The organism is Pontibacter kalidii (assembly GCF_026278245.1).
GTDB classification, from domain to species: Bacteria; Bacteroidota; Bacteroidia; order Cytophagales; family Hymenobacteraceae; genus Pontibacter; species Pontibacter kalidii.
In genome coordinates this window covers 1,809,997-1,867,667 of the sequence record NZ_CP111079.1, presented here as the reverse complement: position 1 = coordinate 1,867,667, position 57,671 = coordinate 1,809,997, and the positions used below count along the sequence as shown (strand labels likewise).

Below are 57,671 nucleotides of genomic sequence, written 5' to 3'. Positions count from 1 at the left end.
AGCCAGCATTCTGTGCCTTGTGGGCTTAAATGAGGGCAGCGGCACAGCAAGTGGTAAAAACAAAAAGCCCGCAGCAGAGCAGCGGGCTTCAGGTATGCTTTATGATTCAGCGGGTAGGTTTATTCCCACTTCAGTTCTTCGTCAAAAGGAGCCTCTTCGCCTTCTTTCACCGGGTTCTCCAGTGCGGCCAGGGCCTCTTCTGTCAAGAGTTCGGATTTAACGTGGTCTATCGTTTCCTGCAGCGCGTCCATGAATTTCAGAAAATCCTCTTTGTAGAGGAAGATTTTGTGTTTCTCGTAAGAGAAGCTGTCTTCCTTGAACTTGCGCTTACTCTCCGTGATGGTCACGTAGAAGTCGTTAGATCGAGTTGACTTCACATCAAAGAAATACGTTCTCTTCCCGGCTCTTACTCTCTGGGAATAAATTTCTGCTTTTTCGTTGTTCTCTTCCACCGTTAATTAGACGTTAAATTCAACCTTGAGAACCTAAAAGTAATATATAGTTCTGATATATAAAAGTATTCAAATTTAAAATTTGCCTAAAATATTTTAATTCTATATTTGTAGCCGGACCAACTATATAATACTATGAATCTATATTCAGTAGTATTGATCTTCCTGCTTTCGCTCTCATCAGGGCCATTGGAGTACACGGCAGACGGAAAGGCAACCTATTATGCCGACCGATTCCACGGCCAGCGCACTGCCAATGGCGAGCGTTACGACAAAACCCTGATGACAGCTGCCCACGCCACGCTCCCGTTTAACACCAGCGTGGAAGTGACCAACCTGAAGAACGGCAAAACCGTAGTAGTACGCATCAACGACCGCATGGCCGCCAGCCGCCACCGCGTCATTGACCTCTCCAGGGCAGCCGCCACCCAACTGGACATGGTGCGCGACGGAACGGTAGCCGTAAGTTTAAAAGAACTCATCGGGGAGGAGGCACAACAAGAATCCTCTTTAGCCGTTTCAGAGTCAGAAGCCCAGCCAAAGCAGTAATTCATGAAAAAGCCCCTTTCCCTTGCCGATGTGCAGAAATTCGAGAACATGGAGTTTCTGGCCAAGCAGCTGGTGGAGGGTTTTATCACCGGGCTGCACCAGTCGCCGTACCACGGTTTTTCGGTGGAGTTCTCCGAGCACCGCCTCTACAACAACGGCGAAAGCACCCGCCACATCGACTGGAAGGTTTTTGCCCGCACCGACAAGCTTTTCATAAAGCGCTACGAGGAGGAAACCAACCTGCGCTGCCATATCCTGCTGGATGTGTCGCCCTCTATGTACTACCCGCTGGAAGATAACGGCAAGCTCACTTTCTCCGCCCTCTGTGCCGCCGCCCTTGCCACCCTTTTGCGCAAGCAGCGCGATGCCGTGGGGCTGGTAACCTTCTCTGATAAGATCGAGCACCAAACACCGGTCCGCTCCACCGCCTCCCATCTCCATGCGTTGCTTTTGCTGCTGCAGCAGCAACTGGAGCAGAAGCCCACAGCCAAGGATACCAACGTGGCTGAGGTGGTGCACCAGATCGCGCAGCAGATCCCCAAACGCTCGCTGGTGGTTATTTTTAGTGATATGCTGAGCCGCGTGGAGGACATGGACGCTATTTTCGCTGCACTGCAGCACCTGAAACACCAGAACCACGAGGTGCTCCTTTTCCATGTGATGGACCGCAAAACCGAGGAGGAGTTTGATTTTGCTGAGCGGCCCTATGTTTTTGTGGATGTAGAGACAGGGCAGGAGCTCAAGCTGCAGCCTTCTCAGGTGCGCGAGCATTACCGCACCGCGGTAGAAAAGTATAAAAGAGACCTAAGCCTTAAGTGCGGGCAGTATAAAATCGATTTTGTACCCGTAGATATCAGCGAGCCTTTCGATAAAGTGCTGTATTCCTACCTGGTGAAACGGGCAAAGGGGAGGTAGTCCTTTATCAATTACCATTTATCATTTTTGGATGTGTTGCAACTGCGGATATACCTGTTGCAGATGCCTGATAAATGATTATTGTTAACTGATAAATGTATCAGTTCCCTTCGCGGTCATAGGCGTGTACCCGCACATCATCAGTGGTCCTGTCTTTTGTTTCCGGGCCAAAGCTAATTTCATTGCCGCGCTCCGTGTCATAAACGTGCGTGTACTTTTTCCAGCCGCTAACGGAAGAGTTGTCTGATATTTCGTCCTCGCCCAGGCCACCGTAGATCCTTACAAGTATACTTTCCCGCACCTCGCCTGAAAGTATAAAGGTATCGTCTCCGGCCAGTCCGTGAAGTATAATTTCCTCTGTTTGGCCCCGCTGAAAGACGCGCCTATAAAGTTGTTTGGCAGGCATGCCAGTATTCGTAGGGCGCGTCACCACTACTTCCAAATGCTCGTTGTCCAGCCGTCTCACCTCAAAGTGCTCCTCTTCATCTGAGCCAGGTATCGTTACCTTTTTAGCAAGGATAGCATAAACCTTCGCGGCGGCTTTCGGCAGCAGGGCGCGGCGGCTTTTCAGGTTCCGGCTAATTTCGGCACCTACTAAAGTATAAACCGGTGGTGGCAGCTGCTGCACCGCCTCCCTAATCACCTCATCTGTCAGCTGTCGCTGCATGTCTTGGGCTATTCGTTGCCAATCCTCCAGGCTCAGCTCGTGCAGCAGGCGCTCATCCACAAAGGCAGCGTTGATCATATACGCTTTCACATCGCTGAAATCATCGTCAAACGTATGAAGCTTGCGCGCCAGCAGTTTGCTTGTGGCGATGGAGGGAATCAGGCCGTCGCCCATCTTCAGAAACACCTGGTCGCGGTCTTTGGGGATGGGGTAGAAAATGGTGTCTTTGCCCTGTGTGGCCACGGCCCAGTCCCATTGCCCTTTATGGCGGTCCCAGTCGCCTATGAGCAGGTCGAGCAGGCGTGCGCGCGCAAATGCCTCCTGGTTGAAGTGATAGACGTTGCTGGCAAAACGCTTCCGCAGCGCATCGTCCGAATCTTCAAAATCAATTATATCAGCGGCAAAGGCAGGGGTGATATCGGCAGGCGTTTCATACTTCTCCTCCAGCATAAACACCTTTCCCTGCACCTGCTGGCTAAACTCGCCGAACAGGGTATCATCAGCGGCGACATAGTATAGCTTCGGGCTGGCATGATATACGCCCACAGCTTCGGCCAGCCGCGGTATTACCAGCGCTCCAAAAGGGTTGGCTGCCGAAGTCTGGTCCCGGAGAATGTTGGTCACAAAAGTGTCTTGCCAGAACTTGCTTACAACCTCCTTGGGGTCTTTGTCGATGGAGCGGAAGGCGTAAAGCCTGCCTTGTTTGTCGCGTAGCTGAAAACTAGTGGTCTGGTAGCCACCGCCTTTCTTCACAATCTCCATTCCCCCGTTTAGGGAGTCGAGCCTGAAGATGGGCAGCTTCACGGGTGTGGCCCAGAGTTGGCGGTGGTGGTTCCCCCAGAAATAACGGTGAAAGCCGCTGCGGTCGTAGTGGCGCCCCAGGATTACCCAGGCGCTATCTGATCCGGCAGCGGCTTTCCCGTTCTGTTCTTCTGCGGTAGCCAGGGCATCGTGCTGGAAAAAATCCTCGTTTGCGCAGCCGCTCAATAGCAAGCTACAAAACAGCACCATCGCCACTCGCTTCATGTGTTATAGGTAAGCGTTAAAAGTATAGCATTGATATTTTTAGATAGACAAGAACCTGCTGCAGCAACACTTGACTCTTAACCCTTCACTTTTAACGATTGATTTTACTTATGATCGGTATAGTACGCTATCAGGCCGCTGGTAGAACTGTCGTGGGAGGAGGATTTGCCTTGTAGCAGCTCGCCCTCTATCGTGCCAGCGAGTTGCTTGCCCAACTCCACGCCCCACTGGTCGAAGCTGTAGATGTTCCAGATCACGCCCTGCACAAACGTTTTGTGCTCATACATGGCTACCAGGCTTCCCAGCTCAAACGGGGTGAGCTTCTGCATCATGATGGAAGTAGTAGGCTTGTTGCCCTCAAACAATTTATGTGGCAGCAATTGCTCCAGCTCCTGTCCTGACATGCCTTTCTGCGTCAGCTCCTGGCGCACTTCGTCGGCGTTTTTGCCTTTCATCAGGGCCTCGGTTTGTGCAAAGAAGTTAGAGAGCAGCAGCGGGTGGTGGTTACCAATGGGATTATGGCTTTCAGCCGGAGCTATAAAATCGCAGGGTATCAGTATAGTTCCCTGGTGGATAAGCTGGAAGAAGGAGTGCTGGCTGTTGGTTCCAGCCGCCCCCCACACCACGGGTTGCGTCTGGTAATCCACGCGGTTGCCGTTGCGGTCGGTGCTCTTGCCGTTGCTCTCCATCAGCAGTTGCTGCAGGTATTCGGGCAACAGGCGCAGGTAATGGTCGTAAGGAAGGATGGCGTGTGTCTGGCAGCCGAAGAAGTTGGTGTACCAGATGCTCAGCAGCGCCATCAGCACCGGAATATTTTTCTCTAAAGGCTCCTGGCGGAAGTGCTTGTCCATCGACTCCGCACCACGCAGCAGTTCTTCAAATTTGTCATAGCCTAACGCGCAGGCCACAGACAAACCAATAGCTGACCAGAGAGAGAAACGTCCGCCTACCCAATCCCAGAAACGGAAAGCGTTTTCCTCAGCGATACCGAATTGCGTAACGGCCTCAATGTTGGTAGAGAGCGCCACAAAATGCTTCTTGATGTGCTCGCGGTCCACGGCCTTGTTCAGGAACCAGCCGCGTGCCGTCTCGGCATTGGTGATGGTTTCCTTGGTGGTATAGGTCTTGGAGGCGATGATGAACAGCGTGGTTTCGGGGTCCAGGCGGCGCAGCACTTCGGCGGCGTCTGTGCCGTCCACATTGGAAATAAAGTATACTTCCAGGTCCGGCTTCTGGTAATTCTTCAGGGCTTCCACTACCATCTTAGGGCCCAAGTCAGAGCCGCCGATGCCGATGTTCACAATGCTTTGGATGCGCTTGCCTGTATAGCCGGTCCACTCGCCGGCGTGCAGTTTGTTACAGAAGTTGCGCATCTGCTCCTGCACCTGGCGTACTTCCTGCAGGGCATTCTCGCCCTCCACCTCCAGGCGTTCGTCAGAGAAATTTCGAAGGGCGGTGTGCAGTACGGCGCGGTTTTCGGTCGCGTTGATCTTCTCGCCGCCAAACATGCTTTCTATCGCACCGGGCACGTCCATCTCCTTGGCCAACTGCACCAGCAGCTGCAGTGTATCGTGGGTGATGCGGTTCTTGGAAAGGTCGTAAATGGTGTCGTTCAGGCGGAAGGTCAACTTGTTGAAACGATCAGCATCTTGTGCAAAAAGATCGCGCAGGTGTTGTGGTTGTACCGTTTTAAAGTGCTCCTCGAGGTGTTTCCAGGCTTCGGTTTTGGTCGGAGGGTAGTTTTTCAGCATAGTATGTTTTTTCAGAGTTGTTTCGGCTCCCGGGCTCCCTTACTTCAATTTGGTATACCGGGTTTCGGCCAGTTAGTTTTTACGTATGAAGGCTGGCAGGTTAAGAGTTGCCGTCTCAAAGTTAGAAAATAATTGCATTGTGCCCGCTGGTAGCCAGTGCTGAGGGCGATAATATCAATTTGGCACCTGCTACGTAGGTAAGGAGGTGTCTGTAAGATGTTTCAGGGACGAAGAAAAGTAAAGAAAGATACCTCTTATTTATCCGGTGATCAGGATAGGTATAGATCAATTTATACTTTAAAAGAAGTTATGGAAGAGAGAAAAGAAGATGCCCAGCATAAGCCAGTTAAGAAAAAGGGAATACTAAAAGAAGATGAGGGTAAAACCATCCCACCGGGGCCGGCAGACTACGTAACCGGCGGCGACACGCACGCCACGCGCCCGGAGCAGGGGCCGGATGTGCCACCACAGGAGCGGACCCAGGGCATTCCGTAAGGTTGTTCTGACACCTTATTTCAGCAACACCATGCACTAAGGCGGCAAAATGGCGATAGATCAGAAATTTGCTTATCACAGCGTCAGCAACGAGGAAACGCTGGAAAAACTACAGACCAGCCCGGACGGACTATCTGAGGATGAAGCCAAAAAGCGGCAGCAGGCGTACGGACCCAATGAGCTGACAGGGAAGGAAGGTATCAACCCCTTTATTCTTTTCCTGAACCAATTCAAGGATTTCCTGATCCTGGTGCTCGTGCTGGCAGCGGGCGTGGCCTGGTATGCAGACCATATGGTGGATGTGTACGTGATCCTGGGGGTGATCCTGTTTAACGCTGTGCTGGGCTTTGTGCAGGAATATAGGGCAGAGAAGGCGATTCAGGCCCTGAAGAGTATGCTGAAGCAGGAGGCGAAGGTGCTGCGGAGAGGAAAGCCCCAAACGGTGGAGGCGCGGGAACTGGTGCCCGGCGATGTGATCGCGCTGGAAGAGGGCGACGGCATTCCCGCAGACGCCCGCCTGCTGCGGGGCAAGAACCTGCAGACCATCGAAGCCTCCCTCACGGGAGAGTCGCTGCCCATAGAGAAACACACGGAGCCGCTGCCCGAAAAAACCAACCTGGGCGATAGGGTAAATATGCTCTGGAAAGGCACCCACGTGGCCCGCGGGTCTGCTACCGCCGTGGTTACCGGCATTGGCGGCGATACGGAGCTGGGTAAGATTTCCCACTCCCTTGGCTCCATCAAGGCCACAGCCACAAACTTCCGCAAAAAGACGGAGCGCCTGGCCAAGCAAATGGCCGTGATCGCCATTGTTACCTCCGCCATTGTGTTTATACTTGGTTACTTCTTCCGGGATTACCCCTTTGAGGAGGTGCTGCTGATTACCGTGGCCACGCTCGTAGCCTCTATTCCGGAGGGCCTGCCGGCCGTGATCACCATCGTGCTAGCGATTGGAGCCAGCCGCATGGCAAGCCAGAATGCCATTACCCGCGAGTTTTCCGCCACCGAAATGCTCGGCTCTGTAACCGTTATACTTACCGACAAAACCGGCACGCTCACCAAAAGTATACTTACCGTGGGCAAAGTATACTTAGGTGATGGCACTGAGCTGGAAGTGTCGGGTACTGGCTATGCGCCGGAAGGCGAGCTGACAAGAGACGGCGAAAGTATAAACCCAGCCGAATCTATGGTGCTGCAGCAGTTGCTGCTCATCGCCAAAGTATGCAACAATGCCCACCTGGGAGAGGCAAAGGCAGGAGAGGAAGAGAATGGCCCGGAGCCGGATGTTACCGGCGACCCGACAGAGGTGGCGCTGCTGGTGCTGGCCAAAAAGGCGGAGGCCAGGCAGGGGCGGGAGCTGCCGCAGGCGCACGTAATCGATGACCTGCCGTTCAGCTCGGAGCAGAAGTTCAGGGCTACGCTGGCAGCGGTAGATGGGCAGCGGCAGCTATTGGTCGTGGGCGCCCCGGAAAAGATCCTGCGCCTGAGCACGCGCATCCTAACCCAGGAGGGACCGCAGCAACTGACAGAGGAGGTGCGCCGGCGCATACAGGACAAGAACGATGCGTGGGCCGACAAGGCCATGCGGGTGCTGGCTCTGGCGTACCGCGAAGGGGATAACATGGCTGATGATGCCACCAGTAAAGATGTGCAGGAGCTGGTCTGGGTGGGCATTACAGGCATTATTGACCCGCCCCGCAGTGGCGTACAGGAGGCCGTGGCCGATTGTAAGTCAGCGGGCATCCGGGTGATGATGGTCACCGGTGACCACAAGCGCACCGGGACGGCTATTGCCCGCGAGGTAGGCATCCTGGAGCCGGACGCCAAGGAAACAGGTTTCCCCCTCGCCCTGCAGGAGGATGAGCTGGAGTCGCCGGAGTATGTGTTCGAGGACCTGGTAGACCATGTTTCGGTATTTACCCGCGTGAGCCCCAACACCAAATTGCGTATTGCGGAGAACCTCCAAAGCAAAGGCCATTTAATTGCCATGACCGGCGATGGCGTAAACGATGCCCCGGCGCTGAAACGCGCCGATGTGGGCATTGCCATGGGCATACGCGGCACTGATGTAGCCAAGGACGCTTCCCAGATCGTGCTCTCGGATGATAACTTTGCCACCATTGTGCGTGCGGTGCGCGAGGGGCGTATCGTGTTTCAGAATGTGCGGCAGACGAGCTTTTTCCTCCTCACCACCAATTTCGCTTTTGCTCTGGTATTCATTGTCACCCTCTTGCTGGGCTGGCCTTTCCCACTCACGGCCACGCAAATCCTGTGGGTAAACCTGGTTACCGATGGCGTGATGGAACTGGGCCTGGCCACCGAGCGCGGCCACGGCGACATCATGAAGCGGAAGCCTGTCCCTCGAAACGCCCACATCCTTGACAGAAGCGTCGTGCCTTATATCCTGCTCATGAGCGTCGTCATGCTGGGGCTTACGCTGGCCGTTTTCTCCTACTACCTGCCGCAGGGCGAGGGGCTGGCCCGCACCGCTGTTTTCATCGTCATCTCCATGACACAGGTATTCAACACGTTCAACATGCGCTCCCTGGAGTTCTCTGTTTTCGAGATCGGGATGTTCAGCAACAGGTACGTAAACATGGCCTTTGTCGTATCCGTGTTGTTGCAGTTACTCGTGATCTACACCCCTTTTCTGAGCGGGGTCTTCAGCTTTGAAGCATTGCCTTTGCTGGATCTGGTGACCATTATCCTGCTTTCCAGCCTCGTAATTTGGGCCGCGGAGGCATATAAATGGTTTACCCGCAAAAAATAAGCTGCAATGGGGCTGGCAACGTATAAAATATAGTATACCCGGCATTTATACTTTTCCGGGTGCTGCAATGGTGTTATAACCACAAGAAAAAGACGGTGAACTAATGCAATTTAATAGCCGTAGATGCTGTAACTATGGGGGTATGTCCCTATATTTGATGACCCGGGAAAGGGCTGGCAGCGGCGTTCCTTCCGAGGCTTCTGACAACGGCTGTGCCTCTTTTGGCTGGTTAGCCGAAGTATGATGCGGGCTGACGACACTGGTCTTTACGAGTGCCGCAGACGGCCGGCTGCCTGAGAACTAATAGTGAAAACCTATCAAGCAAAGCTATACTTATGAGTAATCTGAGTAACCTTATACAAGAGCGAAATATCAAGGCCCTCATTCTGGACATGGATGGCGTGATCACGAACACGGCCGGGCTACATGCCGAGGCTTGGAAAAAGCTGTGCGATTCGTTCCTGCGCCAGCGCAGCGAGCAGGATGGCAAGTCCTACGAGCCGTTCGACCTCAAAGAGGACTATCAGGCATACGTGCACGACGTACCCCGCCTAGATGCCATGCGTAACTTTATGGCCTCCCGTGGTATTACCCTGCCGGAAGGCAACCCAAACGACAGCGTGGGAACCAACACCCTTGTGGGTCTGGGCGAGCGCAAAGACTACTATTTTCATGAGCTGCTGAAGCAGAATGGCGTCGTAGTGTTTGATGATGCCGTAAAATATGTAAAAGAGCAGCAGCAGAAGGGCATGAAAACGGCCATTGTTTCAGGAAGCCGCAACTGCCTGACCATCCTTCGCCGTGCCGGTCTGGACAGGCTTTTTGAAGTGCGTGTCGACAAGGTGGTGGCCAATGAACTCAAGATGAAGAGCAAGCCCGCCCCGGACATTTACCTGGAGGCCGCCCGCCAGCTGGGCGTTGACCCGAAGCAGACCGCTGTTTTTGAAGATACTGCCGGGGGTGTAGAAGGTGCCAAAGCCGGAGGTTTCGGATTGGTAGTGGGCGTAGACCGAAGCTTTGTGCAGGAAAGGCTGGAATCTAAAGGAGCGGATACCGTCATCAAAGGTTTTACAGCTGAACTGAAAGAGAAGGTTGCCCCTTCACTGGACTCCTAAAGTATACGTATACTTCTGTGAATTACAATAAAAGCGCCTCTTTCACAAAAGGAGGCGCTTTTGCTTTGTAGACCTGCCAGCTAGCATAAGAATATGGTAATAACTTAAAGGGCTAAACTATAGTATGATTTTCCTGAAAGGCTAATCCTGTAATTCCTAAAGTATGCCGTCACGAAACCTGTTCTACCTGTTGGAGAGCAAACAAGTAAAGGCCCTTATCTTCGACCTCGATGGCGTGATTACCCGGACGGCGCGGGTGCACGCCAACGCCTGGAAGCGCATGTTCGATGACTACCTTAAGCAGCGCGGGCAGCTGGAGGGCAAGGTATACGAGCCGCTAAATATAGCCACCGACTACCGCCGCTACATAGACGGGATCCCGCGCTACGACGGGGTGCGCAATTTCCTCTCCTCACGCAGTATAACCCTGCCGGAAGGCACCCCAGTGGATGAACCCGGCAAGGAGACGGTGGCAGGGCTGGGAAACCTCAAGAACGCATACTTCCACGATCTGCTGCAGCAGGGCGGGGTGGAAGTATATCCCGATACCGTCGCTTTTGTAAAGGAGATGCGGCAACGGGGTTACCGTACGGCCGTTATCTCTGCCAGCAAAAACTGCCAGGCCATACTGGCGGCGGCTGTTTTAGAGGCGCTGTTCGAGGTGCGGGTGGATGGCGTGCTGTCGGCGGAACTAGGGCTGAAGGGCAAGCCTGCCCCCGATATTTTTCTGGAGGCTGCACGGCGGCTGCAGGTGAAACCGGAGCAGGCAGCCGTTTTTGAGGATGCCCTGGCAGGCGTGGAGGCAGGAAAGGCCGGAGGTTTTGCCCTGGTAGTGGGCATTGACAGAACCAACCAGGCGGAAGAGTTATCCAAACATGGCGCCGATGTGGTGCTACAAACATTACCATCCCATACAATGAAGAACCAAACCACGAACATGGTACAAAAACAGGACGGCAAAAATCTTCCGTCAGCCTTGAACAAAGTAAAGGAGCTGCTAGATGGCAAGACACCGGCCGTTTTCCTGGACTACGACGGCTGCCTGGCCCCCATTGTAAAAGACCCTGACAAGGCCATCCTTTCCGAAGGTATGCGCAGCACCCTGCAGCAGCTGGCGCAGGTATGCCCGGTGGCAGTGGTAAGCGGCCGTGATCGCGCCAACGTGGAGCAACTGGTGCAGCTGGATAGTCTATACTATGCCGGTTCCCACGGCTTCGATATTTCGGGGCCCAACAACATGCACACCGAGCCGGGCGGGGCCGCCGCCGCCATCCCTGCCTTAGACAAAGCGCAGAAGGCGCTCAACGAGCGTTTGAAGGATGTGGAGGGGGCGCTGGTGGAGCGGAAGCGCTATGCCATCGCCGTGCATTACCGTAACGTGGCGGAGGGGCAGGTAGCGCAGGTGCTGGAGGTGGCAAACGATGTCCTCTCAAAGTATAAGGAGCTCAAGCCCGGGCCGGGTAAAAAAGTGCTTGAACTCAAGCCTAACCTGGACTGGCACAAGGGCAAAGCGGTGCATTGGTTGCTGGAGGAGCTTGACCTGAACAAACCCGACATCATCCCGCTATACATTGGTGATGATCTGACAGATGAAGATGCCTTTGCCGCACTCCAGGGCCAGGGCGTGAGTATACTGGTGGGAGAGCATGACGAGCAGACTGCCGCCGCTTACAGGCTGGAGAGCGTAGAAGAGGTACAGGAGTTTCTGCAGGCCCTCGCCCAAGAACTAAAAAAGGAGTAAGATTATGCAGAAGTGGAGGATGACCTACGAGAGCTGGAAACCCGAGCAGCAACTGCTTCGCGAGGCGCTCTGCACGCTGGGGAACGGCTACCTGGCCACGCGCGGCGCTTTTGAGGAAGCCTCTGCTGAGCGGGGGGCACACTACCCGGGCACTTACTTGGCAGGTGGCTACAACCGTTTAACCTCCGAAATTGCCGGCAAGAAAATTGAGAACGAGGACCTGGTGAACTGGCCCAACTGGCTGCCCCTCACCTTTCGTCACCTGGGGGAAGACTGGTTTGATATCAGGAAGGTGGAGTTAATCGGTTTCCGGCAGGAACTGGACATGCAGCAGGGCCTGTTGCTGCGCCACCTACACTTCCGTGATAAGAAAGGCCGGGAAACAACGCTGGTGAGCAGGCGCTTTGTAAGCATGGCCAACAAGCATGTGGCGGCACTGCAGTGGGAACTCACACCGCTAAACTGGTCAGGTGAGGTGGAGGTGGTCGCTGCCCTGGACGGACGGGTGACGAACAGCGGTGTGGAGCGCTACAGCGCCCTGCAGAGCCAGCACCTCAAGACCATACAGCAGGGGCGTCACAACAAGGATACCGTATATCTGGAAGTTGAGACTGTGCAATCCCGGCTGGTAATGGCGCAGGCGGCCCGGCTGAGGGTGTACCGGGAGGCAGCGCCGGTGGACTTGGAGCGCGAGGTACAGCTGGAGGAGGGCTACGTGGCGATGCAGTTCAAATTGAGGTGCGAGCAAAACAAGCCGGTGTTGATTGAGAAAGTGGTGCAGGTGCATACCTCCCGGGACCAGGCCATTACAGAGCCCCTGCAGGAGGCCTGCAAGAACATTGACCGGCAGGGAGTCTTCGAGCACCTGTTGTACAAGCATACGCTGGCCTGGCAGCGGCTCTGGAACCGATGTGACTTTGAGCTCTCCTGCAACGAGAAAACGCAGGGCATTTTGCGCCTGCACATTTTCCACCTGCTGCAGACCGTATCAGCCAATACCGTGGGGCTGGATGTGGGCGTGCCTGCCCGTGGACTGCACGGAGAGGCCTACAGGGGGCATATTTTCTGGGATGAGCTGTTCATTTTCCCTTTCCTGAACCTGCGCCTGCCCGAGCTTACCCGCGAACTGCTGCTCTACCGCTTCCGCCGCCTGCCCGAGGCACGCTATGCTGCCACACAAGCCGGTTACCGGGGCGCCATGTTCCCCTGGCAGAGCGGCAGCAACGGCCGGGAGGAGAGCCAGGTTATCCACCTAAATCCCCAGTCGGGCCGTTGGCTGCCCGACAACACCTTCCTACAGCGGCATATCAGCGCGGCCGTGGCCTACAATGTATGGCAGTATTACCAGGCCACCGGTGACATGGGATTTATGACCTATGTGGGCGGCGAGCTGATTTTCGACATAGCCCAGTTCTGGTCTTCCATTGCCGTGTTCAACACCGGGCGCGGCCGCTATGAGATCCGCCATGTAGTGGGGCCCGACGAGTACCATACGGAGTACCCGGACTCCGATGAACCTGGTTTGAACAATAATGCCTACACGAATGTGATGGCGGTGTGGGTGATACAGGTAGCGCTGAAGCTGTTCGACATCCTGGACGATGCACGGGTGGAGGAACTGAGCGAGAAACTAAGCATATCCGAAGCGGATAAAGAGCGGTGGCGCGACATTGCCGCCAAAATGTACATTCCCTTTATTGGGGATAGCGGCATTATCGCGCAGTTTGAGGGCTATGAGCGTCTGTCAGAATTTCCCTGGGACAAGTACCGCGCCAAGTATGGAGAGGCCATGCGCCTGGACCGCATCCTGGAGAGCGAGGGAGACAACGTGAACAAGTATAAAGCCAGCAAGCAGGCCGATGTGCTCATGCTGTTTTACCTGTTCTCCTCCAAAGAACTGATGGATATCTTTAAACGGCTGCAGTATGATTTCACCCCTTCGTACATACTGGAGAATATCGCCTATTACGAGCAGCGCACCTCCCATGGCTCCACCCTGAGTAAGATCGTGCATTCGTGGGTGCTGGCCCGTACAGACCGTACGAAAGCCTGGCATAGTTTTCAGGTTGCCCTGGTAAGCGACGTGGAGGACATACAGGGAGGCACCACGGCTGAGGGAATACACCTGGGTGCCATGGCCGGCACAGTAGACCTGGTGCAACGCGGTTTCATGGGGCTGGAGATCCGGGACGAGGTGCTGTGGCTCGACCCGGTGCTGCCGGACGAGCTTGGCTGTCTCAACTTCAACGTCAGGTACCGCAGCCATTGGATCACCATCCGCCTTACCCAAGATAAAATGTTTATCTCCTTCGACAGAAGCTGGTCAAAGGAGGTACAGATAGGCGTACAGGGTAAGGTGTATACTTTCAGGACGGGGGAGCAGCGCGAATTCAACATAGCCAGGTAAGCAACTTATACTTTCTTTTATACTTATGAGCGAAATCATCACCATCACCATGAACCCCGCCCTGGATAAAAGCACGCATGTGGCGCAGGTGCTGCCCGAGAAAAAGCTTCGCTGCGAAACTCCTGTTTATGAGCCTGGCGGAGGCGGCATTAACGTGTCGCGGGCGCTGAAGAAGCTGGACGGCAGTTCTTGTGCGTGGATGCTAGTGGGTGGCCCCTCAGGGGAGCGGATCTGTGGTTTGCTGGAGGAAGAAGGCGTGGACTTCAGGGCAATCCAAACCAAAAACTGGACACGCGAAAACCTGATGGTGATGGAGGATAATTCCGGTAACCAGTACCGCTTCGGCATGCCCGGCCCCGAGGTATATGAGCAGGAGTGGCGGCAGTGCCTGGATGATCTGGAGAAGCTCCCGGAGGAGAAAACCCCGAAGTATGTGGTGGCCAGCGGCAGCCTCTCGCCGGGCGTTCCGGATGATTTTTATGAGCAACTGGCAGAGGTGGCGCACCGCAGGAAATTCAGGCTGATCGTGGATACCTCCGGAGCGGCGCTGATGAAGGCAGCAGGGGATGGCGTGTACCTGCTGAAGCCAAACCTGGGTGAGCTGGCGGCATTGGCAGGCAGGGAGAAAATATCGGCCATGGAGCAGGAGGAGATTGCCAGGCAAGTATTAGGTGAGGGGAAGTGCAAGGTACTGGTGGTGTCGCTGGGGCCGCGCGGCGCCATGCTGGCTTCTCCTAAAGGTATAACGTATGTGGTGCCGCCCACCATGCCGCAGCAGAGTGCCGTGGGCGCCGGCGATAGTATGGTGGCCGGAATGGTGCTCGGCCTACTCCATGGTAAAAGTTTGGAGGATGTGGTCCGCTACGGCGTGGCAGCCGGTACCGCCGCCACCATGACACCCGGCTCAGAGCTTTGCCGGAAAGAGGACACCGACAGGATATACCAGTGGCTGATAGAGCACAAGGAGCAGGTATAAAAAAGTATGGCGAGGTTTTCGCCTCGCCATACTTTAAGTGTATTAATTGCGGTTGTTCGCGTTCAGGTCTGTGAAGGCCTCCTTCAAACGAGCAATAAACGTTTTCTCGCCTTCGCGCAGCCATACGCGTGGGTCGTAGTACTTTTTGTTTGGCGAATCCTCTCCGTCCGGGCTGCCGATCTGGCTTTGCAGGTAGCCTTTCTTCCCTTCGTAGTAGTCGCGGATACCTTCCCAGAACGCCCACTGCATGTCCGTGTCGATGTTCATTTTGATAGCGCCGTACTCGATCGCCTCCTTAATTTGGTGCTTCTCAGAGCCGGAGCCGCCATGGAATACGAAGTGCACCGGGTTAGGGCCTGTGCCGAATTTCTCCTGGATGTAGTCCTGAGAGTTTTTCAGGATATCAGGGCGCAGTTCTACGTTTCCTGGCTTGTACACGCCGTGCACGTTTCCAAAGGCAGCCGCTATCGTGAAGCGAGAGCTTACTTTGTTCAGCTCCTCGTAGGCATAGGCCACTTCATCCGGCTGTGTGTACAGTCGGGAGCTGTCCACGCCTGTATTGTCCACGCCATCTTCCTCGCCGCCGGTTACGCCTAGCTCAATCTCCACGGTCATGCCCAATTTGTTCATGCGCCTGAAGTAGCTGGCGCAGGTCTCAATATTCTCTTGGATCTCTTCCTCAGAAAGGTCCAGCATGTGCGAGCTGTACAGTGGCTTGCCGTGCTGCGCGTAGAATTTCTCGCCGGCGTCCAGCAGACCATCAATCCAGGGGAGCAGTTTTTTAGCGGCGTGGTCGGTGTGCAGCACTACAGGCACACCATATGCCTCCGCCATCAGGTGCACGTGCTGCGCGCCGGAGATGGCACCAGCGATAGCGGCCTTCTGGCTATCGTTGCTCAGGCCCTTACCAGCGAAGAACTGCGCGCCGCCATGAGAGAACTGGATGATAACAGGTGAGTTTACGGCCTTGGCCGTCTCCAGCACCGCGTTTATAGAGTTGGTGCCGATCACGTTCACGGCAGGAAGCGCGAAGTTGTTCTCATTCGCATACTTAAACAGCTCTGTCACTTCGTCGCCGAACAGTACGCCCGGTCTGAATCTTGTTTTTGTTTCGTTCACAGAATTATTCTTAAATAATGGTTAATCATAAGGTGTACCAGAAGGCATGGCCCCTAATATGCTTATACTTTAGCGACTTGAAGTTAGGAGGTTTTGCTGTAAAAGCAAACCCTGCTTTTACAGCAGCGGCAACTTAATCGAACACCAGCACCTTATCCTTGTGCTTGCCGCGCATGTAATTGCGGATAATCTGCTGCACGTCCTTGTTGTCGTTGTAGCGCTGTACGGCCCCTTTGAATTCCTGCAGGTTGCTGGCCGAGAAGGTATCATCCACAAAGCCGAAGCCGAGGTAAGTACCGTGCTCCACCACCACCACTGAGCGCTCGCCGGGCTCGCGGCCTTTGCCAAGAATCACAAAGCTGTTGTGCTCGTAGGTAAACGACTCGATGGCCTCTTCCACGCGCTTGTTGTACTCCTCGGGGCTCTCCTTGCCGATACAGGCGCCGCTGCATTGGTGCACCTGGTAATCAAAGCAGGCGCCGTTGGTCTTATACAGGTCGCAGAGCTTCTGGCACAGGTTAAACTTGGCCACTTTATGGAACAGGAAACCCTTCGCCTTGAAGTGGTTCGAGAGCGCGATGATCGGCGTCATGCTGACGTTGTCGGCTTTATCCACACTACTGTAGGTCAGGCGCTTGTAACCGCTGGCATCCTCATACACATAAATACCGGTGTTAAACACGCTGCGGCGCTGTTGGCGGTTGTAGTGCGGCTTCATGCGCTTTATCTCTGCCGACTCAAACAGCAGCGACACCAATTCATTACCCATCAGCTCATAGGTGATGTCGGCGATGCTGTTCTTAAAGTCCAACGACTTGCGCGTTTTGTAATCGATGTTGAAGTGCTGGATGATGCGCTTCTTGATGTTGATGCTTTTGCCGACATAGATTACCTCGCCCGCCTCGTTATAGAAATAGTATACACCCGGCACCATGGGCAGGGCATCCACTTTCTCCTTGCTGATGGCGGGTGGCAGCAGCGAGGTTTTTATCTCCTGCTTCAGCACCTGCGTGGTGTGCTCGGCGGCCATGTTCATGTTGCCGTCCACCACCGGGCGGTTTATTTTTATCAGCCTGTCGAAAAGGATAGCCGTGGCCTCGGCATCGCCAATGGCACGGTGGCGCTGACTCAGGGGGATGTCTATACTTTGGCAGAGTTTGCCCAGGCTATAGGAGGGCAGCCCGGGCATCAGGGAGCGGCTCAGGCGCACGGTGCAGAGCGTCTTGCGCTGAAAAGTAAAGCCGAGGTCGGCAAACTCCTTTTTCATAAAAGAGTAGTCGAAGCGCACATTGTGGGCCACGAAAACCTTCCCTTCGGTGAACTCCACAATCTCTTTGGCTACCTCGTAAAACCTGGGTGCGTCCTGCACCATGTCGTCTTTAATGCCCGTAAGCTGGGTGATGAAGTAGGGGATGGGGCGCTCTGGGTTAATGAGCGTGTGGTATTTGTCTACGATCTTCTCCCCGTCATGTATAAAAATGGCAATCTCGGTGATCTTGTCCTGGTGGGGCTGGCCACCGGTTGTCTCAATATCTACTATCGCGTACAAGTTGCTCTGGTTTAGGTCCTGTGCTTCGGGGGGCGAGGCATTAGCTGCAGCCCCATCTTCTAAACCAAAATTATTAGTAATCCGTTTCAAATCGCTTCTATTGCTATATAACGGCAAATCAGGTTAGCAACATTAATCATTCACGTCTTTTTTACCACGCCAGATGCCATTCACGATCTCTTCGAACCAGTTGCGCACCCGTCCTTTCTTCTTAGGTTTCAGCTCGTCCATGTCCGCCATCAGGAATCCGATCGGCTGCAGTGGCTCATAGACATCAAAGATCACCTTCATCATGGCAATCATCGGAATGGAAAGGATCATGCCGGCAGCGCCCCAGATCTCACCGCCCACCAACAGGGCAAGTATAGCCGCAAAAGGATTCAGGCTCACCTTTGATCCCACTACGAATGGCGTGATAAAGTTACCCTCCAGGAACTGCACGAACATGAAAACGATCACTACCAGCACGGCATCCAGCAGGTTTCCGGTGGTTGCCAGGGTAAACAAGGCCGGCAGCGAGGCCCCAATAAGTATACCGATGTAGGGGATAATGGTCAGTATGGAGGCGAACACACCGAAGAAGACGGCATACTTTACCCCCAGTATGAGCAGGCCCGCCGAGTTGAGCAGCGCCACCACCACAATCACGATCATCAGCCCCGAAATATAGCTCTGCACCACATGTTGAATGTTGGTCACGGTCTGGATCACGCCGCTGCGCTTGTCCTTGGCTACGAACTTGAACATAAACTGCTCCAGGTGGTCGCGGTAGTAGAGCAGCAGGAAAACGAAGATGGGCACCAGGGTCAGGATGGTGATGGCGCCTGTAGTAATGGAGATGGTGCTGCCCAGGAACGTGGTGGTGAAATCCTGCAACCCGCCGATGGCATTCTGAATGAGCTCCGATTTGTTTGGTGGCGCGATGCCGAAGTTTGTTACAAAGAAGGCCTGCCCCTTCAGTATGAGCTTCTGCATGTTTTTGCCGATGGAATCGAGCTCGGAGGTAAGGCTAACCAGCTGCATGGATAGAAACCAGACCACCAGGCTTAGGATAACGATCACCAGCAGGATGCTGGTGAAAATGGCCAGGGGCCTGGGGAAGCGCAGCTTATGCTCCAGGTCGCGGGTAAGGGGCAGCAGCAGCAGCGCGAACAGCAGCCCGAAAGCCAGCGGCATCAAAACGGCCTTGAACTGCTGCAAAGCGTAAATCAGCAGGATCAAACCCAAAAGTATAACGGTGTATTTAAAGTATGTTGGTAGCTTAATTTCCATTTAACCTGTCCATATCATTTGATTTCTCTTGTCAACCCCTACTTTTGCCACTCAAAAATAAGCAAATGTTATGCGTTAAAGCATATAATTATTAATATATAAGATTGCTAACAAAGTTAGTATAAAAAGTGTGCAAATACTCCCGGTTTGCTGAACCAGCTCTAGAATTATACTGTTAGGAAGAAGTAACCGGTATCTAGGAGAGCTGATTTGACTAAGAAGATTAGTAAAACAGAGAAAGACTTCTTAATTTTAGCCTCGGGTAGGAACTATTCAGTTGCATCTGGTCTTCTATATTTTCCTATCTTTCGCGGTGATATTACCCATCAAACTACACTTACGCTTACAGAATGGCAGAGTTAGAGCATAATTACGACGAAGACAGCATCCGCTCCCTTGAACCGCGCGAGCACATTAGGCTTCGTCCCGGTATGTACATTGGCAAGCTCGGTGACGGATCTTCGGCAGACGACGGCATTTACATTTTGGTAAAAGAGGTAATCGACAACTCCATCGACGAGCACGTGATGGGTTTCGGTAAGACCATCGAGGTGAAGATATCCGACCACAGGGTGCAGGTGCGCGACTACGGCCGCGGTATTCCGCTGGGCAAGGTGATCGATTGCGTGAGCAAGATCAACACTGGCGGTAAGTATGACAGCAAGGCTTTCCAGAAATCGGTTGGTCTGAACGGTGTGGGTACCAAAGCGGTGAACGCCCTCTCCAGCCACTTCCGCATACAGTCAGTGCGCGACGGCAAGATGAAGGCCGCCGAGTTTGAGAAGGGCGTGCTCGTGGAGGACTTTGAGGTACAGGAGTCAACCCAGCGGAACGGTACGCTGACCACCTTCACGCCGGACGACACCATCTTCAAGAACTTCCAGTTCAACCCCGATTACCTGGAGAAGCAGATCTGGAACTACGTGTACCTGAATGCCGGGCTTACGATCAACTTCAACGGCAAGAAATTCTACTCCGAGAACGGCCTGCTGGACCTGCTCCGCAACAAGGCGGATGAGGAAAGCATGCGCTACTCGATCATCCACCTGAAAGGAGAGGATATCGAGCTGGCCCTGACCCACGGGAACGAGTATGGCGAGGAGTACTACTCTTTCGTGAACGGCCAGTACACCACCATGGGCGGTACGCACCTGGCGGCTTTCCGCGAGGCGGTGGTGAAAACGGTGCGCGATTTCTATAAGAAAGACTATGACGCCACCGACATCCGTGGCTCTATCATAGGTGCTATCTCCATCCGTGTGCAGGAGCCGGTGTTTGAGTCGCAGACCAAAACTAAGCTGGGCTCCATAGAGATGGGGCCGGACGGGCCTGCCGTGCGTGCTTTCATCAATGATTTTGTGAAGGAGCACCTGGACAATTACCTGCACAAGAACCCCTCCACGGCCGAGGCGCTGAAAAAGCGAATTGAGCAGAGCGAGCGCGAGCGCAAAGATATGGCCGGCGTGAAGAAACTGGCCAACCAGCGCGCCAAGAAAGCCAACCTGCACAACCGCAAGCTCCGCGATTGCCGCCTGCACTTCAATGAGGACAAGCATGAGAATGCTCTGCTTTCTACGCTTTTCATCACCGAGGGTGACTCGGCAAGCGGGTCCATCACCAAATCGCGCAACGTGGATGTGGAGGCGGTGTTCAGTTTGCGTGGCAAGCCGCTCAATTGCTATGGCATGAAAAAGAAGGTGGTGTACGAGAACGAGGAGTTTAACCTGCTGCAGCACGCCCTTAACATTGAGGAAGGGCTGGAGAACCTGCGCTACAACCGCGTGGTGATCGCTACCGACGCCGACGTGGACGGCATGCACATCCGCCTGCTGCTGCTCACCTTCTTCCTGCAGTTCTTCCCGGACCTGGTGCGCAACGGGCACGTGTTTATACTGGAGACGCCGCTTTTCCGGGTGCGCAACAAGAAGGAAACGATCTATTGCTACAACGAGACCGAGAAGCAGGAGGCCATCAACAAGCTTGGCAAGAAGCCGGAGATTACCCGCTTTAAGGGCTTGGGTGAGATTTCCCCAGATGAGTTCGGAAAGTTTATCGGCGAGAACATCAAACTGAAGCCGGTGATCCTGCAGAAGGATACTACCATACAGAAGATGCTGAATTACTACATGGGCAAGAACACACCTGACCGTCAGCAATTCATCATCGAGAACCTGAAGATTGAAAAAGATATAGTAGAGGAAGTATATGCATAACGACGAGTTGAACAACGAAGAATTAGACCAAAACGAGGCGCTGGAGGTAGAGTTTACGGACGGAGAGGAAATCATCCATAACGTCACGCCCGTATCCGGCCTCTATGAAAACTGGTTCCTCGACTATGCTTCTTATGTTATTCTGGAGCGTGCGGTGCCAGCCATCGAGGACGGCCTTAAGCCGGTGCAGCGTCGCATTCTGCACGCCATGCGCGAGATGGACGACGGCCGCTTTAACAAGGTGGCCAACGTCATCGGACAGACCATGCAGTATCACCCGCACGGAGACGCCTCGATTGGTGATGCGATGGTGAACCTGGGCCAGAAGGACCTGCTGATAGAGACGCAGGGTAACTGGGGTGATGTGCGCACCGGAGACAGCGCGGCGGCGGCCCGATACATTGAGGCGCGCCTCTCCAAGTTTGCGCTGGACGTGGTGTTTAACCCGCAGACAACTCAGTGGCAGCTAAGCTACGACGGCCGCAAGAACGAGCCGGTAACACTGCCTGTAAAGTTCCCGCTCTTGCTGGCGCAGGGTGTGGAGGGTATTGCCGTGGGCTTGTCCACGAAGATCATGCCGCACAACTTCAAGGAGCTGCTCAAAGCCTCTATTGATGTGCTCAAAGGCCGTAGCACCAACCTGCTGCCAGACTTCCTGACCGGTGGCCAGGTAGATGTGACGAACTATAACGGTGGCCAGCGCGGCGGCAGGATCCGTGTGCGCGCCACGATCGAGAAGGTGGACAAGACCATGCTCATCATCCGGGATGTACCCTACGGCATCACGACAACCGGATTGATGGAGTCGATCGTAAAAGCCAGCGAGAACAACAAGATCAAGATCAAGAAGGTGGTGGACAACACCGCTGCGGACGTGGAGATACAGGTGCACCTGCCAGCCGGTGTATCGCCGGACCTGACCATGGACGCGCTTTACGCCTTCACTGACTGCGAGGTAGCGATCTCGCCCAATGCCTGTGTGATAATCGATGATAAGCCGCACTTCATGGATGTGAACGAGCTGCTACGTATCTCTACTTTCAAAACAGTGGATTTGCTGAAGCGGGAGCTGGAGATCCGCAAAGGGGAGCTGGAGGACAAATGGCACTACTCTTCACTGGAGAAGATCTTTATCGAGAACCGCATTTACCGCGATATTGAAGAGTGCGAGACCTGGGAGGCGGTACTGAACGCCATCGACAGGGGCCTGGACCCCTACAAGCACCTGCTGCGCCGCGAAGTGAGCGAGGAGGATATCGTTCGCCTGACCGAGATCAAGATCAAGCGCATCTCCAAGTATGACTCCTTTAAGGCAGATGAGTATATCAATAAGCTGGAGGAGGAGATGGCTGAGGTGGACGATAACCTGGCCAACCTGATCCGCTACTCCATTTCATACTTTGAGGGGCTGCTGAAGAAGTATGGGCAGGGCAAGGACCGCCGTACGCAGGTGAAAACCTTCGATGTGATCAACGCGCAGAACGTGGCCATCGCCAATCAGAAGCTGTACATGAACGCTAAGGACGGCTTTATCGGCACCAGCCTGCGCAAAGATGAATTTGTGTGCGACTGCTCCGACATGGACGACATCATCGTGTTCCGCAAGGATGGTAAGTTCATGGTAACGAAGGTGGCCGAGAAAACCTTTGTGGGCAAGGACATCATACTTGCCGGTGTGTACAATAAGAACGACGAGCACATGGTCTACAACATGATTTACCTGGATGGTAAGTCGGGCGTATCCTATGCCAAGCGCTTCTCTGTGAAGTCCATCACCCGCGATAAGGAGTACGATCTGACCAAGGGCAACAAAGGCTCGAAGGTGCATTACCTCACCGCTAATCCGAACTCTGAGTCGGAGGTGGTTACGCTTACGCTCTCGCCAAATGCATCGGCCCGAAATAAGGTGTTCGACTTTGATTTTGCGGAGCTGATGATCAAAGGCAAGGGCTCTAACGGTAATATCGTGACGAAGTACCCTGTGAAGAAGGTAGTGCAGAAGAGCCTGGGCGAGTCCACATTAGGTGGCCGCGAAATCTACTACGACGAGGTGATCGGAAGGCTGAACACCGAAGGACGTGGTCGCTACTTGGGCTCCTTCAATACCGATGACTCCATACTTGCCGTATATGAAGACGGCACCTATGAACTGACGTCGTTTGACCTGGCCAACCACTATACTGTGGAGAAGCTGAAAGTGCTGCAGAAGTTTGATCCGGAGCTGGTGATTTCGGCCATCTACTACGAGGGCGATAATAAAACCTACTACGTAAAGCGTTTCAAGGTAGAAACAACGACAATAGGCAAGCGCTTCTTCTTTATTCCCGAGACGAAGAACTCCAGGCTGGAAGCTGTGTCCACGCATCCTGCGCCGCTGGCCAACATCAAGTTCAAGCGTTCTATACGCGGTGAGCGCGAGGCGGAGAAGCTGCTGCTGAATGAGTTCATCGACGTAAAAGGCTGGAAGGCATTGGGTAATAAGCTCAACTACTACAAGATTTTTGAGGTGGATTTACCGAAGATGCTTGAGGTGGAGCAACCGGAGGAAGAGAAGCCGAAGGCTAAAAAAGCCGCCAAGAAAGAGCCGGTGGCCTTGCCCTCCCAGCTGAAGGAACTGGCAGAGGAGGCGGCGAAGGCAAGCGGCACCCAACCTCTGGATGCCGAAACCGTAGAAATTGATGTAGAGGCTGACAAGGCGAAGAAGGCGCTGAAGGAGAAGAGACAGCTCGATATTTTCTAGTTTCTCTCCCGGTGCCTTGCTAATGTCGCTGACACTTGGTAGTTTAAGGGAACTGTATTATCTATGAAGCAATATTTAAAGGCTGTTATACTTGCCTGCACACTCTGTGCTGCTTCCCCGGCGAATGCCTGGGCAGGGGGAGGTGCATCAGGTAACACCGAGCTGATGAAGCGTGCGGAGCAGCTTTTAAATAGCTATAAAGAGAGTGAGGCGCTGCGCCTGTATGAGCAGGTGTTAGCCGAATCCCCTGAGAATTACGCAGCCTTGTGCAAGGCCAGCTTTCTGCACACCCGCATCGGCGATAGGTTCCTGGACGAAACCCGTAAGCTGGAGCATTTCTCTAAAGCGAAAGAATATGCGCTTAAAGCCTACGAGCTGCAGCCGGAGGACGCAGAGGCAAACTATGCCATGGCTGTGGCCCTAGGTGCAAAGGCGATGGTTTCCGGGCCGAAGGAGAGACTGGCAGGTATACACCAGATGAAATCATTTGTGGATGCCGCCCTAGCCGATAATAACCAACACGCGGGCGCTTGGCACATACTTGGGCGTTGGAACTACAAAATGGCCAATCTCAACTTCGCTGAAAAGGCTGCTACAAAGATGTTATTTGGAGGTGTTTGCGGAGAAGCCACAAACGAAAGCGCCGCTGAGGCCATTGAAAAAGCTATAACCTACGATCCGAATAATATTCAGTATTACTACGACCTTGCCTGTGTGTACAAAGAAATGAAAAATACTACCGCCTGCATCAGCACCTTACAGAAGGCGCTGACGCTGCCACTCGAAACGAAAGAGGAGCTGGAGCTTAGCAGGCGATGCAGTATCATGTTGCAGCAGCAACAGAAGATATAAAAGGCATCATACAGCCAGAAAGCCTGCTCCCCTAACGGTGGCAGGCTTTTTGTTTTTGTTCTGCGTCATGCTTCCTGTCCCGGATGTGTTTCTATTTGGGTAAAATGTCTTAATTTAGCGCGGACAAAGTATAAGTGCCCTTTGGCAGAAGTATAAAAAACCGGTAAAGATGCGGATTTCTAGTTTGGTGCTGATGGTGTTATCGGTTGCGCTGGGCTCATGTGCTTTGGAAGAAAGTAACAGGGAGCAGATGGTGAACCTGCAGGAGGTAAAGGACGACCCAGCGGCGCAACTGCAGAACCTAAACGCCGCACTCGAGAACTCGAAGCGCGATGGCAGCCTTTACGCCCGCAGGGCGGTGGTGCTGCTGCAGAACGGTGAACTGGAGAAGGCATTGGAGGATGCAGAGGAAGCTGTAAGGCTAACAAAGAATGAGCCTGCCTCACTGTTCGTTAAGGCGCAGGTGCTGCGTGCCATGGGCAAGCCGGAAGAGGCCCTGCCGCTGGCGCTGACGGCGGAGCGGAACTCATTCCAGCGCTCCTCCTTGTATGTGCTGTTGGGGGAGTTATACTTGCAGCGTAAAGAGTATAAGCAGGCAATGGCCTATATCCTGAAGGCGCAGGAGCTATCCCCGGCGGATGAGTTTGCCTACTACTATAAAGGCCGTGTGCAGGAGGCAACCGGCGATTCGTTAAACGCGGTGCGCAACTATAAGCTGGCGCTGGAGCAGGCGCCGAACTTCATGCAGCCACAGCGCGAATTGGCCGCTATACTGATTGACAAGGGTGACCACACTGCCGCCAGGCCATACTTGCTCAAGGCCATGCACAAAGCTCCGGCTGATGCCAAGCTATGGTATAACCGGGGGCTGCTGTACCAGGCAGAGCAGAAGCGCGACAGTGCTATGCTGGCCTATGATAAAGCCGTTAGTATAAATGATACCTTGTCGGATGCGCATTACAGACTGGGTGTGCATCAGCTTGCTTTGGGCAACAACGACGAGGCGCTAGGGCATCTGGAGAAGATTTACAAAGTATACCGGTCGGACCGGGAGTACCTGGTGCGGTTGGCCACAGCCTACGAGCGGAGTGGATTGAATACCAAAGCGCTCTCGACCTGCCAGCGGCTTCTGGCTGTGGACCCGACGGCAACGTATGTCAGCCGGTCCATTTCCCGGCTAAAGTATAAAATTGCAAGACCAATACCTGATAGTGCAGCCGTACGCCTACAGGAATAGATAGAAAGAGAAACAACTATGATCAACATCACACTGCCAGATGGTTCGGTGCGCCAGTATGAAAGCGGCGTAACCAGCCTTGAGATCGCACAGAGCATCAGTGAAGGGCTGGCTCGTAACGTGCTTGCTGCCAAAGTAAACGGATCCGTTTGGGATGCCACGCGCTCCATCAACGAGGATGCGACGGTGCAGCTGCTCACCTGGAATGACGACGAAGGCAAAAACACCTTCTGGCACTCTTCTGCCCACTTGCTGGCAGAGGCATTGGAGGACATGTACCCGGACGTGAAGTTCGGCATCGGCCCCCCGGTGGAGAACGGATTTTATTACGATGTGGACCTAGGCGAGCATCACCTGTCTCAGGAGGATATCGCAAAGCTGGAGCAGAAAATGCTGGAGCTGGCGCGCCAGAAGAACGAGTATAAGCGCAGCGAGGTCTCCAAAGCGGATGCTACGGAGTACTTCACCAAAAAGGGCGATGAGTACAAGCTGGACCTGATCAAGGACCTAGAGGACGGAAGTATAACTTTCTACGAGCAAGGTAATTTCGTGGACCTTTGCCGTGGCCCGCACATCCCGAACACGGGTTTCATCAAGGCGGCCAAGATCATGAACATTGCCGGGGCCTACTGGCGCGGCGATGAGAAGAACAAGCAGCTGACCCGTATCTACGGTGTGACGTTCCCGAAACAGAAGGAGCTGACCGAATATCTGGAGCGCCTGGAGGAGGCCAAGAAGCGCGACCACCGCAAGCTGGGCAAGGAACTGGAACTGTTTGCTTTCTCTGAGAAGGTAGGCATGGGCCTGCCGCTGTGGCTGCCAAAAGGCACGCTGCTGCGCGAGCGCCTGGAGCAGTTCATGCGCAAGGCGCAAATAAAGGCTGGCTACCAGCCGGTAGTAACGCCGCACATCGGCAGCAAAGAACTGTATGTAACTTCCGGCCACTACGAGAAGTATGGTGCCGACTCGTTCCAGCCGATCAAGACGCCGAACGAAAACGAGGAGTTTTTGCTTAAACCCATGAACTGCCCGCACCACTGCGAGATCTACAAAACACGCCCGCGCTCCTACAAAGAGCTTCCGGTGCGCTTTGCCGAGTTCGGTACTGTTTACCGGTACGAGCAAAGCGGCGAGCTGCACGGGCTGACCCGTGTGCGTGGCTTTACGCAGGACGACGCCCACATCTTCTGCCGCCCCGACCAGGTGAAGGAAGAGTTCATCAAGGTGATTGACCTGGTGCTGTACGTGTTCAAGGCCCTGGGCTTTGATGACTATACTGCCCAGATCTCCCTGCGCGACCCGGAAAACAAGTCCAAGTACATCGGCACAGACGAAGTATGGGAGAAAGCGGAAAGCGCCATTATAGAGGCTGCTGCGGAGAAGGGTTTAAGAACTGTAACCGAATTGGGCGAGGCTGCGTTTTACGGACCTAAGCTCGATTTTATGGTGAAGGATGCCCTTGGCCGTAAATGGCAGCTGGGAACTATTCAGGTGGATTATAACTTACCAGAGAGGTTCCAGCTGGAATATATTGGTGCTGATAACCAGAAACATCGCCCGGTGATGATCCACCGCGCGCCATTTGGTTCCCTGGAGCGCTTCGTGGCCGTGCTCATCGAGCACTGCGGCGGTAATTTCCCGCTGTGGCTGAGCCCGGAGCAGATCGCCATACTTCCGATCTCTGAGAAGTACCATGATTACGCCCAGCAGGTGTACGACCGCCTGCAGCAGGATGATATCAGGGGCTACGTGGACAACCGTGATGAGAAGATCGGCCGCAAGATTCGAGATGCGGAAGTACGCAAGGTGCCATACATGCTGATAGTGGGGGAGAAGGAGCAGGAGAACGGTGCTGTTTCCGTCAGAAGGCACGGCGAAGGCGACCTCGGATCCATGGCGATCGAGGAGTTCAGCACCTTCTTTCAGGGCAAAATTGCCGAAATGCTGAACAATTAAGGAAAGAAATTTCTTTTTTGATAGATAAATTGCGATATTCGCAACCTAATTGTAGAATTTAAACTAAGGAGGTACAACTATAGCTACGCAAAACAGGCGCTACATCCCACGCGGAAAGGTGGAGGAGCCATACAAAGTCAATGATAAAATAACTGCCAGAGAGGTCAGGCTAGTTGGTGACAATGTTGAGCAAGGAGTATACTCAACCCGAGATGCTCAAAAGATGGCTAATGAGCAAAATCTTGACCTGGTTGAGATTTCGCCAACAGCCAACCCTCCCGTATGCCGCGTCATCGACTATTCTAAGTTCAAGTACGAACAGAAGAAGAAGACGAGGGAGATGAAGGCGAAACAGCAGAAAGTTGTGATCAAGGAAATCCGTTTCGGCCCTAATACCGATGACCACGACTTCGAGTTCAAGCTGAAGCATGCCAAGGGCTTTCTGGAGAGCGGTTATAAGATCAAGTCTTACGTACACTTCGTGGGCAGGTCCATCGTGTTTAAAGAACGCGGCGAGATTCTGTTGCTGAAGTTCGCGCAGGCGCTGGAGGACTTGGCCAAGGTTGAGCAACTGCCTAAGCTGGAGGGGAAACGCATGTTCCTGATTCTGGCACCAAAGGCCGCTCCGGTGAAAAAGTAATTTTTTTCAATTAATTATATACTCATGCCAAAAGTAAAAACCAAATCTGGTGCAAAGAAGCGTTTTTCTTTGACAGGTACTGGCAAGATCAAGCGTAAGCACGCTTACAAGAGCCACATCCTGACGAAGAAGACGACAAAGCAGAAGCGTAATTTGACGCACATCGGCCTTGTTAGCAAAGCCGACGAAGCAAACGTTAAGTTCATGCTCAAAATCTAATTCTGCGACAGAATTAGTGAAGGTTAATTATTAGTACGAACCCGGTATCTGGTCTTAAAAAGATTCTTCAGAATCACCAGCCGCCAAAACTTTAAACAAAATGCCAAGATCGGTCAATGTCGTAGCAGCACGACACAGAAGAAAGAAAGTAATGAAAATGGCCAAAGGTTACTTTGGCCGTCGCAAGAACGTTTGGACAGTTGCGAAAAATGCGGTAGAAAAAGGTTTAGTTTACGCCTACCGTGATAGAAAAGCAAAGAAGAGAGACTTCAGAGCGCTGTGGATTCAGCGTATCAACGCCGGTGCGCGTGAGCATGGCATGTCTTACTCTGTACTGATGGGCGCCCTGAAAAAGGCCAACATCGACCTGAACCGCAAAGTACTTGCTGACCTGGCGATGAACCACCCGGAGGCTTTCAAGACTATCGTTGACAAAGTAAAGTAATTTACTTTCAGATATAAGACAGAAGGGCTTAGCTACTCGCTAAGCCCTTTTTGTATTTAGCTCAGGTTGCAATAAACCCGGCCCACTCCAAAGAACAGGGGAGGAAGCTAGTATCGGTTCCAACCACCCCTGCCCCTCCTTAGCCAAGGAGGGGAGCTCTGTAACTACTGTGGCTAAAGTATGAACTCCGATTCTGTTGGTATTGCGCGGACAGGTCCCGACCTGTTCCTACAAGAGTGAACCCACCCTTTCCTGCTCTTTCGGATTTGCAATCTGCCATAGCAAAGGCAGTAGCGACGGACAGAAAAGCGGATTGCAAATCCGCAACAGCAGGACTACAAAGTATAAACCCACCCCCGCCCCTCCAAGGAGGGGAATTATACTTGCTTCTTCTTCCCTGTCATCTCGAGTACTCTTGAGGCGGGAGCCGAAGAGAGCCAGCGTAGCTGTGAGGGATCTATAGGGAATTCTAAAGAGATCTCTCCCATAGGTCGAGATGACAAATAGCTGTAGCTATCGAACCTGTTCCTTGTCCAGAAGACGCTTACATCCCCCTGCCCCCTTCCAAGGGGGACTTGGCTGAGGCTTCGTCAGCAGCGACTATCGAACGATTCCCAGTCCTTGGGTTGAGCGCCTTCTAGATTTCTGGTGCCCGCCAAGGGCATTGCGACGTTAGGAGCAAAGGAAATGTAGACAGCGCGATGCCAAAGGACGAGGCCTCCCGGCCTGGAGGGAGCAAAACCCAAAGATGAAACGAGCCACTTAGTAAAGCCGTGGATGAACGGTTGCCAGAAAGGATAGCTTGCCTCCAGTTGCGGGAAGCGGAAGCAATTCGAGTATAGCCCAAGTATGAGCAAAATATGAGAGGCACAAGCGGACGCTTGCGCCAGCTAAATGGGTAGTTTAGATCAGCAAGTATAAAGCATAGCTCAAGTATAAAGTATGGCTCATGCGGATCGGATCTGGAGAACCACAGCAGAGGATGCCCGGAACAGCGGAGTTGAACTCAAGTATAAAGCATGGGCCAAGTATTAAGCCTGACCTTTCAAACCAACTTAATTAAAGATTCAACATTACAGAACGGTATAACCTTGGCTCATGCAAAACCAAAGGTACGCTGCCGGCAAAACTGCGCCAGATAAGGATATAAGACAAATCCCCTGGAGTAGAAGTATAAACTTTCTGCTCCAGGGGATTTATACTTTAGAAAAACTGCTTAGCGTGTTCTGTTTCTGCGCCAGTTAGCGTTCTGTTTTTCAGAGGTCAGGGCCACGGCATCCGCCGTGGCAGGCTTTTGTTTGTTCATCAATACAGCTGCTAAGGCTGCTGCTACCTCGTCGGCTCCCTCGTCTGGTTTTCTTTCCAGCACATCCGGGCTAAAGTGACGCTCGATGAATTTGGTGTCGAAGTTGCCGCTGACAAATGCCTCGTGCTGTAGCACATAAGTACCGAAGGGCAGGGTAGTTTCGATGCCTGTAATCTGGTACTCGGCAATAGCGCGCAGCATTTTGGCAATGGCCTCCTGCCTGTCTTTTCCGAACGTCACCAGCTTGGCGATCATAGGGTCGTAGTAGATCGGGATTTCCATGCCTTGCTCAAAGCCGTCATCCACGCGCACGCCAAGGCCCTGGGGCCTTCTGTAGGTCTCGAGTTTGCCAATGTCGGGCAGGAAATTATTAGCCGGGTCTTCGGCATAAACACGCAGCTCGAGTGCATGGCCGTTTATTTTCAGGTCATCCTGTCGGAAACTTAGTGCATTGCCCTCTGCAATAAGGATTTGCTCCTTCACCAGGTCCAGGCCGGTGATCTGCTCGGTTACCGGGTGCTCCACCTGCAGGCGGGTATTCATTTCCAGGAAGTAGAAGTTCATGTTTTCATCCAACAGGAACTCCACCGTACCGGCGCCAACATAGTCGCAGGCCTTGGCCACGTTTACGGCATTGCGGCCCATTTCCTCGCGCAGGGCAGGAGTGAGTATAGCCGAAGGCGCCTCCTCGATCACCTTCTGGTGACGGCGCTGAATCGAACACTCCCGCTCAAACAGGTGCACAATATTGCCGTGCGTATCGCCCAGCACCTGAATCTCGATGTGGCGCGGCGAGCCAATATACTTTTCGATAAACACGGAGCCATCGCCGAAGGCAGATGTTGCCTCGCTTACCGCCAGCTGCATCTGCTCCTCAAACACCTCAGCGCTCTCCACCACACGCATACCCTTGCCACCACCACCGGCACTCGCTTTTATAAGGATAGGAAAGCCTACCTGCCTAGCGATCTGTTTTGCCTCCTCCACATCGGTGATGGCTTCCTCGGTGCCTGGCACCATTGGGATGTCATACTTGGCAACAGCTGCCTTGGCCGCTAGCTTGCTGCCCATAAGCTCGATGGCCTCCGGAGATGGCCCAATAAAGATTAGCCCGGCCTCCTGAACGGCTTTGGCGAATCCAGCGTTCTCAGATAAAAAACCGTAACCCGGGTGTATGGCATCTACTCCAAGATCCTTGCAAACCTGTATGATCACATCGCCGCGCAGGTATGATTCGCTCGATTTAGGCCCGCCCACACAAACGGCCTCGTCTGCGAAGCGCACGTGCAGCGCGTTACGGTCGGCTTCACTGTAAACGGCTACAGTTTTGATCCCCATCTCTTTAGCTGTTCGCATTACGCGCAAAGCTATTTCACCACGGTTGGCTACCAGAATCTTATTGATCTTTCTCATGCAGGAGCTATGGTTTATTTTACATCAAAGAAAAGCTTTTGAGGCCAAAGTTAAAAATGCACGCTTTAAAAATGAGAATTACAGTATAGGGCAACAATTGTATATGAGATGAATAAACCATAACTTTGCGCTTCATTATACCTTATTGTGACTGATAAGGAGTTATGACCATTAGATCAGAAATTATCCCGATAACCTAATTATTACACAAGTGGATTTATTCGAAAAGTTGTTGACCAACCGAGGTCCGTTAGGCAGCCACTCACACTATGCGCATGGCTATTTCACATTTCCTAAGCTAGAGGGTGAAATCGCCCCGCGGATGAAGTTCAGAGGAAAGGATGTGCTAACGTGGAGCCTTAACAACTACCTGGGGCTGGCTAACCACCCGGAGGTACGTAAGGCTGATGCTGAAGCAGCTGCAGAGTGGGGCATGGCGACGCCAATGGGCGCGCGCATTATGTCTGGTAACACGAACCTGCACGAGCAGCTGGAGTCTGAACTGGCTGACTTTGTGAAGAAGGAAGATGCCATGCTTCTGAACTTCGGCTACCAGGGCGTACTCTCTATTATAGATGCGTTGGTTGACCGCCACGATGTGATTGTGTACGATGCCGAGTCTCATGCCTGTATTATCGATGGCGTGCGTCTGCACCAGGGCAAACGCTTTGTGTATGGCCATAACGATATGGAAAGCCTGGAGAAGCAGCTGGAGCGTGCAACCCGTTGGACTGAAAATACCGGTGGTGCTATTCTCGTGATCACGGAAGGTGTTTTCGGCATGTCCGGTAACCTGGGTAAGTTGGGCGAGGTTGTGGCGCTGAAGGAGAAATTCAACTTCCGCCTGTTTGTAGATGATGCCCACGGCTTCGGTACCATGGGAGCCACAGGTGCCGGCACAGGAGAGCACCTGGGTGTGCAGGACGGCATCGATGTATACTTCTCTACATTCGCTAAGTCTATGGCCAGCATCGGCGCCTTCGTTGCCTCAAACGAGCAGGTGGTAGAGTACCTGCGCTACAACATGCGTTCGCAGATTTTTGCCAAGTCATTGCCGATGCCATTGGTGGTGGGTGCCCTGAAGCGCCTGGAGCTGCTGCGCTCTAAGCCGGAGCTGAAGGACAAACTGTGGGAGGTGGTACACGCCCTGCAGAGCGGCCTGCGCGGAAAAGGCTTTAACATTGGTACAACGGAGTCGCCGGTAACACCTGTGTTCCTGAACGGCCAGATTCCGGACGCTACACAGCTGACGCTGGACCTGCGCGAGAACTTCAGCATTTTCTGCTCTATCGTTGTTTACCCGGTTGTGCCTAAAGATGTAATCATGCTGCGCCTTATCCCAACGGCCGCCCATTCCTTGGCCGACGTGGAAGAGACGATCAATGCGTTTGAGAAAATTGCACAAAAGCTAGACAAGGGTCTGTATGCTACACCGGCAGTTACGGCTTAACGGCTCGTAAAGGCTTATATTAAAATTCCCTAATCTTTGCTTGTTTGTAACAAATGTGTATATTAGAGCTATAAATTTAAATGTTTCACTATAACAATTGCTCTAATGAACAACAACTTTAGCAAACTAAAGGACTTAGTTATGTCACTGGAAGGTGACTTCGAAAAGTTCTACGAAAAAGGCAATGCAGCTGCTGGTACTCGCGTACGTAAGGGCATGCAGGATCTGAAGAACATGGCGCAGGACATCCGTAAGGAAGTTCAGGACATGAAAAACAGCACTGCTGACAAGAAATAGTTTTCAGACAGACTGAATAAAACAAAAAAGGCGGCCTATGTAGGTCGCCTTTTTTGTTTTAAAACTATTGATAATCAGTTAGTTAACCGTTATCAGGTAGTAGTTCTTCTTTCCTTTCTGCACCACCAGGTATTTGCCCTGTAGCAGTTCGAAATTTACGGCCTCGTCGGCATTCTGCACCTTCTGGCGGTTAACACTCACGCCTCCGTTCTTGATCATGCGGCGTGCTTCTCCCTTCGACTCAAACACCTGCCCGCCTGTCAGCTCCGAAAGCAGGTCCGTAACACTGGCAGCGCTGGCATAGTCGGCCTGGGCTATTTGTATCTGCGGCACGCCCTCGAACACAGAGAGCAAAATATCCTCTTTCAGGCCTTTCAGAGTCTCAAAATCGCCTTTTCCAAATAAAATTTCTGAGGCATCTACAGCCGCCAGATAGTCTTCTTCGGAATGCACGCGAATTGTAACATCTTTAGCAAGGGCTTTCTGCAGTAAACGCATGTGAGGGGCCAGTTTGTGCTCTTCTGTTATCTTTTCGATCTCCTGCTGCGGCAATAAAGTATAAACCTTTATCAGCTTCTCCGCCTCCTCATCCGACAGGTTGAGCCAGAACTGGTAGAACTTGTAGGGTGAGGTCAGGGTAGGGTCGAGCCATACGTTTCCGCCCTCAGACTTGCCGAATTTAGTACCATCCGATTTGGTCACCAGCTTGCCCACCAACGCATAAGCCTTGCCACCATCCATGCGGCGGATCAGCTCGGTGCCGGTGGTGATGTTCCCCCACTGGTCGGAGGCACCCATTTGTAGTTTCAGGCCTTTGTTCTTATAGAGGTGGTAGAAGTCGTAGCCCTGAATGAGCTGGTAAGCGAACTCGGTGTAGGAGAGGCCCTCGGCGCGATCGCCTTCTTCATCGGCGTTGATGCGCTTCTTCACAGAATCCTTGCTCATCATGTAGTTCACGGTGATGTGCTTGCCTACCTCACGCAGGAAACCCAGGAAGCTAAAGTCCTTAAACCAATCGTAGTTGTTCACGATCTCGGCAGAGTTGGCCCCGCAATTAAAGTCCAGGAACTTCTCCAGTTGATTTTTGATGCCTTCCTGGTTCTCGCGCAGGGTCGCTTCGTCCAGCAGGTTGCGTTCTGCTGACTTACCGGACGGGTCGCCGATCATACCGGTGGCGCCGCCTACCAGGGCGAAAGGCTTGTGGCCGGCGCGCTGCAGGTGCACCAGCAGCATAATGGTGGCCAAGTTGCCAATGTGCAGGGACTTGGCTGTTGGGTCGAAGCCGATGTAGCCGGACGTCATGCCTGATGCTAATTGTTCTTCTGTACCCGGCATGAAATCATGGAGCATGCCTCTCCAACGCAGTTCTTCAATAAGATTCATCTATACCTAATTCATCTGTTCAGGGCAAAGATAAAAAAGAGTTGGCAGATTGGGGCGGGGTTGGAGAGTAAAGGGTGAAGGAATGGAGGAGGATTATCTTAGTTATACTATATTAGAGGGTGCAGAAATTAAAATAGAGTTTTATATTACCACCAAACTACTCCATACATAGTGCAGATATGCGTATGTTGTGGTTTATACTATAGTTAGCAACAATTTCAACCAGATGAATAAAGAAATAGAGTCAATAAGATCAAATACGATTCTGTTCACGGTCGAATTAGTCAAGAAGTCTCTTTCGGACTGGCTAGTGGATGAAATAATTGAGATGGACAAGGAATATGAAAACAATCCGATTCTAAAGATTGAACTTAATACTAATCAAGCATTCAATCAACTAAAGGAGTTTATAAACAGGGAAATAAAACACCGGGATAGTGGACTCTTTGAAAGTTGCATTGAGGAGCTAAGGGAAATAAAGGATGACTTGAAGTGGTTAAAGTCTGAGGATGGAAGATTTATTCTAAAACTGGAGGACTGGGTGCATGGAGTTAGGAGTAAACTAGAGAGCGAAGGGTGGAACAGAGTATTCGTTGGGAGAAGCTTAATAGACCCAAAGCAGTTGAACATCGGTGGTTTAGTAAAGGACGAAATTGAATCAAATAAGATAAAGGCTAAAATAGAACAATGGGCGCCTCCTGTACCTCCTCAATACTATCTTGAAATTGAGTAAAAGAACGGTTGCTAACACGGCATATAAGTCAAACTTCGGCTACGCCTTGACCGCCTTCTATACATCCGTTCTCTGTAACTTAAATTAATGGAAAAAGGCCCTTTATACTTTATGATTCTCTTTTTGCTTCTATGCTTAGGGTGCAATGAATCAAAGAGGAATTTAGAAGAAGACTGTGAAAACTTCCAGTTCTCGGGGACTCTTTATAAAGGCGAGAAGGTGCTTGTGCGGTTTAATTCAAAGTTACTACATGAAGACTACTTCGAAGACAAAGCTTGGAGTGTTCTACATGGATTCTGTGTAAACTATACTGACACCTTCACAGTAGATTTGAAAGTTCTGAAGGGTAATGGAGTAGTAATAGACACTTCTATGATGGGCTATGCCAAAAATGGCAATTATCTGTTACGACTTCCAAAAGGAGACCCCAAGCCTAACCTTGTAGAGAAAATTTGGGCGGATACTACAGGAAAACTTTACAGAATGATACCGCCAGATTCTTTGGTAAGAAGGGCGTTCCTTGAGACGGGAACAATAGTTACCGATTGAAGAAACAGTATTGTGTGATATAAAAAAGCATCAGAGAACAAGGTGCAGCTTTTATACTTCGGCTACGCTTTGTTCATCAGCTGCACGAACACGTTACAAACTCCTCATGCACGAGCACGTTACAACCTCCCCAACTCCTCCGCAATCTTCCTGTTCCACTGCTCCTGCACTACCTTGTTCAGGCCGTGCTGCGTTTCGGCGTCATACTGGTCCTGTAGCTGGTTCATTTCCCGGAACGACTCGATGTAGTGGTACTGGATGATGCTGTTGAAGTCCTCCACCGACAGGATCTCCGGCGTGATTTTCTTTTTAAATCGCTCGGCCACCAACTTCACCAGGTCAAAATGCTTCTGCTCGTGGTTCAGGCTGTAGTCGTTGCGCGAGTCGGGCTTAACCCAGGAGGAGCTTTGCAGCACGTATACTTTCATGTCGAGGTAGAGGTGCAGTTCGCCATTTACTACCTCGCTGCGGCCCTCGTAGGCAAAGCCTGGGAAAACAGCCGCAGCAAACTTGCTTGGCTTGGAGGGGCTGCCCGTAAAATCGTTCCAGTTCAGCGGGCGGGAGGGCGAGTAGAAGACGGTGTCCGGCGCAGAGGCTGCCGTATAGTCCGAAAAGATTACTTTTATACTTTTGGCCAGGCGTGGGTTGGTGCTTACATTTTCCTCCATCCACTTATTAAAGTATGCCAGCGCCCCTGTCAGCGACTGGCGCAGCGCCGGCTCCACGGCCTCTACCTGGCTGGCGGGCCTGTTGTAGCGGATACCGCCTTTATACTCTGTTAAAGGAATGATCTCGCCCTCGTCCTGCAACTCGAACTTCATGGCCGTAACGGCCTGGCCCTGCACGCGGCCATTCTCTGCCGGTGTTTCCTTTACTTCAAATTCTTTTAAAGTGATGATGATGGGGCGTAGTTTCTTATTTGCCGGTATGCCTTTGGCGATGAACTGCTGCACGGCCTGCAAGCCGCCACCCTGCAGGTCTACGGGTACAGCAGCCGTGGCAGGCGCCGCACCAGGCGCAGGGGCAGGAATGATGTGGGCCACAGCCTTTTTATTGGCCCGCTCATCCACTACTTTAACCACGTAGAATTCTTTTGCCGAGAAAGGCAGCGCTTCGGTTTTAAGTACGATCGGTGCCACACCTGCGTAGGGCCTGACAGCCGACAGCATGCTTACCAGCAGCAGCACCAGCAGCGACCAAAGGGCTACTCGTTTTGCAAACCTCCTGCTACGCGCGGCAGAACGGCCGTTTTTAGGGGAAAATATCATGGAAGTATAGATAAGCCAGCCTGCACCATACTTGCTTAAACGGGGGCGTAAGGCTGTGTGGTATAAAACACGCCTTGCTGCATTTGAGTTCTCCATTTACCTGCTCCAATATTCCATGGTTTATACTTTGAGTTTCGGGGGGATGCCTTAAATTTGTAAGAACGGGGCTGCACCTATAAAATGCCCCGCTTCGCATCCGCTACACCCACACTACCATGGCCCATACACCCGAAGGCATTTTAGAGCAACTTAAGCAACGGCAATTTGCCCCTGTATACTTTCTGCAGGGCGAGGAATCCTATTACATCGACTCTATTGCCGATTATATTGAGGAGCATGCGCTGCAGGAGCACGAGAAGGGCTTTAACCAGGTGGTGCTCTATGGCAAGGATGTGGATGTGTCGCAGGTGCTGCTGCAGGCCAAGCGTTTCCCCATGATGTCGGACAGGTCGGTGGTGATTGTGAAGGAGGCACAAAGTATACTGGATATCGAGAAAGAGGAGGGGATGAGGCAATTGGAAGCCTACCTGCAGCACCCGCTGCCTTCTACCATCCTCGTCTTCTGCTACAAGCACAAGTCACTGGACGGGCGCAAGTCGCTGGCCAAGGCGGTGCAAAAGCATGCAGTGCTGCTTACCACCAAGAAGCTGTACGACAACCAGGTGCCCGCCTGGATTAACGGCTACCTCAAAGGCAAGGGGATGAAGGCCACGCAGCCGGCGGTGCAGCTATTGAGCGAGTACATCGGCTCCGACCTCTCCCGGCTGGCCAACGAGATCGACAAGCTGCTGATTAACCTGAAGCCGGGTGCCACCGTGGATGAAGGGCTGGTACAGGAGAACGTGGGCATCAGCAAGGAGTACAATATTTTTGAGCTGCAGGCGGCTCTTATAGCCCGCGACGCGCTGAAAGCCAACCGCATCATCCATTACTTCGAGGCCAACCCTAAGAATAACCCGCTCATCCCTAACCTGACGATGCTCTTCACCTTCTTTACCAAGATCCTGACGCTGCACACACAGTCCGACAAATCGGAGGCTGGCCTGAGGAAAAGCCTGGGCAACCAGGCCTGGAAGGTGAAGGACTACATGCAGGCCATGCGGGTGTACCCGCTGCCACGCTGCGTCGATATCATCCACTTTATCCGGGTGGCCGACCTGCAGGTGAAGGGTATCACCGGCGGCGATATGAGCGAGGCCGATATTCTGCGCGAGCTGGTTTTCAAGGTGCTGCACCCAGTGCCGCGGGCGCTGGCCTTGTAGGCTTTATTTTTCCACAGGCACAATAATTTGCGGTTCCTGCCATTGTTATAGAGGTTTTGCTATACTTTGCGGGGTCATACTTATAAAATCAGCAAAGGCCGTTGTGGCTTTCTAAAAATTAGTAACTTTGAGTGAGGTAGTATGGGCAGCGGTAATACAAAGCCGTGTTATACTTTCTCCTTTAATCAGAATAAAACGACGTGCCCCTCTGGGGCGAACAGGGAAATATGAAGATAGCTTACAAAATAGCACTTGCTTCGGTACTGACAGGCGGCTCCCATGTGGTGGTGGCGCAGCACACGCAGGCTTTCACCTCCGAGGAGCGATACTTTCATGAAGGGGTAGAGCTTTTTGACCGTGCCAAGTATGGGGCGGCGCAGGAGGCCTTTAAGAAGTATATCGAATTAATCGGCAACGACGCCAAAACCGCCGATGCGCAGTATTACTATGCCCTGAGCGGCCTGTACCTGCTGCACCCCGATGCCGAACAGCTGGTGCTCAACTTTGCCCGCAAATACCCGACGCACCCGAAGACGGCACTAGCCAACTATGAGCTGGGCCTGTACTACTTTGAGCAGAAGGATTACAAGAAAGCGGTGGAGCTGCTGAAAGATGCACCAACGCACCTGTTAAGTATAAAGCAGAACAAGGAGCTGGAGTTTAAGCTAGGCTACTCGTATTTCGCAACCAAGGATTTCGATAACGCCAAAATCTGGTTCGACAAGAACAAAACAACCGGTTTCCGGGAGGATGACCACCGCTTTGCCTATGCCTCTAACTATTACGCCGGCTACATCTCGTACCGCAAGGGCGATTACGCCGCTGCCAAAGAGGATCTGAAGATCGCCGAGAAGAATGAGGCTTACGCCCGCATCGTGCCTTACATGGTGACTGAGATCCTCTACAAGGAGAAGGACATTTTTGAGGTGATCCGGTATGGTGAAGCGGCCCTGGCCAAAAAACCGGAGGTGCAGCAGCGCGACGAGATTGCCCTGTTGGTGGGCGATGCCTACTACCAGCGTGGCGAGTACGCGACTGCCGAAAAATACTTCAGCGAGTACGCCAAAGGCAAGCGCTCCCTGGAGCCGGTGATACAGTATAAGATCGCTTTCACCGATTATAAGAACAATAACTATAAGAACGCCATTGCCAACTTTAAGCCGGTGGCGCTCAAAAAGGATTCGCTTGGCCAGAACGCAGCTTATTACCTGGGCCTGAGCTACCTGAAGGAGAATAACAAACAGTTTGCCCTCACCGCCTTCGACCAGGCACGCAAAAACGACCATGACAAGGCCGTAACCGAGGCGGCCACGCTGAAGTATGCGCAGGTGAATTTCGATCTTGGCAACTTCCGTGAGGTAATTAACTCGCTTTCTGATTTCTCTGCCAAGTATCCTAAGTCTGAGGAGGCAGAGGAGGCAGACCGCCTGCTGAGCGAGTCATACTTCGGCTCCAACGACTATGCCGCTGCCATACGTCATATCGAGGCGATGGACAAGAAGAGCTGGCGCATTCTGCAGACCTATCAGCGTGTAACCTACTTCCACGGCGTAAACCTGTTCAACGACAGCAAGTTTCCGCAGGCGGTGGCCATGCTCGATAAATCGCTGCAGTACCCTTACGACAAAGAGGTGACCTCTGCCAGCCACTTCGTGAAAGGGGAGGCATACTCCATTGGGCAGCGCTACAACGATGCCATCAACAGCTATGCCGCTGTGTTCCGCACCGCGCCCAACACCAAGGCTGATTATTACATCAAGTCGCGCTACGGTATTGGCTACGCGTACTTCAACACCAAGGAGTACGAAAAAGCCCTGACGCACTTTAAGGCATACCTGGACAACGTGCAGCCGAGCAACCCGAACTACAACGACGCCACGGTTCGCCTGGCCGACACCTACTATGTAAACAAGAATTACAACGAGGCGCTGCGATTGTACGAGCGCGTTATCGGCAGCAGCTCCCCGGATCGTGACTATGCCATGTTCCAGAAGGGTGTGGTGCTGAGTATTCTGAATCAGAACGAGCGAGCCAAGGATGCGCTGCTCGACCTGCTGAACAACTACAAGACTTCCCGCTTCCGCGACGATGCGATGTATCAGTACGCCGTAATCGATTTCGAGTCGGGTAATTACCAGGCGGCGGTGCAAGGCTTTACCAGGCTGATCAACGAAATGCCGGATAGCAGGCTGGTTCCGAACGCGCTGCAGAAACGAGGCCTTGCATATTCTAACCTGCGTCGCAATGACCTGGCCATAGCTGACCAACAGCGTGTGCTCGACGAGTTCCCGGATTCGAAAGTAGCCAGCGGTGCGCTGTACAGCCTGCAGGAGGTACTGGGCCAGGAGAACCGCAGCAGCGAGTTCGATAAGTATGTAGACAGGTATAAGTCTGCTAACCCGGAGAGCGACGCGTTGGAAAGTATAGAATTTGAGGCTGCCAAGACTTTATACTTTAACCAGAACTATAAAGAGGCCGCCGCTAAACTGGAGAATTATCTAAAATCATACGCGAAGAGCAAGTTTGCGCCTGATGCCCGTTATTACCTGGCCGACTCGTACCTGCGCAGTGAAAGAAAGCAGGAAGGCGTGAAGGTAATGAAGCAGGTAGTGCAGGAGAACCGCTCAGAATTCGTAAACCGCGCTATCCAGCGCGTGGCCGATCTGGAGTTTGAGGTGCAGAACTATCCGGAGGCGATTAAATACTATAGCCGCCTGCGCGACCTGGCCACTAACCGCAAGGAGCAGCAGACGGCGCTGCTTGGCCTGATGCAAAGCTATTACCGTACCAACGACTACGCCGCTACCAAGCGCGTGGCCGGTGAGCTTATTAGCCAGGGCAATGCCTCCCTGAATGCCTATAACTCGGCGCTTTTGTTTAAGGCGAAGGCCACCCTGGCACAGGGTAACATGGCGCAGGCGCTCACGGAGCTGCGCGAGACAACTGCTTCTGCCAGCGACATCCACGGGGCAGAGGCGCATTACCTGATCTCCGAGACGCTCTACAAGCAAAAGAAACACAAGGAGGCGCTGGACCACGCCTTTGAGTTCAGCAACAAGTATGGCAACTACGATTTCTGGTTGGGTAAAACCTTCCTGTTGATCTCTGATGTGTATGTGGCCCAGAACGAGATGTTCCAGGCCCGTGCCACGTTGAACTCCATCATCGAGAATGCTCCGAATAAGGAGATTGTGGCGGAGGCGAAGCAGAAACTGGCGAAACTGGATGGGGGCAAAGCGCAGCAGGTGCAGCCGCAGAACCTGCAGCAGCAGCAAAAGCAGCAGAAGGCCGACACCACGATCATCCTGGAACCGGTGGACACCACCAGTCTGCCACTTGATACAACGGGCCAGCAGAACTAATCAGAATTTGGTATTTAGAAGAGAAGCATCACCATGAAAAATAAAGTAAGATTAGCATCACTTGCCATTGTGCTGAGCGTAGGGTACAGCTACCTGAATACGGCGCAGGCGCAGACCCAGGGGTGGTCTGAAGGCGGTAAGTTGGAGGACGCCGAGGTTGTGGTGGAGAAGAACCGCGTGATCGAGTTGCCGCAGGCTGCCCGTAACTATGAAAAGTTCCGCATCAACCCGCCGGAGATAGCTGACCGCAACGTACGTTACCGTTTCTCGGATTACCGCCTGCCAGACCAGGACGTGGATCTGCAGCTGAAGGTGTTGACGATTAAACAGGACGAGCTGACAAAACTGTATGGGAATTACCTGAAGGCTGGCCTGGGCAACTACGGCACCTTATACCTGAAAGGCTACTTCCAAAACAAGCGTAGCAAGGACGCCAGCATCGGCGCCAACGTGAGCCATATTTCTTCATCGCGCGGACCAGTAGATAAAGCTAACTCGGCCGTTTCTCAGTCTGATATCGGGCTGCACGGCGAGCGCTACCTGCAGGGCCTGACGATCGGCGGTGACCTGAAGTATGGCCGGGAGAAGCATTACTTCTATGGGTATGAGCCGGTAGAAGGCGTGGAAGTGGAGCGCGATACCATCAAGCAGGTATTCAACCGCATCCATGCGCAGGGCTTTTTCCATAACCATAACTCCAATGCACCCTTCCTGTACAGAACCAACGCCCGCTTCCGCTATATCAACGATGCATATGAGATGAACGAAAGCAACTTTGCCGTGGACTTCCGCAGCGAGTATGGCATTGATGACGTTTCTGCTTTCAAGGTGGATGCCGACCTGTCGGTGTTGTCGCACAAAGACTCGACTGATGTGAGCCGCGGGCTGTTTAAACTGACGGCTGCTTATGAGCGCCAGTTCGAGGTGGTGCGCCTGACCATTGGTGCGCGGGTGGCCTATACCGGAGACGAGGTGAACGATGCCCGCCAGATGAACGTGTACCCGATGGTACGCGTGGGGCTGGAGCCAATAAAAGGTAACCTGTTGATTTACGGTGGTATAGGGGGAGACCTTGAAAGGACAACTTTATACGATCTGACGCAGGAAAACCCTTATTTGGCCTCGAACGTGCAGGTGGCCGACGTAAACAAAGGGCTGGAAATTTATGGTGGCTTTCAGGCCAACATTGCAAACTACGTACACCTGAACGGCCGCGTAGCTTACCAGAATTTCCGCAACCTGTACTTCTACAACAACACGGTGGCTGACCCATCTAAGTTTGAGCTGCTGTATGATGATGGGGTGACAAATGTTTTCAATATTTATGGAGAGGCTTCCTTCAATTATTCGGATGAGGTGCGCCTTGGTTTAAAGGCTGATTATAACAGCTATAACATGGCCAGCTTGGAGCAGCCCTTCCACCGTCCGGAGCTGATGGCGAGTGTTTATGCCACCTACAACTTCTATGACAAGATTCTCTTTAATTCAGAACTTTATTATATTGGGGATTCATTTGGCCGTATCACTCGTGCGGACGGAACCACCGAGTTGCGACAAACAGATTCTATCGTGGACCTGAACCTGAAGGCGGACTACAAGTTCACCAATAATTTTACGGTGTTCCTGATGGCCAATAACCTGTTTGGGAAAAAGTACGAGCGTTTCGTAAATTACCCGAACAAAAGTATAAATCTTATAGGAGGCGTAACTTACTCATTCTAAACATTGCTTATGGTTGAGAAGCACATCAAGTCACTGCTCTATGATCACGACTGTGTCATCATCCCGGACTTTGGCGGGTTGATTGCACGGTATGTGCCTGCCCGAATAAATCCGGTAAAGCACACGCTCTCGCCGCCTTCCAAGAAAATTGCCTTTAACGAAAAGCTGGTGCTCAACGATGGGCTGCTGATCAGTTCCATCGCGCATCACAATCACATCACGAAAGACGAGGCGCAGCAACGTGTTGCGGAGTTTGTGCACCAGGCAAAATCTCATCTGCAGCAGGAGAAGCGCTTCGAGCTGAGTGACATCGGCATCTTCAGGTATAATGCCGAGCGCCGGCTGGTGTTTGAGCATACTGAGACAGACAACATGCTGGAGGAAAGCTTTGGCCTGCCGGAACTGTCTGCCCGGCCTGTGAAGGTGCAGGAGCCAGCCGTGCTGCGGACACTGATCAAGGAGCGCCAGCAGGAGTTGATAGAGGAGAAGCAGCCGCTGCGCCGTCGTATCAAGCGGGCTTACAACCTTGCCGCCGGATTAGCACTGGCTGGTTTGTCGGTGTCTGCCATTTATTTCCTGTCGCTGCAGGACGACTACAACCTGAGCAGCCTCAGCCCGATGGCAGCTCTTACCTCTACAGGGTTCACAACTTCGGCGGTGACAGAACCCGACCGTTACACTGCCGATTATGTGCCTTTTACCGAGGAAGACCGCACTGGATATTACGCGCAGCTACTCCCGGCTATGGAGGAAGGGCAGGCACAGGAAGGGAATGAGTTTGAACCTACGGGGACAAGTGTAGCTTCAGGTGCGGAGGTGGTATCCTTTGGTGATGAGGAGTTTGTAGAGGATATAGCGGCTCCTGCCGAAGAGGCAGCGGAAGCCGCCCCGGCTCATATAATTTATACGAAAGACGGACGTTCTTACATTATCTCTGGAGGCTATGCCCGACTGGAAAATGCAGAGCAGTACCGGGAGACATTAATGGAAGCGGGGCACGAAGAGGTGAATATACTATTGCCGCAACCAGGCAGCAGGCTGTTCCGCGTATCGCTGGCCGATTTCGAAACGGCAGAGGAGGCGCAGGAGGCCCTGAACAATTACAGAAAGAAATTCGGAGAAACACTTTGGGTACTTAACAATTAACATGACATCACTCTTATTACAAATCACGACAACGGCTGACGCCGACACAACCGCAGCACTGGCAGAGGGGGCTGAAGCTGCAGCAGAAACATCTGTTTCTCTTTTAGATTTGGCCATGAATGGCGGGTGGGCCATGATTCCGCTTGCCCTTTTATCGCTGGTGGGCATCTATATCTTTGTAGAGCGCTACCTGACGCTGAAGAAAGCAGCCCAGAACCCGGAAGGTTTCAACGACCGTATCAAGAGCATGGTGCTGGCCGGAGACATTAACGGTGCCCGTATGCTTTGCGCCCAGACCAATACCCCTGTATCGCGCATGATCTCTAAAGGGGTGTCCCGTATTGGCAGCCCGCTCAAGAATATTGAGACCTCTATCGAGAACGTAGGTAAGATCGAAATCAGCAAGTTGGAGAAGAACCTTGCCGCCCTTGCCACTGTAGCCGGTGCTGCCCCTATGCTGGGCTTCCTGGGTACAGTAACAGGTATGATCGGTGCCTTTATCGCTATTGCACAGGCAGAGGGTTCCGTAAGCCCGAAGCTGCTGTCGAGTGGTATCTATGAGGCTATGGTGACAACGGCAACTGGCTTGATTATTGGTCTTCCGGCTTATGTAGGATACAACTACCTGGTGTCTAAAATCGACAGCATTGTGCACGCCATGGAGTACTCTTCTATTGAGTTCCTAGATCTTTTACAAGAACCACAGCTTTAAGAATGAATTTTCGCTCCAAAAACAGGATTAACGCAGATTTCAGCATGTCGTCGATGACGGACATCATCTTCCTGTTGCTGATTTTCTTCATGCTGACTTCAAGTTTCGTTACGCCGTCAGGGCTACCGGTTAGCTTGCCTTCCAGCCAGGCTTCCGATATTGTCATGCAAAAGATCAGCGTGACCATTACGGAGGATCTGGAGTATTACCTAAACGAGAAGCCGATCGCGCTGGAAGAGATCGAGCCGCAACTCACCGCCCTGCTGCAAGAGGGGGGAACAGAGAAGGGGGCCGTGGTGTTACACGTAGACAAGAGCGTGCCGGTAGAGCACCTGGTAAAGGTGGCTGGTATAGCCAAAAACCTGAATGCAAGTGTAACGCTGGCCACCGTGCCAACTGAATAAGAACGTATACTATGGCAATTGCCCTTACCAAGGAAGAAGAGAAAAATAAACGCATCGCCGCTGGTGTCAGCATCGGGGTGCATGTGCTTATACTTCTTTTTCTGATTTATATGCTGGCATGGCGTGCGCCAGACCCACCCGCACCGGAAATGGGTATTGAGCTTAACTTTGGCATGGATAACGTAGGCAGCGGCGATGTGCAAACCAGGGCCACCCCGAACGAGTCGAAGAAAGTGGAGGACAGTAAGCCTGCGCCTACGCAGCCAGACCCTAAGCCGGAACCACAGCCTGAGCCAACGCCGCAGCCAACGCCTCCGGCACAACCCGTGGAGACACCTAAAGTAACTACTACCACTGCTCCGGAGCCCGTTTCGGTGAAAGAAGAGGTAAAGCCGGTGCCGAAGCCACAGCCTAAAAAGGAGGAGGTAAAAAAACCGGAGCCAAAACCGGAGCCGCCGAAAGAGGAAGTGGTGAAGAAGGAGCCGGAGAAGCCAAAATCGCTTTACCCTGGCCAGCCTACCAACAGCACCGGCACGGGTAAAAACGGTTCTTCCGATGCTGCCACTGGCAACAACAACGGCGATGACACCGGTAAAGTGGGCGACAAAGGCGACCCTGCGGGAGACGTGAATGCCAAAGCCCTCTATGGCAAGGCAGGCGGCGGCGCAGGCGGTTCGCTTAACATGCCAGGCTGGCGCTACGACATTGAGCCCAAGCGCGACCCTTATACCAACGAAACCGGCATTATCCGTTTCAGGATTAAGATTGATTCGGACGGTAATCTTATCAACGTGGAGCGAATCGAAAGCACGGTATCGCCGCAGGTGGAGAAGTGGTACCGGGACCAGCTGTATAAGACCACGTTTAGCCGCACGGGCACAGGTGCTACGACAGTTAATTACACAGGCGAGGTGACCTTCAGAATCACGTCCCGCTAATTTTATACTTTCTTTTGATGACCTATCAAGAGTGTCTTGATTATTTATACCAGCAATTGCCGATGTATCACCGCATCGGCAATGCTGCTTTTAGGAAGAGCCTCGACAATATTATAGCGCTCTGCGATGCGCTGGGGCAGCCGCAGCACCAGTTTAAAAGCATACACGTGGCGGGCACCAACGGCAAGGGCAGCAGTTCCCATATGCTGGCGGCGGTTCTCCAGGAAGCTGGTTATAAAACCGGGCTTTATACTTCGCCACACCTCAAATCTTTTACCGAGCGTGTTCGCGTGAACGGGCAGGAGCTCCCGCAGGAATACCTCATCTGCTTTGTAGAGGAGCACAAGCAGCTTTTTGAAAGTATAAAACCGTCTTTCTTTGAGATGACGGTGGCGCTGGCTTTTAAGTATTTTGCCGAGGAGCAGGTGGATGTGGCGGTAATAGAGGTGGGTTTAGGCGGACGGCTCGATTCCACCAACATCATCACGCCCGACGTTTCGCTCATCACCAACATCAGCTTTGACCATCAGAGTATGCTGGGCGACACCATTGCGGCCATTGCCGCCGAGAAAGCCGGCATCATCAAGGCTAAGGTGCCTGCCGTGATAAGCATGCGGCAGCCGGAGGCGGAGGAGGTGTTCATGGAGAAAGCTGCGGAGGTGGAGGCGCCTTTATACTTTGCCCAGGATCGCTTCGAGCTAGAGCAAACAGAAAGCACGCTGCAGCGGCAGGTGTTCCAGGTAACCGGCGAGGGTGAGTTATACTTGCAGGACCTGGTACTGGACCTGGCCGGCGGCTACCAGAAGTATAATCTGCCGGGCGTATTGCAGGTGCTGCAGGTGCTGCAGGATCTGAAAGGCTACGTTATACCTGAGGCGGCTATACAACGCGGACTTGCTAACACCAAAAGTATAACTGGCCTGAAGGGGCGCTGGCAGGTGCTGCAGCAGGTGCCGCTCACCATCTGTGATACGGGCCACAACGAGGACGGCATCCGGCAGATACTGCAGGGGCTGGAGCAACTGCGGCCAAAACAGGTGCATATGGTGTTTGGTGCGGTGAATGATAAGGATGTGACAAAGATCCTGCAGCTGCTGCCCCCGAAGTATAACTACTACTTCTGCCAGGCCAATATCCCCAGGGCGCTGCCGGTAATGCAGCTTCAGCAAAAGGCTGAAGGCGTGGGTTTAAAAGGAAAGGCTTTCCATACGGTGGCGGAGGCCATAGCGGCAGCCAGGGCAAATGCAGCCCCGGATGAGGTTATTTTTATCGGAGGTAGTACCTTTGTGGTGGCAGAGATTGAAGAACTATAGGAATGGGAAGATCTAAATTAGCAAAGTTTGCCGCGATTGCGGAACGCGAGAATGTAATTGAACCGGGTGATGAGCTTTACGGCCAGTTAGTTGGTAAATGGCGGGAGCAGCATTTTGAGAACGATAACCCGATTGTGTTAGAGGTAGGTTGTGGCCGTGGGGAGTATAGTGTTGGGATGGCGCGGCTGTTTCCGGAGAAAAACTTCATTGGCTCAGACATAAAAGGCGCGCGCCTGTGGAAGGGAAGCACCCTGGCAGAGGAGGAGGAACTGGAGAACGTAACCTTTCTAAGGACCTTTATTGAGAACATCACCGAGAACTTTGCCGAGAATGAGGTGGATGAGATCTGGATCACGTTTCCGGACCCACGCCCCCGCGACCGCGACATTAAGCGCCGCCTCACGTCCCCGCGCTTCCTGGACCTGTATGAGCATATCGTAAAGCCCGGCGGCGTTATCCATCTGAAAACCGATAATGGCCCACTTTATGAGTATACCCTGGAGGTGCTGCAGGAGCGGCAGGTGGAAGGCCTGATTCATACTTCCGACCTCTATAACTCAGACCTGCTGGAGCATACCATGGGCATCTATACCACCTATGAAAAGCGCTACCTGGCCGAGGGCATCAAAATAAAATACCTGCAGTATAGGGTGAGGTAGAAAGCTAGGGAGTTAGAGAGTTGGGGAGACTAAGAGTTAGAGAGTTTAGGAGTTAGAGAGTTAAAGAGTTTGGGAAGTATAGGAGAGCAGGTAAATATGAAGTACAGCTAACCCTTTCGGTATGCATAAGCGAATCGGCCTGACGAAGTATAAATTCGTCAGGCCGATCTATTTTGTGCGTTTTCCCAGGAGAGAAAAGTATAGTATAGTGAAAATTTAACTCCTAAACTCTCTAACTCCCCATCTCTCTAACTCTCTAACTCCCTAACTTTCCTCTATTTCCTCGAAAATATCGGCTAGCTCGTCAAAGTCTTTAAGGCCGGGCTTAATTTCATGTCCTCCTGTCAGGCCGATTCCAGTGGGTTTAACGGTTTTCAGTACGCCATTAATATTGGCTTTGTCGATGCCGAAGCCAATGTATACTTTAAACTTCGCTGAGAGGTCAGCCAGGAAACGGGAGTTGGTCTCGTCAATCGTGTCGAAGTCGTCGGAAAAGATAATGAACGAGTGAACGAAAGGGGTATAAAGCTCCATCATCTCCAGAAGCTCACTCTGCACGGTGTCCTTATTGATAAACACCTTCTGAATCACGGGGCGGTTGATCTCTTCGATCTCGTCGATCAGGTAGGGTACGTCCAGCTGAATAAGGTCCAGTTTAAACTCCTCGGCCATCTCATTGATCACGTCTGGCCTTGCGCGGAGGAATTCGCCTACGGTTTGCACGCCAGCCACCCATCCCATTATTTCCTTCAGGGTCTGAGGTTGTACACGCTCCGGGTCATCCAGTTTCAGGTTGAAACCGATGATATCCACACCCATGCCAGCACAGTAGCGGGCATCGCTCAGGTTGTTTATTCCGTTTACTATCACAGAGGTACGTAGGCCCATAGTAATTTATACTTTATGTTTTTACTCGTTTAAGACATAATTTTCTGCGATTCAAAGTAAGCTCGATTTTCCGTTACCGCCAACCTTTTTCGCTTTTTTCCGGCCCTATTTATACTTTAGGCCCTTGGCCACAGCAGAAATTAGAACCTGAATCTTTATAACTGTTTTGTTGTTGCTATATTTGTATCAAATAGCGAAATTTTTAAATCGACATACACTTTTTAAATAGATGAGTACAAAAGGAAGGGTATTAGTGGCGATGAGCGGCGGTATCGACAGTTCGGTGGCAGCCGTGATGCTGCACGAGCAAGGCTACGAGGTAGTGGGGATGACCATGAAGACCTGGGATTACGCCTCCAGCGGCGCCAGCAAAAAGGAAACAGGCTGCTGTTCGCTCGATTCCATCAATGATGCCCGTAACATTGCTGTTCAACTTGGTTTCCCGCATTATATCATAGATATCCGCGAGGAGTTTGGGGACTTTGTAATCAATCATTTCACGGATGAGTACCTGGCTGGCCGCACGCCGAACCCGTGCGTGCTATGCAATACACATATTAAATGGGATGCCCTGCTGCGTCGTGCCGACCAGTTAGGCTGTGAGTTTATCGCAACGGGACATTACGCTAACCTGCGCCAGGAAAACGGGCGGTACGTAATTTCCAAGGGCCTCGACGAAAGCAAGGATCAATCGTATGCGCTATGGGGTATTTCGCAGGAAAGCTTGAGCCGCACCATTTTCCCGTTGGGAAAACTGCATAAGACCGAGATACGTGAGATGGCGCGTGAGCGTGGCTTCACCGAACTGGTGAACAAGCCGGAGTCTTACGAGATCTGCTTTATTCCTGACAACGATTACCGTGGCTTTTTAAAGCGCCGAGTGGAAGGTTTGGAGGAGCGCGTGGCAGGCGGCGAGTTTGTGCTGGAGGATGGTACCGTGGTGGGAACACACGAGGGGTATCCGTTCTATACCATTGGACAGCGCAAGGGCCTGGGTATTGCCTTAGGTTTCCCGGCCTACGTTACACGCATCGAGAAGGATAGTAACCGCGTGGTACTGGGCAACTACGACGAATTGGCCAAAAACGCCATGACGGTGGGTAAGCTGAACATGTCTAAGTATGAGCACCTGATCGGGCAACCTATCCCGACGGTTACCAAAGTGCGCTACAACGATCCGGGCACAGAGGCCATTATTGAGCAAGTGGGGGATAAGATGAAGGTACATTTCCTGAGCGGCGTGCATGCCATTGCCCCGGGCCAGGCGGCTGTTTTCTACGAAGGAAACGATGTAGTGGGCGGCGGCTGGATCGAGTCGAACTATAACTCTGAATTTAACCTGAACGTGTTGCAATAATGAGTAGAGCTTTGTTGCTTTTGGTTGTTCTGGCTGGTCTTGTTGCCGCCTGCGAGGATAAGTATAAAGACCCGGACCCAAAAGTAATGGGCTACGACTACTATCCGCTGGAAGTGGGCGACTGGCGCATTTATGACGTGATCGATATCCGATATATGAGCGACGTAGGCGATACTACTCGTTTCCAGCTACGTGAGCGCGTAGACACGACTTTCTACGACCAAACCAACACGCTCAACTATAAGATCATCCGCTCTGTGCGTGCTAATGAGAATACCCCGTGGGTGGATGATTCTGTGATGACAGTGGTAAAGACAGACTTACATGTTATCCTAACAAAGAATAACACGAAGTATGTCAAAATGGTCTTTCCTGTTAAAGAAGGTAAGATATGGGCAGGTGATGCTTACAATGATCGTGTTAATTCTTCTTCAGAAAAAGAACCATATACTTTCGACAAACTTGGGGAAAGTTTTACAGTAAATGGTGTTACCTATGATAGTACGGTTACAGTGATACAAGGGGAACCTACTGAGGATCTTTCTACTTTAGATGAACGTAAAGAGGTTTACTCAAAAGGAGTTGGTGCTATTTACCGTCTTTTTAATAGGATAGTTTACTGTAGGGATACAGAATCGAAGGAATGTCCGTTTGGAGAGGGCTACAAAATCCACGGCCACGAGCGTCACGAAAAATTGATCTCTCACGGAAAAGAATAAGCTATGCGCTCGCTGCTCCTCTTTATCTGCCTGCTGCCGCTCCTGCCTGTTTGGGCACAGGATACAGGCAACACAGACGAAGAGGAGCAGAAGCGTTTAGTATACTTTACCGATAAAAACGGCAGCCCATTCTCCCTTTCCGAGCCGCTGGAATACTTGTCCCCCAAAGCCCTGCAGCGGCGCAAGCGGCAAAATATTTCTCTGGTTTCTCGCGACCTTCCCGTCAACCCAGCCTACGTATCCGGCCTGAAAGCGGCAGGCGTAACGGTTTGGTACACTTCGCGCTGGTTTAATGCGGCGGTGGTGCAATGCTCTGAGGAGGAACTGCAGCAACTCGAGGAACTGCCATTTGTAAAAAGCACCCGAACCTTAAACAGGCTTTCAACAGCCGGAATGTTTCTGCAACAGGAAGGACAAAGCATAAAAGCTGTGTCTGTTGCAGCTGCCGCATACTTGCCCACTCCTGAGGCTGATGACTATGGATTAGCCTATCACCAGGCGGACATGCTGGGGGCTGACCAACTGCACCTGGACGGCTACAGCGGCGCGGGTATGACCATAGCCGTGTTCGATGCGGGTTTTCCGGCGGTAGATAACTTACCCGCTTTCGCCCACCTATTTGAGAACAATCAGCTGAAAGGCTCCTTTGATTTTGTGCAAAAGCAAGCCAACGCGCTGGTGGCGGACGCACACGGCACGGCAGTTCTTTCTACCATGGCTGCCTACGCTCCCGGAACAATGATCGGCACGGCCTATGGCGCCAACTACCTGCTGCTGCGTACGGAGGATGCCGCCTCTGAGCACAATATCGAAGAGATAAACTGGCTGCTGGCCGCCGAGTATGCCGACAGCGCCGGGGCCGACGTGATCAACTCCTCCCTTGGCTATACGTTATTCGATGCGCCTTCCCAAAGCTATACTTACCAGGATATGGACGGCAATACATCGCTGGTGACTAGGGCAGCCGACCTGGCCGCTGCCACGGGTATGCTGGTGGTGATAAGCGCCGGAAACGAAGGCAATAAAAACTGGCGCTTCGTGTCTGCCCCCGCCGATGCCGATTCAGTGCTGACAGTGGGCGCTGTAGACTCGCTGGGCGTGAAGGCAACTTTTAGTTCTTTTGGTCCGACTGCCGATGGCCGCATAAAGCCCGATGTGGTGGCGCTGGGGCAGGGGGCGTACTTTATACTTCCGAACGGCACTTTGGCGAAGGGGAACGGCACCTCCTTTGCCGGACCGATCATGGCCGGTTTTGCAGCGAGCCTGTGGCAGGCAAATCCGTTTAAAACCAATTTAGAAGTGATAGAGATGCTCCGCAACAGCGGCAGTAACACCGAAAACCCCGACAATAACATCGGCTACGGCATCCCTGGCTACAGCCGCACCGTTACAGCGGTACCTGGCCTTGCTACCGGGGAGGCATTATACATTACAAACCCGGTCAGCCGGGAGCCGGTTATACTTTACCTGGGGCAGGCGTGGCTAAAGCAGCAGGTGGAGGTGCAGGTACTGGACGCGACGGGCAAGCAGGTGTATCGCCAAAGTATAATGCAGGCACAGGCGGAGCAGCCTCTACAACTAGAGCCACAAACAATGCGTAGCGGTTTATACCTGTGCCGCATCCGTTCTGGCCATAAAGTGGCTACGCTTCGGTTCGTGAAGCTGTAGTTTGGCTTTCAGCGTATAAATCATCATTTTGCTTCATCATTAAACTTTACCTTTGCAGGTATGAGACCAATCATCGCTCCTTCCGTATTAGCCTCTGACTTTGCTAACCTGCAGTCGGAGGTGGAGATGCTGAACAAAAGCCAGGCCGACTGGCTGCACATCGACATCATGGACGGCCGTTTTGTGCCCAATATATCCTTTGGCTTTCCAGTGATGGATGCCATCGGGCGCCACGCCCAGAAGCCAATGGACGTGCACCTGATGACCGTGGAGCCGGAGCTGTACATTGAGCGCTTCAGGGAGGCAGGCGCTGATACCATTTCGGTGCACCTGGAGGCCTGCCACCACCTGCACCGCACCATGCAGCAGATAAAAGCAACAGGCGCCAAGGCGGGTGTAGCCCTAAACCCGCATACCTCGGTGCATTTGCTGGAGGATGTGATTGCGGATGTAGACCTGGTGTGCCTGATGTCGGTGAACCCGGGGTTTGGTGGACAGAAATTCATCGAAAATACGTACCGCAAAATTGAGGCGATGAAGAACCTGATCATCCAGCGCAACTCGCAGGCCATGATTGAGATTGACGGAGGCGTGAACCAGGACAACGCACCATTGCTGCTCGAGAAAGGGGCCGACGTGCTGGTAGCGGGTAGTTTTGTCTTCTCTTCCGCAGATCCTATCCAGACGATCGCTGATCTAAAATCAACTAAATAAAAACCCGCGCTCCTGATGCTGAGATATCTATCGGTGTGGTTGCTCATACTTTTGCCCATAGGTGTTTCTGCACAGCAGGCCAAGCTGGCCGGCAAGGTACTGAACCGGCAGCAGGAGCCGCTGGAGATGGCCACGGTGGCTGTGAAAGGCACCTCCATAGGCACGCGAACCAATGCTGCGGGAGAATTTATACTTGCTGTTCCGGCCCAGCGCGAGCTGGTGCTGCTGGTGCGCTACCTGGGCTACAAAGAGCAGGAGCAAACGCTGCAGCTGCTGCCCGATGAGACAAAAACACTGGAATTTATACTTGACCCGGACCCGAAGCAGCTGCAGACGGTGGATGTGCGCGGCAAGCAGGATGACGCCCGGGAACAGGTAAGTGTGACGACCCTGGACCCGCGGGATGTCAGCAACCTGCCTTCTGCCTTCGGTGATTTTAACAAAGTGCTGGTCACGCTGCCTGGTGTATCGAGCAACAATGAGCTTTCCAGCACCTACTCCGTGCGCGGTGGCAACTACGACGAGAACCTCGTCTACGTCAACAATATCGAAATTTACCGCCCTTTCCTGATTTCCTCGGCACAGCAGGAGGGGCTCTCCTTTGTGAACCCTGACCTGGTAGGGGATATCCAGTTTTCCTCGGGAGGTTGGCAGCCCAGGTATGGCGATAAGCTCTCGTCAGTGCTCAACATCAAGTATAAACAGCCCACGGAATTTGCTGCTTCCGTAAGCGGTGGGCTTACGGGTGGCACCCTGCACCTGGAATCAGCCTCTAAGAACAAGAAGGTATCCTACCTGTTTGGCGCGCGCCACAAAAACGGCCAATACATTCTACAGGGGCTGCAGACGGATGGAAAGTATAACCCCGTCTTCACCGATGCGCAGGCCTACGTGCACATCGACCTGACAAAAGACTCGCTCGACCGCGGCCGCACCACCCTGGGTATTCTTACCAGCTATGCCAGAAATGATTTCAGAGTGGAACCGGAGTCCCAGGTTACCACGTTTGGCACGCGCAATACGCCGCTTCGCCTCTTCATCGGTTTTGAAGGGCAGGAGCGGATGGAGTATGCCACCTACCAGGCGGGGCTCAACCTTACGCACCGCTTCAGCCAGTTCTATACTTCAGAGTTTATACTTTCGGGTGTGCACTCGCGGGAGCGGGAGTTCCGGGATGTGGAGGCTGGTTACCGCCTGTGCGACGTGGACAATAACGGAGACGGCATAGGCGATTGCCAGCAGGAGCGGGGCGTAGGCAGCACCTTCAGCCATGCCCGCAATGCCTTGCTGGCGCGCATGCTGGCCGCGGAACTACGTAACACCTGGCACATCAGCCAGCGCAGCAACCTACAGTTCGGGGCTAAGGTTGGGTCCGAAAACATAGAGGACCAACTGCAGGAGTATGGCTTTTCCGATTCTGCTGATTATGTAACGCAGAATTATTACCTCAGCTCCCAACTCAACCTGAACACCCTGCGCTACAGCGGCTACCTGCAGCATACCTTTGAGCTGGACTCGCTCAAGACGATTACGTACGGCCTGCGCGCCACTTACTGGGACTATAACGGGGAGCTGAACATTTCGCCGCGCGTGCAGTACGCGTTCATTACACGCCATAACCCGAACCTGTCCTTTAAGACGGCCCTTGGTTTATACTTCCAACCCCCTTTTTACCGTGAGCTAAGGGATTTTAACGGTGTGCTGAACCCGGAGCTGAAGGCACAGCGAGCCATACATGCCATTGTGGGGAGCGATTACCTGTTCCAGGCCTGGGGCCGTGACTTTAAATTAACTTCGGAGGCCTACTATAAATGGATGACCAACGTGGTCCCCTACGACCTGGACAACGTGCGCCTGCGCTATTACGCCAAAAACAATGCAAAAGCTTATGCTGCCGGGTTCGATGTGCGTGTTAACGGGGAGTTCATTCCTGGCGCGGAGTCGTGGCTGAGTCTTGGAATATTATCAACGAAGGAGAAGGTGGAGGGGGACTCGATATCCGTTTATAATGCACAGGGCGAGCGGATAGGTATGGAAGCGCAAGGCTTTATACGCAGGCCAACAGATCAACTGCTGAACGTGGGCGTCTTCTTCCAGGACCACTTGCCCGACAACCCAACAGTGCGCATGTACCTGAACCTGGTGTACGGCAGCGGTCTGCCGTTTGGCCCGCCGCGCCAGCCGGAGTACCGAAATGCTTTTGATGGCCGCTCCTACAAGCGCATCGATATAGGTTTCTCTAAAGTGATTGTAGTAGAGAGCGATGTGGTGAAGCGCCGCAAGATGGGGCTGGAGAGCCTGTGGGTGGGCCTGGAAGTGCTCAATCTGATAGATGCCAAGAACTGGGTGTCCTACAATTATGTGCGCGATGTGAACAGCGTGACCTACGCCGTACCTAACTACCTGACGGGCCGGCGGCTGAATGTGCGGTTCGTAGCTAAATTCTAGTCCATCCTCTATTGCAGCAAAGTATAATTTTCTACAATAAATAAGGGAAGCCAGTCTACGGCTTCCCTTTATAATTTACGGCATTTTATACTTCTAACGTCGCTTCTTCCACTCGCTATAAGCAGTTTCTATCTGGGTGGCATACGTCTTATAGCTTTCCGGCTCCGAATTGCCCAACTCCATGGCCTTTGCCGACAAGGACGCAGCCATCTGGTACTCCCTGTTGTAGGCGTAAAGCTTGGCCTTGATCCAGTTGTTGTAGAAGTTCTCTTTTATAGCGATGGATTTATTGATCCACTGCAAGGCCTTCTCGTGATGCTCTTTGCGCGGCAGCATATACTCAGCGCATTGTGCCCAGGTATACCAATCGTCGCTGGCGGCGTTGGCCAGGGCGTAGTTAATGTTCTCCAGCGCCTTCTTCTCTATGTCTGTCTCGATGCTCAGGGATATTCTGGTGTTCTCCCAGGCCAGGTTCAGTTTGGCTTTGTTAGTGCTGATGTCGGAGAAAGAAAACTGCATGGTCTCCACAAACTCGCTTGTCTTTGTGGGCTTCACTTCCAGGTAAGCCACGTCATCCAGCTCATTGTATCCCTCCAAACCCCAAAGAGTAGTATCCTTGTTGAGTACTACCTGCCACAGCGAATCGCTCTGCGGGAAAATAAAGAAGGAGTAAGTACCAGCCGGCACCCGCTCGTTATTCAGAAACAGCTCATCTTGAAAAGTAATCAGCGTTGCCTCGTTTGCACCCGCACGCCACATTTGCCCGTAGGGTACCAGATCTCCGAAAACCTTACGCCCCCTAACACTTGGTGCATGATAGTTTACGGTCACGTCAGTTAGGCCTATCGTCTGGC

General features: G+C 52.7%; 45 protein-coding genes (1 of these 45 running past the window's edge). 34 read left to right on the top strand and 11 right to left on the bottom strand.

Annotation, left to right across the window (positions count from 1 at the left end):
- Positions 1 to 119: 119 nt before the first annotated feature.
- The gene (locus tag OH144_RS07980) at positions 120 to 452 is read right to left on the bottom strand and encodes a DUF3276 family protein (RefSeq protein ID WP_073850776.1); all 333 of its coding nucleotides are present in this window, start codon (positions 450 to 452) and stop codon (positions 120 to 122) included.
- Between the two features lie 135 nt (positions 453 to 587).
- On the opposite strand from OH144_RS07980, the gene OH144_RS07975 reads away from it, so the two are divergent.
- Positions 588 to 1,001: a septal ring lytic transglycosylase RlpA family protein gene (locus OH144_RS07975; RefSeq protein WP_323134784.1), complete on the top strand. Its 414-nt coding sequence runs from the start codon at positions 588 to 590 to the stop codon at positions 999 to 1,001.
- Between the two features lie 3 nt (positions 1,002 to 1,004).
- Positions 1,005 to 1,916, top strand: a complete 912-nt coding sequence (locus OH144_RS07970) for a DUF58 domain-containing protein (RefSeq protein ID WP_266205769.1) — start codon at positions 1,005 to 1,007, stop codon at positions 1,914 to 1,916.
- A 100-nt stretch (positions 1,917 to 2,016) separates the two neighbouring features.
- Here the strand turns inward: OH144_RS07970 and OH144_RS07965 are convergent, their stop codons facing one another.
- Together OH144_RS07965 and pgi are read right to left on the bottom strand one after the other, a co-directional pair.
- Positions 2,017 to 3,609, bottom strand: coding sequence for a hypothetical protein (locus OH144_RS07965; RefSeq protein ID WP_266205768.1), 1,593 nt, complete (start codon positions 3,607 to 3,609; stop codon positions 2,017 to 2,019).
- A gap of 104 nt (positions 3,610 to 3,713) precedes the next feature.
- Positions 3,714 to 5,360 carry a glucose-6-phosphate isomerase gene (gene pgi, locus OH144_RS07960; RefSeq protein ID WP_266205767.1) on the bottom strand — a complete coding sequence of 549 codons (1,647 nt, stop codon included), beginning with the start codon at positions 5,358 to 5,360 and terminating at the stop codon, positions 3,714 to 3,716.
- Between the two features lie 309 nt (positions 5,361 to 5,669).
- Between pgi and OH144_RS07955 the strand changes: the two genes are divergently transcribed.
- The 6 genes from OH144_RS07955 to OH144_RS07930 all read left to right on the top strand — a co-directional run bounded on the left by OH144_RS07955 (position 5,670) and on the right by OH144_RS07930 (position 14,864).
- Positions 5,670 to 5,855: a hypothetical protein gene (locus OH144_RS07955; RefSeq protein WP_266205766.1), complete on the top strand. Its 186-nt coding sequence runs from the start codon at positions 5,670 to 5,672 to the stop codon at positions 5,853 to 5,855.
- Positions 5,856 to 5,904: 49 nt separating this feature from the next.
- Positions 5,905 to 8,625: a cation-translocating P-type ATPase gene (locus tag OH144_RS07950; RefSeq protein WP_266205765.1), complete on the top strand. Its 2,721-nt coding sequence runs from the start codon at positions 5,905 to 5,907 to the stop codon at positions 8,623 to 8,625.
- A gap of 335 nt (positions 8,626 to 8,960) precedes the next feature.
- Positions 8,961 to 9,740, top strand: a complete 780-nt coding sequence (locus OH144_RS07945) for an HAD family hydrolase (RefSeq protein ID WP_266205764.1) — start codon at positions 8,961 to 8,963, stop codon at positions 9,738 to 9,740.
- Positions 9,741 to 9,903: 163 nt separating this feature from the next.
- Complete coding sequence (gene otsB, locus OH144_RS07940) at positions 9,904 to 11,481, top strand: trehalose-phosphatase (RefSeq protein WP_266205763.1); 1,578 nt, start codon at positions 9,904 to 9,906, stop codon at positions 11,479 to 11,481.
- A 4-nt stretch (positions 11,482 to 11,485) separates the two neighbouring features.
- Entirely contained in the window at positions 11,486 to 13,888 is a 2,403-nt protein-coding gene (locus tag OH144_RS07935) for a glycoside hydrolase family 65 protein (protein WP_266205762.1), read from the top strand.
- Between the two features lie 25 nt (positions 13,889 to 13,913).
- Positions 13,914 to 14,864 (top strand): 1-phosphofructokinase family hexose kinase, encoded by a 951-nt coding sequence (locus tag OH144_RS07930; protein ID WP_266205761.1) that lies wholly within the window; start codon positions 13,914 to 13,916, stop codon positions 14,862 to 14,864.
- Positions 14,865 to 14,906: 42 nt separating this feature from the next.
- Here OH144_RS07930 and fbaA read toward each other — a convergent pair whose 3' ends face one another.
- The 3 genes from fbaA to OH144_RS07915 form a co-directional block, all read right to left on the bottom strand.
- The gene (gene fbaA / locus OH144_RS07925; protein ID WP_266205760.1) at positions 14,907 to 15,983 is read right to left on the bottom strand and encodes a class II fructose-bisphosphate aldolase; all 1,077 of its coding nucleotides are present in this window, start codon (positions 15,981 to 15,983) and stop codon (positions 14,907 to 14,909) included.
- A 133-nt stretch (positions 15,984 to 16,116) separates the two neighbouring features.
- Positions 16,117 to 17,532 (bottom strand): exonuclease domain-containing protein, encoded by a 1,416-nt coding sequence (locus OH144_RS07920; protein ID WP_266205759.1) that lies wholly within the window; start codon positions 17,530 to 17,532, stop codon positions 16,117 to 16,119.
- A gap of 132 nt (positions 17,533 to 17,664) precedes the next feature.
- Entirely contained in the window at positions 17,665 to 18,804 is a 1,140-nt protein-coding gene (locus tag OH144_RS07915) for an AI-2E family transporter (protein ID WP_266205758.1), read from the bottom strand.
- Between the two features lie 350 nt (positions 18,805 to 19,154).
- Here OH144_RS07915 and OH144_RS07910 point away from each other — a divergent pair, with 350 nt between their 5' ends.
- The 8 genes from OH144_RS07910 (at position 19,155) to rplT (ending at position 29,106) form a co-directional block, all read left to right on the top strand.
- A complete protein-coding gene (locus OH144_RS07910) occupies positions 19,155 to 21,017 on the top strand; it encodes a DNA topoisomerase IV subunit B (RefSeq protein WP_266205757.1) in 1,863 nt (620 codons plus the stop codon).
- Positions 21,010 to 23,757: a DNA gyrase/topoisomerase IV subunit A gene (locus OH144_RS07905; protein WP_266205756.1), complete on the top strand. Its 2,748-nt coding sequence runs from the start codon at positions 21,010 to 21,012 to the stop codon at positions 23,755 to 23,757. The genes OH144_RS07910 and OH144_RS07905 overlap by 8 nt, the downstream gene beginning before the upstream one ends.
- 63 nt (positions 23,758 to 23,820) lie before the next feature.
- Positions 23,821 to 24,609, top strand: coding sequence for a tetratricopeptide repeat protein (locus tag OH144_RS07900; protein ID WP_266205755.1), 789 nt, complete (start codon positions 23,821 to 23,823; stop codon positions 24,607 to 24,609).
- 169 nt (positions 24,610 to 24,778) lie between these two features.
- Positions 24,779 to 25,846, top strand: coding sequence for a tetratricopeptide repeat protein (locus OH144_RS07895; RefSeq protein ID WP_266205754.1), 1,068 nt, complete (start codon positions 24,779 to 24,781; stop codon positions 25,844 to 25,846).
- Positions 25,847 to 25,864: 18 nt separating this feature from the next.
- Positions 25,865 to 27,802 carry a threonine--tRNA ligase gene (thrS, locus tag OH144_RS07890; protein ID WP_266205753.1) on the top strand — a complete coding sequence of 646 codons (1,938 nt, stop codon included), beginning with the start codon at positions 25,865 to 25,867 and terminating at the stop codon, positions 27,800 to 27,802.
- A gap of 79 nt (positions 27,803 to 27,881) precedes the next feature.
- Entirely contained in the window at positions 27,882 to 28,442 is a 561-nt protein-coding gene (gene infC, locus OH144_RS07885) for a translation initiation factor IF-3 (RefSeq protein ID WP_266206317.1), read from the top strand.
- Positions 28,443 to 28,466: 24 nt separating this feature from the next.
- Positions 28,467 to 28,661, top strand: a complete 195-nt coding sequence (rpmI, locus tag OH144_RS07880; protein ID WP_025605954.1) for a 50S ribosomal protein L35 — start codon at positions 28,467 to 28,469, stop codon at positions 28,659 to 28,661.
- A 100-nt stretch (positions 28,662 to 28,761) separates the two neighbouring features.
- Positions 28,762 to 29,106, top strand: a complete 345-nt coding sequence (gene rplT, locus OH144_RS07875) for a 50S ribosomal protein L20 (protein WP_266205752.1) — start codon at positions 28,762 to 28,764, stop codon at positions 29,104 to 29,106.
- 1,216 nt (positions 29,107 to 30,322) lie between these two features.
- Here the strand turns inward: rplT and accC are convergent.
- The gene (gene accC / locus OH144_RS07870) at positions 30,323 to 31,825 is read right to left on the bottom strand and encodes an acetyl-CoA carboxylase biotin carboxylase subunit (RefSeq protein ID WP_266205751.1); all 1,503 of its coding nucleotides are present in this window, start codon (positions 31,823 to 31,825) and stop codon (positions 30,323 to 30,325) included.
- Positions 31,826 to 32,036: 211 nt separating this feature from the next.
- Between accC and OH144_RS07865 the strand changes: the two genes are divergently transcribed.
- Both OH144_RS07865 and OH144_RS07860 read left to right on the top strand, forming a co-directional pair.
- The gene (locus OH144_RS07865) at positions 32,037 to 33,275 is read left to right on the top strand and encodes an aminotransferase class I/II-fold pyridoxal phosphate-dependent enzyme (protein ID WP_266205750.1); all 1,239 of its coding nucleotides are present in this window, start codon (positions 32,037 to 32,039) and stop codon (positions 33,273 to 33,275) included.
- 105 nt (positions 33,276 to 33,380) lie between these two features.
- The gene (locus tag OH144_RS07860; protein WP_140622131.1) at positions 33,381 to 33,572 is read left to right on the top strand and encodes a histone H1; all 192 of its coding nucleotides are present in this window, start codon (positions 33,381 to 33,383) and stop codon (positions 33,570 to 33,572) included.
- Positions 33,573 to 33,650: 78 nt separating this feature from the next.
- Here the strand turns inward: OH144_RS07860 and tyrS are convergent, their stop codons facing one another.
- Positions 33,651 to 34,955, bottom strand: a complete 1,305-nt coding sequence (tyrS, locus tag OH144_RS07855; protein WP_266205749.1) for a tyrosine--tRNA ligase — start codon at positions 34,953 to 34,955, stop codon at positions 33,651 to 33,653.
- A gap of 226 nt (positions 34,956 to 35,181) precedes the next feature.
- On the opposite strand from tyrS, the gene OH144_RS07850 reads away from it, so the two are divergent.
- Together OH144_RS07850 and OH144_RS07845 are read left to right on the top strand one after the other, a co-directional pair.
- Entirely contained in the window at positions 35,182 to 35,688 is a 507-nt protein-coding gene (locus OH144_RS07850) for a hypothetical protein (RefSeq protein ID WP_266205748.1), read from the top strand.
- 87 nt (positions 35,689 to 35,775) lie between these two features.
- Complete coding sequence (locus OH144_RS07845; protein ID WP_266205747.1) at positions 35,776 to 36,237, top strand: hypothetical protein; 462 nt, start codon at positions 35,776 to 35,778, stop codon at positions 36,235 to 36,237.
- A 119-nt stretch (positions 36,238 to 36,356) separates the two neighbouring features.
- On the opposite strand, the gene OH144_RS07840 is transcribed toward OH144_RS07845, so the two are convergent.
- Entirely contained in the window at positions 36,357 to 37,505 is a 1,149-nt protein-coding gene (locus OH144_RS07840) for a hypothetical protein (protein WP_266205746.1), read from the bottom strand.
- Between the two features lie 215 nt (positions 37,506 to 37,720).
- Here OH144_RS07840 and holA point away from each other — a divergent pair, with 215 nt between their 5' ends.
- The 9 genes from holA (at position 37,721) to trmB (ending at position 49,023) form a co-directional block, all read left to right on the top strand.
- Positions 37,721 to 38,767, top strand: a complete 1,047-nt coding sequence (gene holA / locus OH144_RS07835; RefSeq protein WP_266205745.1) for a DNA polymerase III subunit delta — start codon at positions 37,721 to 37,723, stop codon at positions 38,765 to 38,767.
- A gap of 227 nt (positions 38,768 to 38,994) precedes the next feature.
- Positions 38,995 to 42,129 carry a tetratricopeptide repeat protein gene (locus OH144_RS07830; RefSeq protein WP_266205744.1) on the top strand — a complete coding sequence of 1,045 codons (3,135 nt, stop codon included), beginning with the start codon at positions 38,995 to 38,997 and terminating at the stop codon, positions 42,127 to 42,129.
- A gap of 33 nt (positions 42,130 to 42,162) precedes the next feature.
- Positions 42,163 to 43,851, top strand: coding sequence for a TonB-dependent receptor (locus OH144_RS07825; RefSeq protein ID WP_266205743.1), 1,689 nt, complete (start codon positions 42,163 to 42,165; stop codon positions 43,849 to 43,851).
- Positions 43,852 to 43,860: 9 nt separating this feature from the next.
- Positions 43,861 to 44,997 (top strand): HU domain-containing protein, encoded by a 1,137-nt coding sequence (locus OH144_RS07820; RefSeq protein WP_266205742.1) that lies wholly within the window; start codon positions 43,861 to 43,863, stop codon positions 44,995 to 44,997.
- 1 nt (position 44,998) lies between these two features.
- A complete protein-coding gene (locus OH144_RS07815) occupies positions 44,999 to 45,709 on the top strand; it encodes a MotA/TolQ/ExbB proton channel family protein (RefSeq protein WP_266205741.1) in 711 nt (236 codons plus the stop codon).
- 2 nt (positions 45,710 to 45,711) lie between these two features.
- A complete protein-coding gene (locus OH144_RS07810) occupies positions 45,712 to 46,113 on the top strand; it encodes an ExbD/TolR family protein (protein ID WP_266205740.1) in 402 nt (133 codons plus the stop codon).
- 11 nt (positions 46,114 to 46,124) lie between these two features.
- Positions 46,125 to 47,051: a hypothetical protein gene (locus tag OH144_RS07805; protein WP_266205739.1), complete on the top strand. Its 927-nt coding sequence runs from the start codon at positions 46,125 to 46,127 to the stop codon at positions 47,049 to 47,051.
- A 17-nt stretch (positions 47,052 to 47,068) separates the two neighbouring features.
- On the top strand, positions 47,069 to 48,364 hold the full coding sequence (locus tag OH144_RS07800) for a bifunctional folylpolyglutamate synthase/dihydrofolate synthase (RefSeq protein ID WP_266205738.1): 1,296 nt from the start codon (positions 47,069 to 47,071) through the stop codon (positions 48,362 to 48,364).
- Positions 48,365 to 48,366: 2 nt separating this feature from the next.
- Positions 48,367 to 49,023, top strand: a complete 657-nt coding sequence (gene trmB, locus OH144_RS07795; protein ID WP_266205737.1) for a tRNA (guanosine(46)-N7)-methyltransferase TrmB — start codon at positions 48,367 to 48,369, stop codon at positions 49,021 to 49,023.
- Positions 49,024 to 49,287: 264 nt separating this feature from the next.
- Here the strand turns inward: trmB and trpF are convergent, their stop codons facing one another.
- Positions 49,288 to 49,911 carry a phosphoribosylanthranilate isomerase gene (gene trpF, locus OH144_RS07790; protein ID WP_266205736.1) on the bottom strand — a complete coding sequence of 208 codons (624 nt, stop codon included), beginning with the start codon at positions 49,909 to 49,911 and terminating at the stop codon, positions 49,288 to 49,290.
- Positions 49,912 to 50,140: 229 nt separating this feature from the next.
- Between trpF and mnmA the strand changes: the two genes are divergently transcribed.
- Genes mnmA through OH144_RS07765 form a run of 5 tightly spaced genes read left to right on the top strand, consistent with a single transcriptional unit; the run spans position 50,141 to position 56,817 of the window.
- Positions 50,141 to 51,268: a tRNA 2-thiouridine(34) synthase MnmA gene (mnmA, locus tag OH144_RS07785; RefSeq protein WP_266205735.1), complete on the top strand. Its 1,128-nt coding sequence runs from the start codon at positions 50,141 to 50,143 to the stop codon at positions 51,266 to 51,268.
- The gene (locus OH144_RS07780; protein WP_266205734.1) at positions 51,268 to 51,987 is read left to right on the top strand and encodes a hypothetical protein; all 720 of its coding nucleotides are present in this window, start codon (positions 51,268 to 51,270) and stop codon (positions 51,985 to 51,987) included. Before mnmA ends, OH144_RS07780 begins: the two co-directional genes overlap by 1 nt.
- Before the next feature lie 3 nt (positions 51,988 to 51,990).
- Positions 51,991 to 53,655: a S8 family serine peptidase gene (locus OH144_RS07775; RefSeq protein WP_266205733.1), complete on the top strand. Its 1,665-nt coding sequence runs from the start codon at positions 51,991 to 51,993 to the stop codon at positions 53,653 to 53,655.
- Between the two features lie 60 nt (positions 53,656 to 53,715).
- Entirely contained in the window at positions 53,716 to 54,369 is a 654-nt protein-coding gene (rpe, locus tag OH144_RS07770) for a ribulose-phosphate 3-epimerase (RefSeq protein ID WP_266205732.1), read from the top strand.
- Positions 54,370 to 54,384: 15 nt separating this feature from the next.
- Positions 54,385 to 56,817 carry a TonB-dependent receptor gene (locus OH144_RS07765; protein ID WP_266205731.1) on the top strand — a complete coding sequence of 811 codons (2,433 nt, stop codon included), beginning with the start codon at positions 54,385 to 54,387 and terminating at the stop codon, positions 56,815 to 56,817.
- A gap of 93 nt (positions 56,818 to 56,910) precedes the next feature.
- Here OH144_RS07765 and OH144_RS07760 read toward each other — a convergent pair whose 3' ends face one another.
- Positions 56,911 to 57,671, bottom strand: partial view of a DUF2911 domain-containing protein gene (locus OH144_RS07760; RefSeq protein ID WP_266205730.1) — the 3' portion only. Its footprint extends 112 nt past the window's final position; 761 of the gene's 873 nt are visible here — the last part of the coding sequence; its start codon lies off the right edge, out of view; its stop codon occupies positions 56,911 to 56,913.

What these genes read in the sequence shown, in the direction of transcription:
- OH144_RS07975 (WP_323134784.1), top strand. Translation starts at nt 588, where the DNA reads ATGAATCTATATTCAGTAGTATTGATCTTCCTGCTTTCGCTCTCATCA.
- OH144_RS07970 (WP_266205769.1), top strand. Translation starts at nt 1,005, where the DNA reads ATGAAAAAGCCCCTTTCCCTTGCCGATGTGCAGAAATTCGAGAACATG.
- OH144_RS07965 (WP_266205768.1), bottom strand. Translation starts at nt 3,609, where the DNA reads ATGAAGCGAGTGGCGATGGTGCTGTTTTGTAGCTTGCTATTGAGCGGC.
- pgi (WP_266205767.1), bottom strand. Translation starts at nt 5,360, where the DNA reads ATGCTGAAAAACTACCCTCCGACCAAAACCGAAGCCTGGAAACACCTC.
- OH144_RS07955 (WP_266205766.1), top strand. Translation starts at nt 5,670, where the DNA reads ATGGAAGAGAGAAAAGAAGATGCCCAGCATAAGCCAGTTAAGAAAAAG.
- OH144_RS07950 (WP_266205765.1), top strand. Translation starts at nt 5,905, where the DNA reads ATGGCGATAGATCAGAAATTTGCTTATCACAGCGTCAGCAACGAGGAA.
- OH144_RS07945 (WP_266205764.1), top strand. Translation starts at nt 8,961, where the DNA reads ATGAGTAATCTGAGTAACCTTATACAAGAGCGAAATATCAAGGCCCTC.
- otsB (WP_266205763.1), top strand. Translation starts at nt 9,904, where the DNA reads ATGCCGTCACGAAACCTGTTCTACCTGTTGGAGAGCAAACAAGTAAAG.
- OH144_RS07935 (WP_266205762.1), top strand. Translation starts at nt 11,486, where the DNA reads ATGCAGAAGTGGAGGATGACCTACGAGAGCTGGAAACCCGAGCAGCAA.
- OH144_RS07930 (WP_266205761.1), top strand. Translation starts at nt 13,914, where the DNA reads ATGAGCGAAATCATCACCATCACCATGAACCCCGCCCTGGATAAAAGC.
- OH144_RS07915 (WP_266205758.1), bottom strand. Translation starts at nt 18,804, where the DNA reads ATGGAAATTAAGCTACCAACATACTTTAAATACACCGTTATACTTTTG.
- OH144_RS07910 (WP_266205757.1), top strand. Translation starts at nt 19,155, where the DNA reads ATGGCAGAGTTAGAGCATAATTACGACGAAGACAGCATCCGCTCCCTT.
- OH144_RS07905 (WP_266205756.1), top strand. Translation starts at nt 21,010, where the DNA reads ATGCATAACGACGAGTTGAACAACGAAGAATTAGACCAAAACGAGGCG.
- OH144_RS07900 (WP_266205755.1), top strand. Translation starts at nt 23,821, where the DNA reads ATGAAGCAATATTTAAAGGCTGTTATACTTGCCTGCACACTCTGTGCT.
- OH144_RS07895 (WP_266205754.1), top strand. Translation starts at nt 24,779, where the DNA reads ATGCGGATTTCTAGTTTGGTGCTGATGGTGTTATCGGTTGCGCTGGGC.
- thrS (WP_266205753.1), top strand. Translation starts at nt 25,865, where the DNA reads ATGATCAACATCACACTGCCAGATGGTTCGGTGCGCCAGTATGAAAGC.
- rpmI (WP_025605954.1), top strand. Translation starts at nt 28,467, where the DNA reads ATGCCAAAAGTAAAAACCAAATCTGGTGCAAAGAAGCGTTTTTCTTTG.
- rplT (WP_266205752.1), top strand. Translation starts at nt 28,762, where the DNA reads ATGCCAAGATCGGTCAATGTCGTAGCAGCACGACACAGAAGAAAGAAA.
- accC (WP_266205751.1), bottom strand. Translation starts at nt 31,825, where the DNA reads ATGAGAAAGATCAATAAGATTCTGGTAGCCAACCGTGGTGAAATAGCT.
- OH144_RS07860 (WP_140622131.1), top strand. Translation starts at nt 33,381, where the DNA reads ATGAACAACAACTTTAGCAAACTAAAGGACTTAGTTATGTCACTGGAA.
- tyrS (WP_266205749.1), bottom strand. Translation starts at nt 34,955, where the DNA reads ATGAATCTTATTGAAGAACTGCGTTGGAGAGGCATGCTCCATGATTTC.
- OH144_RS07850 (WP_266205748.1), top strand. Translation starts at nt 35,182, where the DNA reads ATGAATAAAGAAATAGAGTCAATAAGATCAAATACGATTCTGTTCACG.
- OH144_RS07845 (WP_266205747.1), top strand. Translation starts at nt 35,776, where the DNA reads ATGGAAAAAGGCCCTTTATACTTTATGATTCTCTTTTTGCTTCTATGC.
- OH144_RS07840 (WP_266205746.1), bottom strand. Translation starts at nt 37,505, where the DNA reads ATGATATTTTCCCCTAAAAACGGCCGTTCTGCCGCGCGTAGCAGGAGG.
- holA (WP_266205745.1), top strand. Translation starts at nt 37,721, where the DNA reads ATGGCCCATACACCCGAAGGCATTTTAGAGCAACTTAAGCAACGGCAA.
- OH144_RS07830 (WP_266205744.1), top strand. Translation starts at nt 38,995, where the DNA reads ATGAAGATAGCTTACAAAATAGCACTTGCTTCGGTACTGACAGGCGGC.
- OH144_RS07825 (WP_266205743.1), top strand. Translation starts at nt 42,163, where the DNA reads ATGAAAAATAAAGTAAGATTAGCATCACTTGCCATTGTGCTGAGCGTA.
- OH144_RS07820 (WP_266205742.1), top strand. Translation starts at nt 43,861, where the DNA reads ATGGTTGAGAAGCACATCAAGTCACTGCTCTATGATCACGACTGTGTC.
- OH144_RS07815 (WP_266205741.1), top strand. Translation starts at nt 44,999, where the DNA reads ATGACATCACTCTTATTACAAATCACGACAACGGCTGACGCCGACACA.
- OH144_RS07810 (WP_266205740.1), top strand. Translation starts at nt 45,712, where the DNA reads ATGAATTTTCGCTCCAAAAACAGGATTAACGCAGATTTCAGCATGTCG.
- OH144_RS07805 (WP_266205739.1), top strand. Translation starts at nt 46,125, where the DNA reads ATGGCAATTGCCCTTACCAAGGAAGAAGAGAAAAATAAACGCATCGCC.
- OH144_RS07800 (WP_266205738.1), top strand. Translation starts at nt 47,069, where the DNA reads ATGACCTATCAAGAGTGTCTTGATTATTTATACCAGCAATTGCCGATG.
- trmB (WP_266205737.1), top strand. Translation starts at nt 48,367, where the DNA reads ATGGGAAGATCTAAATTAGCAAAGTTTGCCGCGATTGCGGAACGCGAG.
- trpF (WP_266205736.1), bottom strand. Translation starts at nt 49,911, where the DNA reads ATGGGCCTACGTACCTCTGTGATAGTAAACGGAATAAACAACCTGAGC.
- mnmA (WP_266205735.1), top strand. Translation starts at nt 50,141, where the DNA reads ATGAGTACAAAAGGAAGGGTATTAGTGGCGATGAGCGGCGGTATCGAC.
- OH144_RS07780 (WP_266205734.1), top strand. Translation starts at nt 51,268, where the DNA reads ATGAGTAGAGCTTTGTTGCTTTTGGTTGTTCTGGCTGGTCTTGTTGCC.
- OH144_RS07775 (WP_266205733.1), top strand. Translation starts at nt 51,991, where the DNA reads ATGCGCTCGCTGCTCCTCTTTATCTGCCTGCTGCCGCTCCTGCCTGTT.
- rpe (WP_266205732.1), top strand. Translation starts at nt 53,716, where the DNA reads ATGAGACCAATCATCGCTCCTTCCGTATTAGCCTCTGACTTTGCTAAC.
- OH144_RS07765 (WP_266205731.1), top strand. Translation starts at nt 54,385, where the DNA reads ATGCTGAGATATCTATCGGTGTGGTTGCTCATACTTTTGCCCATAGGT.